Source organism: Streptomyces sp. NPDC002825 (assembly GCF_040295385.1).
GTDB lineage: Bacteria > Actinomycetota > Actinomycetes > Streptomycetales > Streptomycetaceae > Streptomyces.
The window spans coordinates 1-56337 of record NZ_JBEOVH010000040.1 but is presented as its reverse complement, the minus strand read 5'-3'; the positions used below and the strand labels follow the sequence as shown (position 1 = coordinate 56337).

General features: G+C 72.5%; 49 protein-coding genes and 1 pseudogene (1 of these 50 only partly in view). 17 read left to right on the top strand and 33 right to left on the bottom strand.

Annotation, left to right across the window (positions count from 1 at the left end; genetic code table 11):
• Positions 1–357: the final stretch of a PspC domain-containing protein gene (locus ABT041_RS34880; protein WP_351192147.1), read on the top strand. It extends 984 nt beyond the left edge of the window; 357 of the gene's 1341 nt are visible here — the last part of the coding sequence; the start codon falls outside the window, past its left edge; it ends in the stop codon at positions 355–357.
• A 156-nt stretch (positions 358–513) separates the two neighbouring features.
• Here the strand turns inward: ABT041_RS34880 and ABT041_RS34875 are convergent, their stop codons facing one another.
• From ABT041_RS34875 to guaA, 4 genes are all read right to left on the bottom strand, one after another.
• Complete coding sequence (locus ABT041_RS34875; protein WP_351192145.1) at positions 514–1071, bottom strand: DoxX family protein; 558 nt, start codon at positions 1069–1071, stop codon at positions 514–516.
• Between the two features lie 90 nt (positions 1072–1161).
• Complete coding sequence (locus ABT041_RS34870) at positions 1162–2394, bottom strand: hypothetical protein (RefSeq protein WP_502976668.1); 1233 nt, start codon at positions 2392–2394, stop codon at positions 1162–1164.
• A 188-nt stretch (positions 2395–2582) separates the two neighbouring features.
• Positions 2583–3371, bottom strand: a complete 789-nt coding sequence (locus tag ABT041_RS34865; RefSeq protein WP_351192141.1) for a class II aldolase/adducin family protein — start codon at positions 3369–3371, stop codon at positions 2583–2585.
• 174 nt (positions 3372–3545) lie between these two features.
• Positions 3546–5138 (bottom strand): glutamine-hydrolyzing GMP synthase, encoded by a 1593-nt coding sequence (gene guaA / locus ABT041_RS34860; protein ID WP_351192139.1) that lies wholly within the window; start codon positions 5136–5138, stop codon positions 3546–3548.
• A gap of 370 nt (positions 5139–5508) precedes the next feature.
• Here guaA and ABT041_RS34855 point away from each other — a divergent pair, with 370 nt between their 5' ends.
• Positions 5509–5802 carry a chorismate mutase gene (locus tag ABT041_RS34855; protein ID WP_351192137.1) on the top strand — a complete coding sequence of 98 codons (294 nt, stop codon included), beginning with the start codon at positions 5509–5511 and terminating at the stop codon, positions 5800–5802.
• Between the two features lie 622 nt (positions 5803–6424).
• On the opposite strand, the gene ABT041_RS34850 is transcribed toward ABT041_RS34855, so the two are convergent.
• From ABT041_RS34850 to ABT041_RS34825, 6 genes are all read right to left on the bottom strand, one after another.
• A complete protein-coding gene (locus tag ABT041_RS34850) occupies positions 6425–8236 on the bottom strand; it encodes a GMC oxidoreductase (RefSeq protein ID WP_351192135.1) in 1812 nt (603 codons plus the stop codon).
• 39 nt (positions 8237–8275) lie between these two features.
• A complete protein-coding gene (locus tag ABT041_RS34845) occupies positions 8276–9940 on the bottom strand; it encodes a succinic semialdehyde dehydrogenase (protein ID WP_351192133.1) in 1665 nt (554 codons plus the stop codon).
• A gap of 165 nt (positions 9941–10105) precedes the next feature.
• A complete protein-coding gene (locus ABT041_RS34840) occupies positions 10106–11812 on the bottom strand; it encodes a serine/threonine-protein kinase (protein WP_351192131.1) in 1707 nt (568 codons plus the stop codon).
• A gap of 127 nt (positions 11813–11939) precedes the next feature.
• Positions 11940–15056, bottom strand: a complete 3117-nt coding sequence (locus ABT041_RS34835) for a serine/threonine kinase C-terminal domain-containing protein (protein ID WP_351192129.1) — start codon at positions 15054–15056, stop codon at positions 11940–11942.
• A gap of 157 nt (positions 15057–15213) precedes the next feature.
• A complete protein-coding gene (locus tag ABT041_RS34830; protein ID WP_351192127.1) occupies positions 15214–17541 on the bottom strand; it encodes a serine/threonine-protein kinase in 2328 nt (775 codons plus the stop codon).
• Between the two features lie 242 nt (positions 17542–17783).
• A complete protein-coding gene (locus ABT041_RS34825; protein WP_351192125.1) occupies positions 17784–19490 on the bottom strand; it encodes a glycerol-3-phosphate dehydrogenase/oxidase in 1707 nt (568 codons plus the stop codon).
• A 331-nt stretch (positions 19491–19821) separates the two neighbouring features.
• Between ABT041_RS34825 and ABT041_RS34820 the strand changes: the two genes are divergently transcribed.
• Positions 19822–21063 carry a nucleotide sugar dehydrogenase gene (locus tag ABT041_RS34820; RefSeq protein WP_351192123.1) on the top strand — a complete coding sequence of 414 codons (1242 nt, stop codon included), beginning with the start codon at positions 19822–19824 and terminating at the stop codon, positions 21061–21063.
• 57 nt (positions 21064–21120) lie between these two features.
• Here ABT041_RS34820 and ABT041_RS34815 read toward each other — a convergent pair whose 3' ends face one another.
• The 4 genes from ABT041_RS34815 to ABT041_RS34800 all read right to left on the bottom strand — a co-directional run bounded on the left by ABT041_RS34815 (position 21121) and on the right by ABT041_RS34800 (position 25452).
• Positions 21121–22245 carry a GuaB3 family IMP dehydrogenase-related protein gene (locus tag ABT041_RS34815; RefSeq protein ID WP_309054002.1) on the bottom strand — a complete coding sequence of 375 codons (1125 nt, stop codon included), beginning with the start codon at positions 22243–22245 and terminating at the stop codon, positions 21121–21123.
• Positions 22246–22351: 106 nt separating this feature from the next.
• Positions 22352–23854: an IMP dehydrogenase gene (guaB, locus tag ABT041_RS34810; RefSeq protein ID WP_351192120.1), complete on the bottom strand. Its 1503-nt coding sequence runs from the start codon at positions 23852–23854 to the stop codon at positions 22352–22354.
• A 140-nt stretch (positions 23855–23994) separates the two neighbouring features.
• Complete coding sequence (locus ABT041_RS34805) at positions 23995–24597, bottom strand: sigma-70 family RNA polymerase sigma factor (RefSeq protein ID WP_308433031.1); 603 nt, start codon at positions 24595–24597, stop codon at positions 23995–23997.
• Positions 24598–24840: 243 nt separating this feature from the next.
• Positions 24841–25452, bottom strand: coding sequence for a response regulator transcription factor (locus ABT041_RS34800; protein WP_003948568.1), 612 nt, complete (start codon positions 25450–25452; stop codon positions 24841–24843).
• 431 nt (positions 25453–25883) lie between these two features.
• Here ABT041_RS34800 and ABT041_RS34795 point away from each other — a divergent pair, with 431 nt between their 5' ends.
• Positions 25884–26258 (top strand): WhiB family transcriptional regulator, encoded by a 375-nt coding sequence (locus tag ABT041_RS34795; RefSeq protein WP_351192117.1) that lies wholly within the window; start codon positions 25884–25886, stop codon positions 26256–26258.
• A gap of 316 nt (positions 26259–26574) precedes the next feature.
• Here ABT041_RS34795 and ABT041_RS34790 read toward each other — a convergent pair whose 3' ends face one another.
• Positions 26575–27468 carry a LysR family transcriptional regulator gene (locus tag ABT041_RS34790; protein WP_351192115.1) on the bottom strand — a complete coding sequence of 298 codons (894 nt, stop codon included), beginning with the start codon at positions 27466–27468 and terminating at the stop codon, positions 26575–26577.
• Between the two features lie 80 nt (positions 27469–27548).
• Between ABT041_RS34790 and ABT041_RS34785 the strand changes: the two genes are divergently transcribed.
• Positions 27549–28223 carry an MOSC domain-containing protein gene (locus tag ABT041_RS34785; RefSeq protein WP_351192113.1) on the top strand — a complete coding sequence of 225 codons (675 nt, stop codon included), beginning with the start codon at positions 27549–27551 and terminating at the stop codon, positions 28221–28223.
• A 28-nt stretch (positions 28224–28251) separates the two neighbouring features.
• Entirely contained in the window at positions 28252–29025 is a 774-nt protein-coding gene (locus ABT041_RS34780; protein ID WP_351192111.1) for an SDR family NAD(P)-dependent oxidoreductase, read from the top strand.
• Between the two features lie 27 nt (positions 29026–29052).
• Here ABT041_RS34780 and ABT041_RS34775 read toward each other — a convergent pair whose 3' ends face one another.
• Positions 29053–30873 carry a DUF2264 domain-containing protein gene (locus tag ABT041_RS34775; RefSeq protein ID WP_351192109.1) on the bottom strand — a complete coding sequence of 607 codons (1821 nt, stop codon included), beginning with the start codon at positions 30871–30873 and terminating at the stop codon, positions 29053–29055.
• Between the two features lie 163 nt (positions 30874–31036).
• Between ABT041_RS34775 and ABT041_RS34770 the strand changes: the two genes are divergently transcribed.
• From ABT041_RS34770 to ABT041_RS34745, 6 genes are all read left to right on the top strand, one after another.
• Entirely contained in the window at positions 31037–32134 is a 1098-nt protein-coding gene (locus tag ABT041_RS34770) for a substrate-binding domain-containing protein (protein ID WP_351192107.1), read from the top strand.
• Positions 32135–32236: 102 nt separating this feature from the next.
• Positions 32237–33553 carry an ABC transporter substrate-binding protein gene (locus ABT041_RS34765; RefSeq protein WP_351192105.1) on the top strand — a complete coding sequence of 439 codons (1317 nt, stop codon included), beginning with the start codon at positions 32237–32239 and terminating at the stop codon, positions 33551–33553.
• Between the two features lie 4 nt (positions 33554–33557).
• A complete protein-coding gene (locus ABT041_RS34760; RefSeq protein WP_351192103.1) occupies positions 33558–34502 on the top strand; it encodes a carbohydrate ABC transporter permease in 945 nt (314 codons plus the stop codon).
• Positions 34499–35350, top strand: a complete 852-nt coding sequence (locus ABT041_RS34755) for a carbohydrate ABC transporter permease (protein ID WP_351192101.1) — start codon at positions 34499–34501, stop codon at positions 35348–35350. The genes ABT041_RS34760 and ABT041_RS34755 overlap by 4 nt, the downstream gene beginning before the upstream one ends.
• A 17-nt stretch (positions 35351–35367) precedes the next feature.
• A complete protein-coding gene (locus tag ABT041_RS34750; RefSeq protein WP_351192099.1) occupies positions 35368–36387 on the top strand; it encodes a hydroxyacid dehydrogenase in 1020 nt (339 codons plus the stop codon).
• Between the two features lie 46 nt (positions 36388–36433).
• Positions 36434–37132, top strand: a complete 699-nt coding sequence (locus ABT041_RS34745) for an ester cyclase (RefSeq protein WP_351192097.1) — start codon at positions 36434–36436, stop codon at positions 37130–37132.
• Positions 37133–37289: 157 nt separating this feature from the next.
• Here ABT041_RS34745 and groL read toward each other — a convergent pair whose 3' ends face one another.
• From groL to ABT041_RS34725, 4 genes are all read right to left on the bottom strand, one after another.
• Positions 37290–38918: a chaperonin GroEL gene (gene groL, locus ABT041_RS34740; protein WP_351192095.1), complete on the bottom strand. Its 1629-nt coding sequence runs from the start codon at positions 38916–38918 to the stop codon at positions 37290–37292.
• Positions 38919–39029: 111 nt separating this feature from the next.
• Entirely contained in the window at positions 39030–39338 is a 309-nt protein-coding gene (gene groES, locus ABT041_RS34735) for a co-chaperone GroES (RefSeq protein ID WP_017239619.1), read from the bottom strand.
• 146 nt (positions 39339–39484) lie between these two features.
• Positions 39485–39739, bottom strand: coding sequence for a hypothetical protein (locus ABT041_RS34730; protein ID WP_351192092.1), 255 nt, complete (start codon positions 39737–39739; stop codon positions 39485–39487).
• Positions 39736–40653: a polysaccharide deacetylase family protein gene (locus ABT041_RS34725; RefSeq protein ID WP_351192090.1), complete on the bottom strand. Its 918-nt coding sequence runs from the start codon at positions 40651–40653 to the stop codon at positions 39736–39738. The genes ABT041_RS34730 and ABT041_RS34725 overlap by 4 nt, the downstream gene beginning before the upstream one ends.
• Before the next feature lie 129 nt (positions 40654–40782).
• Here ABT041_RS34725 and ABT041_RS34720 point away from each other — a divergent pair, with 129 nt between their 5' ends.
• From ABT041_RS34720 to ABT041_RS34710, 3 genes are read left to right on the top strand one after another with little or no spacing between them, the layout of a single operon-like run.
• Positions 40783–41970, top strand: coding sequence for a THUMP-like domain-containing protein (locus tag ABT041_RS34720; protein ID WP_351192088.1), 1188 nt, complete (start codon positions 40783–40785; stop codon positions 41968–41970).
• Between the two features lie 15 nt (positions 41971–41985).
• Positions 41986–42633 carry a hypothetical protein gene (locus tag ABT041_RS34715; protein WP_351192086.1) on the top strand — a complete coding sequence of 216 codons (648 nt, stop codon included), beginning with the start codon at positions 41986–41988 and terminating at the stop codon, positions 42631–42633.
• A complete protein-coding gene (locus ABT041_RS34710) occupies positions 42626–43234 on the top strand; it encodes a hypothetical protein (protein ID WP_351192084.1) in 609 nt (202 codons plus the stop codon). The genes ABT041_RS34715 and ABT041_RS34710 overlap by 8 nt, the downstream gene beginning before the upstream one ends.
• On the opposite strand, the gene ABT041_RS34705 is transcribed toward ABT041_RS34710, so the two are convergent.
• From ABT041_RS34705 to tsaB, 7 genes are all read right to left on the bottom strand, one after another.
• A complete protein-coding gene (locus tag ABT041_RS34705; protein ID WP_502976671.1) occupies positions 43228–44418 on the bottom strand; it encodes an RNA polymerase sigma factor in 1191 nt (396 codons plus the stop codon). The two genes, ABT041_RS34710 and ABT041_RS34705, sit on opposite strands and share 7 nt — an antisense overlap.
• Positions 44419–44485: 67 nt before the next feature.
• Positions 44486–44851 (bottom strand): YciI family protein, encoded by a 366-nt coding sequence (locus ABT041_RS34700; RefSeq protein ID WP_351192082.1) that lies wholly within the window; start codon positions 44849–44851, stop codon positions 44486–44488.
• A gap of 118 nt (positions 44852–44969) precedes the next feature.
• Positions 44970–45812, bottom strand: a complete 843-nt coding sequence (locus ABT041_RS34695) for a polysaccharide deacetylase family protein (protein ID WP_351192080.1) — start codon at positions 45810–45812, stop codon at positions 44970–44972.
• A gap of 57 nt (positions 45813–45869) precedes the next feature.
• On the bottom strand, positions 45870–46109 hold the full coding sequence (locus tag ABT041_RS34690; protein WP_351192157.1) for a hypothetical protein: 240 nt from the start codon (positions 46107–46109) through the stop codon (positions 45870–45872).
• Between the two features lie 11 nt (positions 46110–46120).
• Positions 46121–47224, bottom strand: a complete 1104-nt coding sequence (gene tsaD / locus ABT041_RS34685) for a tRNA (adenosine(37)-N6)-threonylcarbamoyltransferase complex transferase subunit TsaD (protein ID WP_351192078.1) — start codon at positions 47222–47224, stop codon at positions 46121–46123.
• On the bottom strand, positions 47224–47688 hold the full coding sequence (rimI, locus tag ABT041_RS34680; RefSeq protein ID WP_351192155.1) for a ribosomal protein S18-alanine N-acetyltransferase: 465 nt from the start codon (positions 47686–47688) through the stop codon (positions 47224–47226). The genes tsaD and rimI overlap by 1 nt, the downstream gene beginning before the upstream one ends.
• 32 nt (positions 47689–47720) lie before the next feature.
• Positions 47721–48377: a tRNA (adenosine(37)-N6)-threonylcarbamoyltransferase complex dimerization subunit type 1 TsaB gene (tsaB, locus tag ABT041_RS34675; RefSeq protein WP_351192076.1), complete on the bottom strand. Its 657-nt coding sequence runs from the start codon at positions 48375–48377 to the stop codon at positions 47721–47723.
• A 96-nt stretch (positions 48378–48473) separates the two neighbouring features.
• Between tsaB and ABT041_RS34670 the strand changes: the two genes are divergently transcribed.
• On the top strand, positions 48474–49049 hold the full coding sequence (locus tag ABT041_RS34670; RefSeq protein ID WP_351192074.1) for a L,D-transpeptidase: 576 nt from the start codon (positions 48474–48476) through the stop codon (positions 49047–49049).
• Between the two features lie 38 nt (positions 49050–49087).
• Here ABT041_RS34670 and ABT041_RS34665 read toward each other — a convergent pair whose 3' ends face one another.
• Positions 49088–49237, bottom strand: coding sequence for a hypothetical protein (locus tag ABT041_RS34665; RefSeq protein ID WP_351192072.1), 150 nt, complete (start codon positions 49235–49237; stop codon positions 49088–49090).
• A gap of 115 nt (positions 49238–49352) precedes the next feature.
• Complete coding sequence (gene tsaE / locus ABT041_RS34660) at positions 49353–49874, bottom strand: tRNA (adenosine(37)-N6)-threonylcarbamoyltransferase complex ATPase subunit type 1 TsaE (RefSeq protein WP_351192070.1); 522 nt, start codon at positions 49872–49874, stop codon at positions 49353–49355.
• Positions 49875–50020: 146 nt separating this feature from the next.
• On the opposite strand from tsaE, the pseudogene ABT041_RS34655 reads away from it, so the two are divergent.
• Positions 50021–51201: pseudogene (locus ABT041_RS34655) on the top strand (RNA-guided endonuclease InsQ/TnpB family protein); the annotation flags it as partial.
• Positions 51202–51265: 64 nt separating this feature from the next.
• On the opposite strand, the gene ABT041_RS34650 reads toward ABT041_RS34655, so the two are convergent.
• The 4 genes from ABT041_RS34650 to ABT041_RS34635 all read right to left on the bottom strand — a co-directional run bounded on the left by ABT041_RS34650 (position 51266) and on the right by ABT041_RS34635 (position 56101).
• Positions 51266–52429, bottom strand: a complete 1164-nt coding sequence (locus ABT041_RS34650; protein WP_351192068.1) for an alpha/beta fold hydrolase — start codon at positions 52427–52429, stop codon at positions 51266–51268.
• 6 nt (positions 52430–52435) lie between these two features.
• Positions 52436–53584, bottom strand: coding sequence for an alanine racemase (gene alr, locus ABT041_RS34645; RefSeq protein WP_351192066.1), 1149 nt, complete (start codon positions 53582–53584; stop codon positions 52436–52438).
• A 20-nt stretch (positions 53585–53604) separates the two neighbouring features.
• A complete protein-coding gene (locus ABT041_RS34640; RefSeq protein WP_351192064.1) occupies positions 53605–54552 on the bottom strand; it encodes a L,D-transpeptidase family protein in 948 nt (315 codons plus the stop codon).
• Positions 54553–54643: 91 nt separating this feature from the next.
• On the bottom strand, positions 54644–56101 hold the full coding sequence (locus ABT041_RS34635) for an NAD(P)H-hydrate dehydratase (RefSeq protein WP_351192062.1): 1458 nt from the start codon (positions 56099–56101) through the stop codon (positions 54644–54646).
• Between the last annotated feature and the right edge of the window lie 236 nt (positions 56102–56337).

Below are 56337 nucleotides of genomic sequence, written 5' to 3'. Positions count from 1 at the left end.
CAGCCGGCCTCGGTGGCCGCCGTGCAGCCGGACTACGGTCTGGGCACCGGAGTCGGAACGCTCGATCTCTCCCGGCTCCCGCTCCCGGCCGGTACGACGGTGACGACCCGCGCCTCCGTGGGCGCCGGGCAGCTCAAGGTGATCGTCCCGAAGAGCGCGGTGGTGAAGCTGCACGCCCAGGTGGGCCTGGGTGACCTGCAGCTGCCGGGTGCGCCCGCCGGCGACATCGACATCGCGCCCGACCGTGACGTGACCCGCACGCTCGCCCCGCCGGCCGGGACCACCCCGGCGGGCACCCTGGACCTCTCGCTGGAGGTCGGAATCGGACAGGTGGAGGTCACCCGTGCTGCTTCATGAGTTCCGCCCCGGCCGGCTGCTCGTCGGCCTGACCGCCCTCGCGCTGGCCGCCGTCTACGCGGGCGATGCCGCCGACGCCTGGACGACCCCGTGGTACGCGGTGGTCCCCGTGCTCTGCGGCGGGCTGGGCACCGCCGCCCTCGCGACCTGGGTGGCCTATCGAATACGGCGCCGTTCGGCGAGGAGCCGGTCCAGCGACAGCACCGGGGCCCCGGCCAGCAGCAGCGGCAGCCAGGACATCAGATAGGCCAGGTCGTTGCCGAGGTAGTACGGGTGGACCTGCCAGCTCACGGTCAGCCAGAGGCTCAGTGAGATCAGGGCGCCGCCGAGCGCCGCCAGTCGGGCGTAGAGACCGAAGAGGGTTCCGAGCCCGACGGCGAGCTCGCCGAAGGCGATGGCGTATCCGAAGCCGGTGGGGTTGTTGAGGGCGAGGTCGACGAGGGCGGGGATCGCGGAGCTGTCGCGGACGCCGCGCATCATCTCGCCGATGGAGCCGCTGCCCGTGTCGGCGAAGAAGGCGGAGTCGGTGAGCTTGTCGAGTCCGGCGTAGACGAAGGTGACCCCGAGGAAGATCCGCAACGGAAGGAGGGAATAGCGGGAGGCGATCGCCCTCCACTGGTCGAAGGTGGCCTTCCGCTCGACGAAACGTCCCCCGTCACCGGTGCCGTCGGCCCCCCGGGCCTCGTCCGAGCCGGCGTCCTGCTGTCCCGTCATCGTCGGTCACCTCTCCACGCCCCGCACGACTGTTCGCGGGACGATTCTCCTCGCACGGCGTGCCCGGGAGACAGAGGGGCGGCGGGACGCTCAGTCCACCACGTCGATCGTGACCCGATTGGTCTCCACGCCGGCGGCCGTGACGACCGAGACCTCCACCCGGCCCGGTTCCACGTCCGCCGGGAGGGGGACGGTCAGAGACGCGTCGGTGGGGTTGGCGAAGCCGCCCGGGACCGGGACCAGCGGCACGTGGGCGTGGACGGGGCCGATGCGCACGACGAGACGGGTCAGCGGGTCGGGGGCAGCGGCGCCGGGCGGGACGAAGCCGCAGCCGCGGATCTCGATGTCGTCGCCGATCCGGATCGGGGCGTCGAGGTCGCCCGCCTCCCGGGACCGGACCACGGAGTGGATCGTGGGGCGGACGCCCTCGGTGCACTTCGCGGCCAGGTGCCAGGCCGCCGAGACGCCGACGAGCAGCACGAGGGACCAGGGCACCTCGGGCAGCCGGTCGGGGTCGCGGACCAGACCCACCGCGGCGAGGGCGAGGACGGCGCCGGAGACGAGGAGGTACTGGACGTCGGCGAGGGCGGCCCGGCCGCTGTCGTCGCAGACCAGGTCGGCGGCGCGCGGGCGGTCGGCGCGCACCTTCTGGAGACGGCCGGCCGCGATGCCCAGGGCGACGACGAGACGGGAGGTGACGGTGACGGAGGCGACGAGGGCGAGGACGGTCAGCAGGCCTGCGCCCCGGGCGAGACCGAACGCGGTCGCGCCCGGGGAACGGAAGACGAGGAAGAGGAGGGTGTAGCCGAGGAGGAGGAGCCAGCCGGCGGCGACGGCGCGGGTGGTGGAGAGCCGGTTGTCCTCGCCGATCAGCGGGGCGAGCAGACCGCCGCGGGCCCGGTGGGCGTGGGCGGCGGCGCTGAGGAGGACGGCGAGGACCAGGGCGGTGCAGAGGCCGGCCGTGCGGGCGCCGGTCCAGCCGCCGTCGATGGCGGTGAGGGCCTGGCCGAGGAGGAGGGCCAGGACGGCGCCCCAGACCGCGCCGAGACCCCCGCTCCGTACCCGGTCGAGCCATGCGAGCCGGGCCTCCCGGCCGCGTACGGCGACGGCGCGGGCGGACTGGGCGAGCTCGTCGGAGACCCACTGGCGGGCGGCGACCGGGGAGTGGGCGACGGCCGCGGGGACGCCGTGGCCGGCCGCGAGTTCGTCGCGCCGGGCCAGGAAGGCGGCGACCGCCCGCCGGTGTCCGGCCTGCCCGCAGTGGGCGCAGCCGGCACAGGCCGTCGCGTGCTCGCCGTACTGTCTCGCCTCTTGAACCGCCACGGTGCTCACTCCCGGAGCTCACTTCACGGCCCGCGTCCATGCGTCCCGGCGGCTCCCCGAAGGGCCAACCAGCCGTTGATTCCACGGAATTGTGCCGTACCGGCGGCTCCCGCGCCTGCCGCGTGCGCCCCGCCGGAGAGTGATTGCCGCGCCATCTCATTGACGTACAGAAGGGTGAGGCGATGGTGTTACGACAGGAGTTCGGGGTCCGTTCGGCTGATCCTGCGCCAGAGGGGCTGGTAGTTGATCCAGGCGACGAGGTCGCTGCCGAGCTGTTCGCGGGTGGCGACCGCCTCGCGGTGGTCGATGAGCACGGGTTTGCCGGCGGCCCGTGCGGCCAGCTGGACCTGGGCGCAGCGTTCGAGGGCGATGAACCACCAGGCGGCGGCGTCGACGGAGGTGCCGACGGTGAGCAGCCCGTGGTTGCGGAGCACGATCGCCTTGAAGCCGCCGAGGGCGACGGCGATGCGGCGGCCTTCCTCGGCGTCCACGGTGACGCCGGTGTAGGCGTCGTAGAGAGCGTGGTCCTGGTAGAAGGCGCAGGCCTCCTGGGTGATCGGGTCCAGGAGTTCGCCGAGCGCGGCGAGGGCCCGCCCGTGGACGGAGTGGGTGTGGGCGACGGCGACGGCGTCGGGCCGGGCCCGGTGGACCTGGGCGTGGACGGTGAAGGCGGCCTGGTTGACGTGGTGACCGCCGCGGAGGACCTGTCCGTCGCCGTTGACCAGGATGAGGTCGCTCGCGGTGAGGTCCTCGAACGGCGCCCCGAAGGGGTTCACCCAGAAGCAGTCGGGGTACTCGGGGTCGCGGGCGGTGATGTGGCCCGAGACGCCCTCCTCGTATCCGAGCCGTCCGAAGAGCCGGAGCGCGCCGGCGAGCCGCTGCTTGCGGTGGGTGCGTTCCTCCTCGGCCGTCGCGTGCACGGGCGGCAGGGCGAAGTGGAGCCGTTCGACGGGGACGGGGTCCGGTATCACGCTCATGCGCCGGAAGGTAACGCCCGGCCGGTCAAGTCACCAGAGCCCGGACGTGAAACCAGCAGGGACGCGCACACGGGTCGGGGCGGACACACGAGCGGGCGTGCACACCAGCCGGGGCGTGGAAACGGCGAAGCCGCCGCCCCGGAGGGCGGCGGCTTCGACTGCGTTCGGGAGGGATCACTCCCACTCGATGGTGCCCGGCGGCTTGCTCGTGACGTCCAGGACGACACGGTTCACGTCGGCGACCTCGTTGGTGATGCGGGTCGAGATCTTGGCGAGCACCTCGTAGGGCAGGCGCGACCAGTCGGCCGTCATGGCGTCCTCGGAGGAGACGGGGCGCAGCACGATCGGGTGACCGTAGGTGCGGCCGTCGCCCTGGACGCCCACGGAGCGGACGTCGGCGAGAAGGACGACCGGGCACTGCCAGATGTCGCGGTCGAGGCCGGCCGCGGTGAGCTCCTCGCGGGCGATGGCGTCGGCCTCGCGCAGCAGGTCCAGTCGCTCCTTGGTGACCTCGCCGACGATGCGGATGCCGAGGCCGGGGCCGGGGAACGGCTGGCGCTGGACGATCTCCTCGGGCAGGCCGAGCTCCTGGCCGACCATCCGGACCTCGTCCTTGAACAGCTGGCGCAGCGGCTCGACGAGCTCGAACTCGATGTCGTCGGGGAGGCCGCCCACGTTGTGGTGGGACTTGATGTTGGCCGTGCCGGTGCCGCCGCCGGACTCGACGATGTCCGGGTAGAGGGTGCCCTGGACGAGGAACGCGACCTCGGGGCCCTCCTCCTGGAGGATCTCCAGCTGCGCCTGCTCGAAGACGCGGATGAACTCGCGGCCGATGATCTTCCGCTTGGTCTCCGGGTCGGAGACGCCGGCGAGCGCGTTCAGGAAGCGCTCCTGGGCGTCGACGACGACCAGGTTGGCGCCGGTGGCGGCGACGAAGTCCTTCTCGACCTGCTCGGTCTCGCCCTTGCGCATCAGACCGTGGTCGACGTACACGCAGGTGAGCTGCGAGCCGATGGCCTTCTGCACGAGCGCGGCGGCCACGGCGGAGTCGACGCCGCCGGAGAGGCCGCAGATGGCGCGCTTGGTGCCGACCTGGGCGCGGATGGCCGCGACCTGCTCCTCGATCACGTTGCCCGTGGTCCAGCTGGGCTCGATGCCGGCGCCGCGGTAGAGGAAGTGCTCGAGGATCTGCTGGCCGTGCGTGGAGTGCAGCACCTCGGGGTGGTACTGGACGCCGTACAGCTTCTTCTCGTCGTTCTCGAAGGCGGCGACCGGCACGACGTCCGTGGAGGCGGTGACGGTGAAGCCCTCGGGGGCGGCGGAGCAGGCGTCGCCGTGCGACATCCACACCGACTGCTCGACCGGGGTGCCCTCGAAGAGGGTGGAGCCGGCCTTGGAGACGTGCAGCGGGGTCCGGCCGTACTCGCGGGCGCCGGTGTTGTCGACCGTGCCGCCGAGGGTCGTCGCCATCAGCTGGAAGCCGTAGCACATGCCGAAGACGGGGACGCCCGCCTCGAAGATCGCGCGGTCGAGCCGCGGGGCTCCCTCGGCGTACACGGAGGACGGGCCGCCGGAGAGGATGATCGCCTTGGGGTTCTTGGCCAGCATCTCGGCCACCGGCATGGTGGACGGGACGATCTCGCTGTAGACCCGCGCCTCACGGACGCGACGGGCGATGAGCTGGGCGTACTGGGCGCCGAAGTCGACAACGAGGACTACGTCCGGGTTGGAGACGTCGGGCGCGGCAGCGGGAGTCGCTGATGACACTACGGCGGCCTTCCGGCGGTAGGAGAGGTTCCCTCGTGAGGTCCCCTGGCGGTTCCCGTGGGGTCCCTGAGGGTTCCCTCGAAAGGGGGGCTATTTGTCGATTCTACCGGCGCGCCGGTGTCGCTTTTCGTCTCACCATCCGAACCGGGGTTGTCCCGGGTTGCGCGAAGTGGTCCATACTGTCGCCATGCGCAAGCACTCGACCTTCGTCTTTACCTATGGCAACCGGCCCACCGGCTGCCATGGTCGTGCTGCTTGAGCAACTGACAAGCGACTTCCCAGGCGCCCCGGGCCGACAAGGCCCGGGGCGTTCTGCTTGTCTCCGGGCGATGTCGCTCCAGGGCGTCCGACACCCCCGAGGAGCTCCACCATGACGACGAACACCGCCACCACCGAGAAGACCGGCGCCCGCACCGACGAGGCGGCGACGCTGATCGGCGACGCCCGTGAGCGCATCGACGCGCTCGACGACCGGATCATCGGGCTCATCCAGGAACGGATGGCCGTGTCGGCCGTCATCCAGGAGGCCCGGATCTCCTCCGGTGGCCGCCGGGTGAACCTGGCCCGCGAGATGGAGGTCCTCGGCCACTACAGGGACGCGCTGGGCAAGCCGGGCACGGCGCTGGCGATGACGATGCTGGAGCTGTGCCGGGGGCGCATCTGAGGGACGCGTGCGGGTGGGCTTCCGCACCCGAGTTCGGGAGCGTCCTCACCCGTACGGCGCGTGACCGGTTCCGGCCGGGCTTCGTTGGTCCGGTTGTCCGTGCCAGCCAGGGGCGGGCCCGTAGAAACCACGCGTGGCTTCGCTGGGGCGTGTGGCGTACCTCTCCGGTACGTCGTGGGACCTCGCACCAGCGCGCGTGACCGGACAGCAGGGGACAGCAGCCCGGTCACCCAGAAAGGGCGGTCGGTCCCGGGGACGCCCGGGGCCGGCCGCAACCGGCCGATCTCCCGACCTTCCCCCCGTCCCCACGATCCCCCCGATCCCTTCCCCCTCGCGGCGCAACCCCCCGGCGCCGCCCGCTCGGCACCGCCGCTGCCCTGACACCGGTGCCGACCTCAAGGGCCCCGCGCCGCGACCGGAATCGCGAGCGCGGGGCCCTTCTTCACGCCCGGCCGCACGCCCGGCCGCACGCCCGACCCAGGACGTGACGCGCGTCACACAATGAACCCGTGCAACCGCTACAACCAATCGCGGGGACCGAAGGTCATCTATGCAGCAACACCAAAGCTGGAGGGGCGCTGCACTCGGAGGGGGGTGCAGCGCCCTTTCCTGCGAACAGGACTCAGTCCTTCTTCGGCGGGACCGCCGGCATCCCCAGGAACGGCAGCCGCAGGGCGCCGAAGGCCTCGGACGGGACGGCGGGGGACTTCGGCTCGACGGCCGAGAGCCGTACGTACGCCTCTCCCTGCCGCGGGCGCGGGTCCTCCTCGCCCTTGTTCGGCCAGAAGGACATGGCGCGCTCCGCCTGGGCCGTGATCGTCAGGGACGGGTTGACCCCGAGGTTGGCGGAGACGGCCGCGCCGTCGACGACGGAGATCCCGGGGTGGCCGAAGAGCCGGTGGTACGGGTCGATGACGCCGGTCGTCGCGTCGGTGCCGATCGGGCAGCCGCCCAGGAAGTGCGCGGTGAGCGGGGTGCCCATGAGTTCGCCGATGTTGGAGCCGGCGAAGCCGTTGATCTCCTCGGCGAGCAGGCTCGCGGCCTGGGTGGCCGCCTCGATCTGCGTCGGGTTGGGGGCGCCGTGGCCCTGGCGGGCGGTGAGGAGGCCCTTCCCGATGCCGTCCGGCTTGCGGTAGGTGGTGAGCGAGTTGTCCAGGGACTGCATGACGAGCCCGATGATGGTCCGCTCCGACCAGCGCCGGTTGGACAGCGAGCGGACCGCGAGCGCGGGGTGCTTGACCAGTTCGAGCAGCCACCTGCGGACCCGGTGCGCGCCGTACGGCACCTGGAGGACGGTCATGCCGCCCATGGAGTTGGAACCCTTGCCGTAGCGGACGGGCTCGATGTGGGTGTTGTCGTCGGGATGGATCGACGAGGTGATCGCGACGCCCTTGGTGAAGTCGACGCGGTCCTTGCCGTGGCGCTTGCGGTAGCGGCGGTCGGTGGTCTGCGAGCCGACCAGCGCCTCGGAGTTCGTACGGGTCAGCTCGCCGAGCCGGCCGGAGATGCGGGGCAGGAGGCCGGTGTCCTTCATCCGGTGCAGCAGGGTCTGCGTGCCGTACGTTCCGGCGGCGATGACGACCTTGCGGGCGGTGAAGGTCCGGCCCGCGCCCTTCTTCCGGTTGTCGGTCGGCAGGGTCTTGACCGCGTAGCCGCCCCGCGAGTCCTCGGTGACGGCGACGACCGAGGTCATCGGGTGGACGACCGCGCCCGCCTTCTCGGCGAGGTAGAGGTAGTTCTCGTTGAGGGTGTTCTTGGCGCCGTGCCGGCAGCCGGTCATGCACTCGCCGCACTCGGTGCAGGCCTTGCGGGTGGGGCCCGCGCCGCCGAAGAACGGGTCGGCGACCTCGCCGCCCGGCTTGGCCTTCGCCGTCCCGTCGCCGTCCTTCCCGTCCCCGAAGAAGACGCCGACGGGCGCCATGTGGAAGGTGTCGCCGATGCCCATCACCTGGGCCGTGGCCTTCAGGTGCACGTCGGAGGGCGTCATCGTCGGGTTGAGACGCACGCCGAGCATCCGCTTGGCCTGGTCGTAGTACGGCGCGAGCTCCGCGCGCCAGTCCGTGATGTCCTTCCACTGCGGGTCGTCGAAGAAGGGCGCGAGCGGCTCGTAGAGGGTGTTGGCGTAGTTCAGCGAGCCGCCGCCGACGCCCGCGCCGGCGAGGACCATGACGTTGCCGAGCAGGTGGATGCGCTGGATGCCGTACAGGCCGAGCGCCGGTGCCCACAGGAAGTTCTTCAGGTCCCAGGAGTTCTTCGGCAGGGTCGCGCGGGTGAAGCGCCGCCCGGCCTCCAGGACGCCGACCCGGTAGCCCTTCTCGGTGAGGCGGAGGGCGGTGACCGAACCGCCGAAGCCGGAGCCGACGACGAGGACGTCGTAGTCGTACGCGGCGTCGTCCGCCTGCTCCTGGTTTTGGGTAGGGGGTACCGCGGTCATGACTCTCCTCGCACGAAAAGGGATGAAAGGGGTGGGGCGTCAGCGCAGGCGCAGGGCCTTCATCGCCTTCAGGGACACGCTCATGAACGCGGCGTACTTCTCGTCGTCCATCCCGAAGGACGGCGCGAGCGGGATCAGCCGCTGCTGGGCGACGGTCTGCGCCTCGGTGTACTTGAGGATGCCCTCGGAGCCGTGGCGGCGACCGAGGCCGGAGTCCTTCATGCCGCCCATCGGGGACTGGACGCTGCCGTACGCGGGCGCGTACCCCTCGTTGATGTTGACGGTTCCGGTGCGCAGCCGGGCCGCGACGGCATGGCCGCGGCGGGCGTCCTTCGTCCAGACCGAGGAGTTGAGGCCGTACGGCGTGGCGTTGGCGAGCTCGACGGCCTCGTCCTCGTCGGTGAAGCGGTAGATCGAGACGACCGGGCCGAAGGTCTCCTCGCCGCAGACGGCCATCGGGGCCTCGACGCCGTCGAGGATGGTCGGCTCGTAGAAGAGGGGGCCGATGTCGGGGCGGGCGACGCCGCCGGCGACGAGCGTGGCGCCCTTGGCGACGGCCTCCTCCACGTGCTTCGTGACGGTCTCCAGCTGCCGCTCGCCGACGAGGGAGCCCATGTCCGCCCCGTACGCGAGGGAGCTGCCGAGGCGCATCGCCTTCGTGCGGGCGGCGAAGCGCTCCAGGAAGGCGTCGGCGATCGACTCGTGCACGTACAGCCGCTCGATGGAGATGCAGAGCTGGCCCGCGGAGGAGAAGCAGGCGCGGACGGCGCCGGCGGCGGCCTTCTCGATGTCGGCGTCCTTGAGGACGAGCATCGCGTTCTTGCCGCCGAGTTCGAGGGAGACGCCGACGAGCCGGGCGGCGGCGCCCTGGGCGACCTCGCGGCCGGTGCGGGTGGAGCCGGTGAAGGAGACGTAGTCGGCGTGCTTGACGACCTCGGGGCCGACGACCGGGCCGTCGCCGAGGACGACCTGGAAGACCTCGGCGGGAAGGCCGGCCTCGATGAGCAGGTCACGGGCCCAGAGCGCGGTGAGCGCGGTCTCGGTGTCGGGCTTCATGACGACGGCGTTGCCCGAGACGAAGGCGGGGAGCGCGTCGCCGACGGAGAGTTCGAGGGGGTAGTTCCAGGGGGCGATCTGGCCGACGACCCCGCGCGGCTGGCGCAGCTCGGTGACCTTGGTGAGGGTGGGCACGACACCGGTGTGACGCTTGGCGCGCAGGTACGAGGCGGCCTTGCGACCGTAGTGGCGGGCGGCGACGGCCACCGCCTGGACCTCCTCGTGGGCGTGCAGACGGGCCTTGCCGGTCTCCAGCTGGATGAGGTCGAGGACCTCGGCCTGCCGCTGGAGGACGAGGTCGTGGAAGCGCAGGAGGACGGCGGCGCGGGCCCTGACGGGGGTGGCGGCCCAGACGGTCTGGGCGGCACGCGCGCGCGTGAAGGCCTCGGCGACGTCCTCGGGGGTGGACTCGGGCAGGTCCGCCAGCTTCTCCCCGGTGAAGGGGGTGTGGTTGGCGGTGCGGCCGGAGCCGACGACCCCGCGCGTGAGCCGGGCGACCAGCTCGGGCGTGACGACGTCGCCGGCGGTCCGCGCGCCCGCGGGCGCGGGCGCGACCGGGTTGGTAGCGCCGGCGGGGGCGGCGGCCGCGGACTGCGCGGCGGGGGCGTCGGTGACCGTGAGGGCGGCGGGGGCCTGCGAGTCCGTCATGAGGGCGAGCGTAGGGCGCGTTCCGACCTTTGGGTACCCGTCGGTAACGCGTTTTCACCCTCTCCGCACATCGCGCCAGCGATCACTGGCACATAAGCCCTGATCAGCGGCTCACGGCCGGGCGACGGCCGAGCACGGAGATTTTCCGCCCCTTGAGTCCGTCCCTCACTTCTCCGGCGCGCGCCAGTGCTGGACGACGACGTCGAACTGCTCCCGCGTGGTGTCCCAGCTGGACTCCGGCGAGGACATGTAGATCGCGTACTCGGTGCCGTCGTCCTCGTAGTACATCTGGTCGATCGCGTGCCGCGGCCCGGGGAAGGTCTTCTTCTCCGTCCAGGTGAACTCCCACAGACAGGAACGGACCTGGTCGCGGTAGGTGGTCTGGAGGAGCTTGACCCGGTTGTAGTCCATGCGCTTCCCCAACTGGCGTTCCAGGTCGAGGGCGTGCATGTACGGGTTCTCGAAGTCGGGGCTCTTGTCGATGCTGATCCGGATGCGGTGGCGCCCGTTGTCCGGGGTGTAGTCGATCTGGTCGCCCTCCGTCTGCCGCTTCCAGCCGTCCGGTACGAGGAGGCTGAAGCCCTCCGGGTCCTCGACGCGGTGCCAGCCGGCCGGGATGCCGGCCTTGGCGTCCTTGGTGGCGGGGGAGGTCGCCGGCGTGGTCCGGCCACCGTCGCCGCGGCCGTCGCGGTCGCCGCCCGCGTAGTTCATGGCGGCGAACACGGCACCGCCGGCGACGACCCCGGCGAGCAGCGCGGCGAGCACGGCGGAACGCCAGCGGCCACGGCCGGAGGCGGGCGGGGAGGACGGGACGAGGGGCGGGTGCGAGCCCTGAGGCTGCTGAGGTCCGGGGGACGGCTGGGGCTGCTGGGGCGACTGGGGCCACTGCGCGGTGGCTTTCCGCGTCCCGCCCGCCAGGACCTCCGTGCCCGTGCCGTCCGCCGGCTGGACCTCGCGCGTCGCCGACTCCAGGTCCTCCCTGGCCACGCGCTGGGTCGGCACATACGCCTGGGCCGCCGCCGGAGCGCGCCCCTCCATCGCGTCGAGCAGCATCCGCTCGGCCTCGTCCGCGCGCGGCCGCTGCGCCGGGTCCTTGCGCAGCAGGGCCACGATGACGGAGGCCAGCGGGCCCGCCTTCGCCGGGTGCGGCGGCTCCTCGGTCACCACCGCCTGCATCGTGCTGATCGGGGAGGTGCGGCGGAACGGCGAGGTGCCCTCCACCGCCGTGTACAGCGTGGCGCCGAGTGACCACAGGTCGGAGGCGGGACCGGGATCGCCGCCCTGTACCCGCTCGGGCGCCAGATAGTCGATGGAGCCGACGATCTCGCCCGTACGGGTGATCGTCGAGTCGCCCTCGATGGCCGCGATCCCGAAGTCGGTGATGAGGACGCGCCCGTCACGCGCGAGCAGCACGTTGCCCGGCTTGACGTCCCGGTGCAGCACCCCGGCCGCGTGCGCCGCCCGCAGCGCGCCGACGACGTGCAGCCCGATCCTGGCCGCCTCGCGGGGCTCGATCGTGCCGGCCTCCTTGGCCGCGTCGGCGAGCGAGGGCCCGTCGACGTACTGCATGACGATCCAGGGCCGGTTGTCGTGCTCCAGGACGTCATGGACGGTCACCACGCCCGGGTGCGTGATCCGCGCGGCGGCCCGCGCCTCCTTCTGCGTACGGGCGTGCAGCACGAGCCGGTCGGCCTCGGCCACGAACCGGCCCGCCGTCAGCTCCTTCACCGCCACCACACGGTGCAGCACCTCGTCGTGCGCGCGCCAGACCTTGCCCATGCCGCCGCGTCCGATGGACTCGCCCAGCCGGTAGCGACCGGCGAGCAGAAGCCCCGATCCTGTGCCCTGAGAAGCGCTCTGAGAATGTTCCACTTGCCCCCGCCCGTTCCTTCTGATGCCAGGTTACGGAGGGGGGCACGGGCTGCGAAACCTCGGGGCGGTCATAGGAACAGCACTGTGACCGGGGGCCGGTGGGACATTCGTACCGTCGTCCCGGCCGTCAGCGCCCCGGACGGAACCCCTTCGTCGCCTGCTCGTAGATCTCCGACACCTTGTCACGCTCGCTCTCCGGCCCGATGACCTGCACGACGTGGTACCGACCGCCGTCGATCAGGGCGAGGTTGCGCACGAACACCTCGCGTCCCGTGCTGTCCGGCCAGGTGTAGAACCCCTCGGCCGTCGGCGTCCGGCCGATGTCCACCCGGCGCGTCTTCTCCACCCGCGACCAGCTGGTCGCGCGGTACGGCGCCAGCTCGCGCTCCTTGCTGTTCTGGTACTCCAGCGGGTCCGAGCCGTTGTCCTGGACGCTGTCCCGGCCGGGGACGACGATCAGCGTGAAGTCGCCGCTGGTGTAGCGCACTTGCCCGGCGTCGTTGATCGGGCTGCGTCGCCACCCCTTCGGAACCCCGATCCGGAAGCCCTCCGGGTCCTGGCGCAGTTCGTACCCGGCGGCGAGCGCGGGGGCCGAAGTGTCCGCGGGGGGCGGGGTGGTGGCCGGCTGGGTGGCCGGCCGGGTCGACGGCTTCGCGCTGGGCTCGACCGGCGGCTTCGCGCTCGCGGCCGGGCCGGTGGTGGTGGGAGCGGTCGGCGTACGGGGCTGCTCGCCCTCGCGGGGCATGAACAGGACGGCGTACGCGACGGCTCCCGCGAGCAGCAGGAGGACGAGGATCAGGAGCGTACGGCCCAGGGAACGCGAGGAGCCCGGCGTCCGGGCCGACGGGCGCCCGGAGGACCGGGGCGCGCGGGAGGCGCGCTGCGGGATCTCCTCGTCGAAGTCCTCGCGGAACATCTCCCGGAAGCCGTCCCGGGACTCCTCGCGGAACTCCCCGCGGTGATCGGGCTGTACGCGCGCGTGGCCGTACTCGACGTCATGTTCCTGGTCGTCCAGTACGGGGCCTCGCTCGTGGCTCCGCGAGGCCTCGCGCCGGGCCGCCGGGCGCGGGTCCTTGCCGCGCTTGTGGCGGTGACGCCCCGCCCCCGCGCTCCCACGCCACCGGCGCACCAGCTCCCCGCGCCGGCGCACGATCGGCAGCCGCGCCTCGTCGAACGACGGCAGCGGTACGACTCCGAGCCCGGCCTCCGGCTCCGGGGCCGAGCGGACCAGGGAGCGCAGCCAGCCGCGCAGCTCCTCGAAGTCCGGGCGCTCGGTCGGGTCCTGACGCAGCAGCGACTCCACGACCGGGCGCAGCGGCCCGCACTCCTCGGCGAAGGCCGGCGGCTCGGCGCAGACCAGCTGGACGAGCTCGGCCGCGCTGTCCTCGGGGTACGGGGCATGGCCCTGCACGGCCCGGTAGAGCAGCGCTCCCAGCGCCCACAGGTCGGTGGCGGGGGTGATGGGCGGGGCGAGGCGCCAGTTCTCGTGCACGGGGCCGGCCTGCTCGGGCGCCCAGCGCTCGGTGACGGCGCCGACGACCGCGATCCGGGTCTGGCGGGCCCGCTCGGCGGCGAGCCGCGTGGTCGGGCCCCGGTGCGCCTGGGCCGGGATCGCGACCGGCGCCTGCTCGCGCGGGCCGGCTTGCGCCGGAAGCCGCGCGGGATCCGGGGTCGCCGGCGCGTACCCGGCGGGCAGCGCCGGACGGCCCGAGCCGGGCAGCACGGAGCCGCCGCCTGCCGGGATCGGACCCGAGCCGTCCCGCGCGGCGTGCGGGCCGTCGCTCCAGCTGCCGGCCAGCATCACACGCGGCGGCGGACCTGCCTGCGGGCCGCCGCCGTACGGCTCGTCGCCGTCGTCCTCGTCGTCCTCGTCGTCCGCCACCCGCGCCCACCACTGCGGCTCGGGCGCGCCGGACGCCTGTGCCGTGGGCGGCGGGGGCGGCTCGGGCCCCTCCGGCGGCGCGGGACGCTGAACGGGCAGGGCCCCGGTCTCGCCGAGCCGGGTGGCCGCCCGCGCACCGGCCCGGTACGCGGCGATGGCCCCGGCCCGCGTGGCCCGCACGTCGGCGGTGGGCGGCGTGGGGGCGGGCTGGGTCTCGGCGGGGGCCGGCGCGGCCCGCCCGTAGGGGTCGGCGCCGTAGTCCCCGTAGGGACCGGGGCCGGCGGGGATGCCGGTGCCGGTGTCCGCACGGGGGTCGGCGTCGGGGTCGGGGTCGTCCGGGTCGCCCTGGTCGTCGGGTGCCGCGGGGTCCGGCTCCTCGTACACCTCGACGTCGTACGCCTCGGGGTCGTACGCCTCGGACTCGTACGCGTCGACGGGCTCGAAGGCGTACGGCTCGGGCGCGTACGGCTCGGGCGCGTACGGCTCGGGCGCGTACGGCTCAGGTGCGTACGGCTCCCGCTGATACGGCTCCAGCTCGTACGGCGCACGCGCGTACCCCTCGGAGCCGTACGCCTCCTCGGAGCCGTACTCCCCGGGCGCGTGTCCCTCGGAGCCGTACTCCCCGGCCTCGAACTCCCCCGCCTCGGCCTCCTCCTCGTACTCCTCAGGCGCATACGGATCGGCAGCGGGATCGACCGGTTCGGGCTCCTCCGGCCCGAGGAGCTCGGGCTCGGCGACCGGCCGCGACGCGAACTCGTCGGCCTGCTCCGGCACCGGCGCGTAGCCGCAGAGGGCCTCCTCGGCGGCGCCCACGGCGAGGCCGCTGAGGACCACGCGGCCGTCGTCGCAGACGAGCACGGTCCGGGCGGTGATGTTGCGGTGCACCCAGCCGTGGGCGTGGAGGGCGCGCAGGGCGGTGAGGACGTCGGCGCCTATCTCGGCCGCACGGTACGGGTTGAGGGGCCGCTCGGCGAGGAGCGCGGCCAGCGGTCTGGCCGCCACGCGCTCGCTCACTATCCACAGCGAGCCGGCCTCCGCGAAGACGTCGAAGACCTGGTCGAGCAAGGGGTGGTCGGGGATCTGCGCGGCGGCCTGGGCCGCCTCGATCGCGCGCCGCACGACGGGTTCGGCCGGCCGGCGGGTGGCCGCGCCCGCGCCGCCGTAGGGCCCGGTGGGGTCGCCCTGGCCGTCGAGGACCTCGGCGTCGACGAACTCCGGCAGCGGCACCTGGCGGACCAGGACCTCCTGCCCGCTGTAGGTGTCGAACGCGCGCGTCTCCACCGGTTCGTACGCGTCGGCGTCCGCCGGTGGCAGCGGCAGGCGGTAGCGGTCGGCGAGCACCCTTCCCGCGTAGTCGTCCACGACGCCTCCCCCGCGCGCACGCTGTCCCCCGTGGCCCCGCGGATCCCTCGGGATCGGGCGGGATCACCCGAGTTCGTCAGTTCCGGTCCGGTACCGCACAGTTCACGGCTCTGTTCGGCTGCGTTCGGTCCACGAAGCTCACGATACGTGGCACCGGTCAGTCCTTGGGGCTGAACGTGGCGAACGCCGTGTCCCGCAGCGTCTTGCACTCGGCGCCGTTCCACTCGTCCGCCGCGCAGCTGATCATGATGGAGTAGCCGTGCGAGGAGTCCACCTTGAAACCGCGGTTGAGCACGTGGACGCGGACGCCCTTCTGGGTGCGCTCGAACTCCCAGTCGGCGACGGTCGGGTAGCCCTTGTACGAGACCGGGCTTATGCCGATGTGCTTGTAGTCCTGGCTGGTGGCGGCCACGCCGTACCGGGCGAGCTCCCAGGCGGCCGCCGCGTCGTCCTTCGGGCTGCCGTTGTAGTCGACCTGGACGCGCGGGAAGCCGCCGCTCTCGCTGTATATCCGGCCGAGGGAGTAGCCCGGGATCGAACGGGCCTTGAAGGTCGAGGGCATGGCCATGGAGAAGTGCAGCGAGCCGTTGGTGACGAGGGTGTAGCCGGCGGGCAGCTGCGCGCCCGCGCCGCCGCCGGGCTTCCCGGACGGCGTGGTGCCGTTCTGGCCGGCCGTGGATCCGTTCGTGCCGTCGTTGCTGCCCGTCGAGCCCGTGGCGCCGTTGTCGCCGGGCTGGGTGCCGCCCTGCTGGCCGGGGCCGCCCGAGGACTGGCCCTGGGCGCCGCCGGAGCCGTCGGCTCCGCCGGTCGAGGCGCCCGCCGAGGCGGTGGTGCCCCCGTCGCCGCCCTTGCCCTGGTTGCCCTCGTCGCCTCCGCCGCCGAGGGAGACCGCGAGGATCGTCCCGAGCACGGCGAGGACGGCGACCGCGGCGATGATCACCAGGGTGCGGCGCGGTACGACGTCGGTCAGCGGCGCGCGGGCCGGGGCCGGCTTGCCGCCGCCCCGCAGCGGCTCGGTCGCGAGTCGCGGCGCGGGCTTCGGCTCGGCCTTCACGGAGGCGGCCGCGTTCCGTACGGACTTCAGCGCGCCCCGCATCCGCTCGGCGGCCGCGTCGGGCCCCCGGTCGGCCGCCGGGGTCGCCGGGGCCTGGTCGGGCCGGGGCGGCAGCGGTACGACGGTGGTGACCTCGGGCGCGGCCACGGGCGGTGCCTCGGGCGCGTCGAGCACGGCCCGCAGCAGGACCCGGGCGCCGGCGTCGTCGAGCCGCTGCGCCGGGTCCTTGGCGAGCAGGCCGTAGATGACCTTCTCCAGCTCGGGGCCCGCGTTCTTCGGCGGGTCGACGGGCTCGGTCATCACGGCCGTGAGGGTGGCGATGGCGGAGCCCTTGTCGTACGGCGGACTGCCCTCGACCGCGGCGTAGATGAGGCCGCCCAGCGACCACATGTCGGCGGCGGGACCGGGCTTGTGGCCGCGGGCGCGCTCCGGCGAGATGTACGAGGGGGCGCCGACGAGCATGCCCGTGGAGGTGATCGAGGGGTCGCCCTCCACCTGGGCGATGCCGAAGTCGGTGAGGACGACCCGGCCGTCCTCGGCGATGAGGACGTTCGACGGCTTCACGTCGCGGTGCAGGATGCCCTCGCGGTGCGCCGAACGCAGCACGTCGAGGATGGCGAGGCCGACCTCGGCGGCGCGCCGGGGCGTGAGGGTGCCGTCCTCGCGGACGGCGTCCGCGAGGGACTTGCCCTCGATGAGCTCCATGACGATCCACGGGCGGTCGTCCTCGTCGACGACGTCGTAGACGGTGACGGCGCCGTTGTTGCGGATCCGGGCGATGGCCTTCGCCTCGCGCAGGGTCCGGGTGATGAGGCGTCGCTTCTCCTCCTCGTCGATGCTGGTGGGGAAGCGGAGCTCCTTGACGGCGACGGTACGGCCGAGGGTCTCGTCGACGGCGCGCCACACGGTGCCCATGCCGCCGCGGCCGAGGACCGCGCCGAGCCGGTAGCGGCCCGCGAGCAGGCGTCCCTCGCCGGCCGGCTCCTTGCGGAACCTGTCGGCGCCGCGCGTGCCTCCGGCGGCCGGCCTGCGGTCGCTCTCGCCGTCGCCGTCCCCGGCGCCGAAGCCGGCCCGTCCGGTGGACGGCTCGGTGCCGCGCAGCCGCCCGTTCGCGACGGCGTCGCCGCCGGCGGCACCGGCCGCTCCCGAGCCCGTCGGCCCTTCTGCCGGGGCGTCCTGAGGGCCCTTCACCTGCTGGGCGTCCTTCACGTCACCAGGGGCCGCCGCGGGCTTCGCGTCCTCGATGCCCCGCTCCGTTTCACGCGCGCTCTCCGGGGCCTGCGCACCCCGTCCGACCTGCGCGTCCTGCGTGTCCCGCTCCGGCTCACGCGCGGCCGGAACCGCTCCTCGGTCGCCGTCGGTCGCGGCCCCCGCGGCGGCGTCCCGCCTGGGGTCCCTCGCCTTGTCCCGCGACTGCTCCGCCTCCGACATGCGTCCCCTCTGCGATCCCTGATCTTCGCCGCGTCTGCCGCTTCCCGCGCGATGCGGTAACCCGCCCTGGAAGAGAGGCCATTGTCCCTCACCTCGGGGCGGGTGGCGCCCCCGGGTCCGCACTCCGGGATACGACGCCTCCGCACGGCCCCGGGGTTCCCGCGTCACGCGGATCCCCCGGACACGCCGCCGGACCTCCCCCTGGCCTCCCCCTCACTCCTCCGTCCGCCCCGGACGTTCCGTCAGATCGGCACGATGTCCGGCGCCCCGAGCCGCGCCGCGTCCGCCGTCAGGTCGTCGGGCTGGCGCTGCGACTCGCGCTCGGCCTCCACCCGCTTCTCGTAGTGCTCGACCTCCTTCGCGATCTGGCTGTCGTCCCAGCCGAGGACCGGCGCCATCAGCTGGGCGCACTCGCGGGCGCTGAGCGTGCCCCGGTCGAAGGTCTCGATGGAGATCCTGGTCCGGCGGGTGAGGACGTCGTCGAGGTGGCGCGCGCCCTCGTGCGAGGCGGCGTAGACGATCTCGGCGCGCAGGTAGTCCTCGGCCGCGGCGAGCGGCTCGCCGAGGCTGGGGTCGGCCGCGACCAGGTCGAGGATCTCCTCCGTCAGGGAGCCGTAGCGGTTGAGGAGATGCTCGACCCTGACGACGTGCAGCCCGGTTCTCGCGGCGATCCTGGCCCGCGCGTTCCACAGGGCGCGATAGCCCTCGGCGCCGAGGAGCGGGGTGTCCTCGGTGACGCAGGGGGCGACACGCTGGTCCAGTCCGTGCACCGCCTCGTCGACGGCGTCCTTGGCCATCACGCGGTACGTCGTGTACTTGCCGCCGGCGACGACCACGAGGCCGGGGACCGGGTGGGCGACGGTGTGCTCGCGGGAGAGCTTGCTGGTGGCGTCCGACTCGCCGGCGAGGAGCGGGCGCAGGCCCGCGTAGACGCCCTGGACGTCGTCCCTGGTGAGCGGGGTGGCGAGGACGGTGTTCACGTGCTCCAGGAGGTAGTCGATGTCGGCGCTGGAGGCGGCGGGGTGGGCCTTGTCCAGGTCCCAGTCGGTGTCGGTGGTGCCGACGATCCAGTGGCGGCCCCAGGGGATGACGAACAGCACGGACTTCTCGGTGCGCAGGATCAGTCCGGTGGTCGAGTGGATGCGGTCCTTGGGGACGACGAGGTGGATGCCCTTGGAGGCGCGGACGTGGAACTGGCCGCGCTCCCCGATGAGGGCCTGGGTGTCGTCGGTCCACACGCCGGTGGCGTTGACGATCTGCTTCGCCCTGATCTCGTACGCGACGCCCGCCTCGACGTCCTGGACGCGTGCGCCGACGACCCGCTCGCCCTCGCGGAGGAAGCCGGTGACGCGGGCCCGGCTGGCGGCCCGGGCGCCGTAGGAGGCGGCGGTGCGCACGAGGGTGGTCACGAAGCGGGCGTCGTCCATCTGGGCGTCGTAGTACTGGAGGGCGCCGACGAGGGCGTCCTTCTTGAGGCAGGGGGCGACGCGCAGGGCGCCCTTGCGGGAGAGGTGGCGGTGGACGGGGAGGCCGCGGCCGTGGCCCGAGGAGAGCGACATCGCGTCGTACAGCGCGACGCCCGAGCCGGCGTAGAACCGCTCCCAGCCCTTGTGCTGGAGGGGGTAGAGGAAGGGGACGGGCTTCACCAGGTGGGGGGCGAGCCGCTCCAGGAGGAGACCGCGCTCCTTGAGCGCCTCCCGTACGAGGGCGAAGTCGAGCATCTCCAGATAGCGCAGGCCGCCGTGGACGAGCTTGCTGGACCTGCTGGAGGTGCCGGAGGCCCAGTCGCGCGCCTCGACGATGCCGGTGGAGAGCCCTCTCGTGACGGCGTCCAGGGCGGTCCCGGCGCCGACGACTCCGGCGCCGACGACCAGCACGTCCAGTTCTCGCTCGGCCATGGCCGCGAGCGCCTCGGCGCGCTCGGCGGGTCCCAGTGTCGCTGTCCTCACGCTGCTGCCTCCCGTCGTCCCCCGTCTGTCCCGCGCGCGTCGCACTCCCGCGCGCCGCAGGCCCGCGATCCGCACGGACGCGAACCGCACGTACACGAACCGCGAACCGGGCCCCGTGTGGTCCGGCTCACAGCTCGATTCTGGCCCGGTCCCGCGACTTCAGCCACCGTCTCGCCACGGACCTGTGGATAACACTCGGCGACCTTCGGCCCCACAATGCCGCATATCGGTCATATTTACGCCTAGTCTGACATTGCGCTCGACCCGTTCTGTCCACCGGGCTTGCGCCTCGCGTCCCCTCCGGCTACTGGGAAGGACGGCCCACACCCCCATGCCCGCTGATCTCGCCGTCATCGGCCTCGGCCACCACGGACTCCCCCTGGCCCAGGCCGCAACCGCCGCAGGCATCGACACCATCGGTTACGACACCGACCCCCGCCCCGTCGCCGAACTCGCCGCCGGCCGCTCCCCGGTCGACGGCTCGCTCACCGCCCCCGAGATCCGCCGGATGCTCTCAGGGAGCTTCCGGCCGACCACCAACCCCGCCGAACTCGGCCGGGTCCGCACCGCCGTCCTCTGCGCCCCGACCCACCCCGGCCCCGACGGCACCCTCGACCTCACCGCCGTCACCGAAGCCGCCCGCGCCCTCGCCGCCCGGCTGCGCCCCCACACCACCGTCCTCCTGGAGTCCCCGGTCCCGCCGGGCACCACCGAGGGCCTCCTCCGCGAAGTCCTGGAGACGGGCTCCGGCCTGCGCGCCGGCCGCGACTTCCACCTCGCCTACTCCCCCGGCCGCCTCGACCCCGGCAGCCGCACCCACGGCTACGCCGGCACCCCCAAGGTCATCGGCGGCCTCACCCCGGCCTGCACCGAGTCCGCGGCCGCCTTCTACGGGCGGCTCACCGACAAGGTGGTACGCGCGCGTGGCCCCCGCGAGGCGGAGACGGTCAAGCTCCTGGAGACCAACTTCCGCCACGTCAACATCGCCCTCGTCAACGAGATGGCCGTCCTCTGCCACGAACTCGGCGTCGACCTCTGGGACGTCATCCGCTGCGCCGAGACCAAGCCCTTCGGCTTCCAGGCCTTCCGCCCCGGACCGGGCGTCGGCGGCCACGGCGTCCCCGTCGACACCATCGGCGCCCACCGCCCGCTGCGCCTCGTCGAACTCGCGGGACAGGTCAACGAGCGCATGCCGCAGTACGTCGTCCAGCGCGCCGCCACCCTCCTCAACGAGCACGGCAAGTCGGCCCGCGGCGCCCGGATCCTGCTCCTCGGCATCACCTACAAGCCCGACCTCCCCGACCGGCAGGGCTCCCCCGCCGACGAGATCGCCCGCCGCCTCATGGACCTGGGCGCGGCCGTCAGCTACCACGACCCGCACGTCCCCGACTGGCGCGTCCGCGAACTCCCCGTCCCCCGCGCGGACTCCCTCTACGAGTCCGCCGCCCACGCCGACCTGACGATCCTGCTCCAGCAGCACCGCACGTACGACCTCCAGGGCCTCTCGGTGAAGGCCCAGCTCCTCCTCGACACCCGCGGCGCGACGCCCGCGGGGGCGGCCCACCGCCTGTGACACGCAGAGGGGCCCCGCACCACCCGGTGCGGGGCCCCTCTGCGTACGTACGGAAGATCAGCGCTTGTGCTGGGCGTCCGCGACCGTGACCTCGACGCGCTGGAACTCCTTGAGCTCGCTGTAGCCCGTGGTGGCCATCGCGCGGCGCAGGGCGCCGAAGAAGTTCATCGAGCCGTCCGGGGTGTGCGACGGGCCCGCGAGGATCTCCTCGGTGGTGCCGACGATGCCCAGGTCGACCAGCTTGCCGCGCGGCACGTCCTCGTGGACGGCCTCCATGCCCCAGTGGTGGCCCTTGCCGGGCGCGTCCGTGGCGCGGGCCAGCGGGGAGCCGATCATCACGGCGTCGGCGCCGCAGGCGATCGCCTTCGGCAGGTCGCCGGACCAGCCCACACCGCCGTCGGCGATGACGTGCACGTACCGGCCGCCGGACTCGTCCATGTAGTCGCGGCGGGCCGCGGCCACGTCGGCGACCGCGGTCGCCATCGGGACCTGGATGCCGAGGACGTTACGGGTGGTGTGCGCGGCGCCGCCGCCGAAGCCGACCAGGACACCCGCCGCGCCGGTGCGCATCAGGTGCAGGGCCGCGGTGTACGTGGCGCAGCCGCCGACGATGACCGGGACGTCCAGCTCGTAGATGAACTGCTTCAGGTTCAGCGGCTCGGCCGCGCCCGAGACGTGCTCGGCGGAGACCGTCGTGCCGCGGATCACGAAGATGTCCACGCCGGCGTCGACGACGGCCTTGGAGAACTGCGCGGTGCGCTGCGGGGAGAGCGCGGCGGCGGTGACGACACCGGAGTCGCGCACCTCCTTGATGCGCTGCCCGATCAGCTCCTCCTTGATGGGAGCGGCGTAGATCTCCTGCAGACGGCGGGTCGCGGTGGCCTCGTCCAGCTCGGCGATCTCGTCGAGAAGCGGCTGCGGGTCCTCGTACCGGGTCCAGAGACCCTCCAGGTTCAGGACGCCCAGGCCGCCCAGCTCGCCGATGCGGATGGCGGTCTGCGGCGAGACGACCGAGTCCATCGGGGCGGCCAGGAACGGCAGCTCGAAACGGTAGGCGTCGATCTGCCAGGCGATCGAGACCTCCTTCGGGTCCCGGGTGCGCCGGCTCGGCACGACGGCGATGTCGTCGAACGCGTACGCCCTGCGGCCGCGCTTGCCGCGCCCGATCTCGATCTCAGTCACGATGTGTGGCCTTTCCCTCTACGTCTGCGCCTACCAGTATCCCCGACACAAGCGTGAGGGGCGGCTCCGGCCACATGCCGGAACCGCCCCCACGCGTCGCGCTGTGTTACTTCCTGCTGTAGTTCGGCGCCTCGACCGTCATCTGGATGTCGTGCGGGTGGCTCTCCTTGAGGCCCGCCGAGGTGATCCGGACGAAGCGGCCGTTCGCCTGGAGCTCCGGCACCGTGCGCCCGCCGACGTAGAACATCGACTGGCGCAGACCGCCCACCAGCTGGTGGACGACGGCCGAGAGCGGGCCGCGGTAGGGCACCTGGCCCTCGATGCCCTCGGGGACGAGCTTCTCGTCGGAGGCGACGCCCTCCTGGAAGTAGCGGTCCTTGGAGAAGGAGCGCTGCTCGCCGCGGGACTGCATGGCGCCCAGCGAGCCCATGCCGCGGTACGACTTGAACTGCTTGCCGTTGATGAAGAGCAGCTCGCCCGGCGACTCCTCGCAGCCCGCGAGCAGCGAGCCGAGCATCACCGTGTCGGCACCGGCGACGAGGGCCTTCGCGATGTCGCCGGAGTACTGCAGACCGCCGTCGCCGATGACCGGGACGCCGGCCGCCTTGGCGGCGAGGGAGGCCTCGTAGATCGCGGTGACCTGCGGGACGCCGATGCCGGCGACCACGCGGGTGGTGCAGATGGAGCCGGGGCCGACACCGACCTTGATGCCGTCGACACCCGAGTCGATGAGCGCCTGGGCGCCGTCGCGGGTGGCGACGTTTCCGCCGATGACGTCGACGGAGGAGTTCGACTTGATCTTGGCGACCATGTCGCCGACCAGGCGGGAGTGGCCGTGCGCGGTGTCGACGACGATGAAGTCGACTCCGGCCTCGATCAGGGCCTGGGCGCGCTCGTACGCGTCGCCGGCGACACCGACGGCGGCGCCGACGAGGAGGCGGCCCTCCTTGTCCTTGGCGGCGTTCGGGTACTTCTCGGCCTTGACGAAGTCCTTGACCGTGATGAGGCCCTTGAGGACGCCCGAGTCGTCGACCAGCGGCAGCTTCTCGATCTTGTGGCGGCGCAGCAGCTCCATGGCGTCCACGCCGGAGATGCCGACCTTGCCGGTGACCAGCGGCATCGGGGTCATGACCTCGCGCACCTGGCGGCTGCGGTCCGACTCGAAGGCCATGTCGCGGTTGGTGACGATGCCGAGCAGCTTGCCGGCCGGGTCGGTCACCGGGACGCCGCTGATGCGGAACTTGGCGCAGATCGCGTCGGCCTCGCCGAGCGTCGCGTCGGGGTGGACCGTGATCGGGTCCGAGACCATGCCGGACTCGGAGCGCTTCACGAGGTCGACCTGGTTCGCCTGGTCGGCGATGGAGAGGTTGCGGTGCAGCACACCGACACCACCCTGTCGCGCCATGGCGATCGCCATGCGGGACTCGGTGACCTTGTCCATCGCGGCGGAGAGCAGCGGGATGTTCACCCGCACGTTCTTCGAGATGTACGAGGCGGTGTCGATCTGGTCGGGCGCCATGTCGGACGCGCCCGGCAGCAGCAGCACGTCGTCGTAGGTCAGCCCGAGTGTCGCGAATTTCTCGGGCACTCCGTCGACGTTGGCAGTCATGACACCTTCCCAAATGGCCTTGATCGGTGCGGGATGTCCATGCTAACGGGCCTGAGCGGTGTCTCATTCCACGATCAAGATCACCGGGAAGCTTTGGACGTTCGCACGTGTACGAAAGGGATGACGGCGCCCGGCAAGGCTTACTGCTCGGCGAGTGCGCGGAGCCGGCTGAGGGCCCGGTGCTGGGCGACCCGGACGGCGCCCGGGGACATGCCGAGCATCTGGCCGGTCTCCTCGGCGGTCAGTCCGACCGCGACCCGCAGCACGAGGAGTTCGCGCTGGTTCTCCGGGAGGTTGGCGAGCAGCTTCTTGGCCCACTCGGCGTCGTCGCTGAGCAGGGCGCGCTCCTCGGGACCGAGGGAGTCGTCGGGCCGCTCGGGCATCTCGTCGGAGGGGACCGCCGTGGACCCGGGGTGCCGCATGGCGGCCCGCTGGAGGTCGGCGACCTTGTGCCCGGCGATGGCGAAGACGAAGGCCTCGAAGGGCCGGCCCGTGTCCTTGTAGCGCGGCAGTGCCATCAGGACGGCGACGCAGACCTCTTGGGCCAGGTCCTCGACGAAGTGCCGGGCGTCGCCCGGCAGCCGGTTGAGGCGGGTGCGGCAGTACCGCAGGGCGAGCGGGTGGACACGCGCGAGCAGGTCGTGCGTGGCCTGCGCGTCGCCGTCGACCGCGCGGTGCACGAGCGCACCGATCTCCCCCTGCCCGGCAGGCATGGGGGTACCCACGGTCTCGTCGTCGCGCATCGCTCCATGGTGCCCCGACGCCTCCGCGTTCGTGGCACCGCGTCCGTAGTTGTGCACCGAAGCGTTATGAGCAGGTGCGCCGGCACTCATCTCCCGCGCCCTCCCGTCCCGCTCGATCGACTCGTCCCCGAGGAACTCCACATCTCAAGGATGCGGCATTCCGCGGGGAAGTGACACAAGCCCGCCCCGTCCACCCCACGTCGGACGCGGGCGAGGACGGGGAGAGGGCAGGTGACCTGCGATTCAGCGGACCAGGCCCCAGCGGAATCCGAGCGCCACGGCGTGCGCCCGGTCGGACGCGCCCAGCTTCTTGAAGAGCCGTCGTGCGTGCGTCTTGACCGTGTCCTCGGAGAGGAAGAGCTCGCGCCCGATCTCCGCGTTGGACCGGCCGTGGCTCATGCCTTCGAGGACCTGGATCTCGCGCGCGGTGAGGGTGGGCGCGGCGCCCATCTCGGCCGAACGGAGGCGGCGCGGGGCGAGCCGCCAGGTCGGGTCGGCGAGCGCCTGGGTGACCGTGGCCCGCAGCTCGGCGCGCGAGGCGTCCTTGTGCAGGTAGCCACGGGCGCCCGCGGCGACCGCGAGGGCGACGCCGTCGAGGTCCTCGGCGACCGTGAGCATGATGATGCGGGCGCCGGGGTCCGCGGAGAGCAGCCGGCGGACGGTCTCCACGCCGCCCAGACCGGGCATGCGTACGTCCATCAGAATCAGGTCCGAGCGATCCGCGCCCCAGCGGCGGAGGACTTCCTCGCCGTTGGCCGCGGTGGTCACGCGCTCGACGCCGGGCACGGTCGCGACCGCGCGGCGGAGCGCCTCTCGGGCAAGCGGGGAGTCGTCGCAGACGAGGACGGATGTCATGCGTGACCTCCGCGGCTCTCGCAGCTGTTGCGCGTCACCTTGAGCCTCCAGGGCTGTACGTATCGTCACCTGTGCGGTTGACGCTCTCGGACGTTTGCCCGATCGCCTGTTCCTTCAACCGCCTCCGCACTCTCAACGACGGTCACTCGAAAGAGTTACGGGTCGGACGGCGTCTTCGGCACTCTACGTGAGGGGTCGTGCGCGGAGGAGAGTGTCGCAGGTCGTTCGTCCCAACATCAAAAGCTATGCCCCATTTAGCGGGTTTTCTTCCCTTTTCGCAGTGTCTGTGGCTAGATTCGCAATGAGTCATATTTACATCTACTTCGACAGTAGGTGTACGTACCGGACCTGTCGGGACCCGAGGAGCCCCGGCCATCAGCCATCCACCCGCCCACCTATCCGTTCGACACGGTTTCAAGGGGACAAGCGCAATGGCAGATTTCTCCCGCCTTCCCGGACCCAACGCCGATCTGTGGGACTGGCAACTCCTCGCGGCCTGCCGCGGGGTCGACAGCTCCCTGTTCTTCCACCCCGAGGGAGAGCGCGGCGCGGCACGGAGTGCGCGTGAGAACTCGGCGAAAGAGGTCTGCATGCGGTGCCCGGTGCGCGCGGAGTGCGCGGCACACGCACTCGCCGTGCGGGAGCCCTACGGCGTATGGGGCGGCCTCACCGAGGACGAACGCGAAGAACTCATGGGACGCGCGCGCAATCGCCTGATCACGACGGCACCGGCATCGCCGCCGGCCACGTCCGCCACGTCCGTGACACCCATGACGTCCATGACATCCATCGGGGAACGTATGTGAAGGAACGTTTCTTCAAGAGCTTGAGCAGGAGCTGAAACGTCCCGCGCGCCCGCGCGCGTCGCTGATGCGCGCGCGTGGCGGCGCGGGGAGCCCCTGCGACTGGTTCGCGCGCGTGGCGGCGTGCGTCGGCACGACGCACGCACGGCGGCGTGCGTCGGTACTACGCGCGCGCGGCGGCGCGGCTTACGCGCGGTCGGTACTAACACGTGTGGTGGCGCGGATCGCCCCTACGCGCGCGCGTGGCGCCGGAGATCGCCCCTCCGCGCGCGTGGCGGCGCGGATCGCCCTTACGCGCGCGTGGTGGCGCGGATCGCCCTTACGCGCGCGTGGCGGCCCGGATCAGTTCGTCGAGCGTCGCGGCGACGGCAGGGACCTGCGCGAGGTCCGGCAGCGTCAGGGCCACGATCTCCCGCTCCACGGCCGGCTCCACGGCCACGGTCCGCGCCCCCTTGGGCCGTACGGACTCGATGGCCAGCTCCGGCAGGACGGCGACGCCCAGACCGGCGCCGACCAGGCCCACCACGGCCGGGTAGTCGTCGGTGGCGAAGTCGATGCGGGGGGTGAAGCCCGCGTCCTCGCAGACGTCCACGAGCTGGCGCCGGCAGCGCGGGCAGCCCGCGATCCAGGACTCGTCGGCGAGTTCCGCGATGCCGACCGAGTCCGCTCCGGCGAGCCGGTGGCCCTCCGGCACGAGGCCGACGAGGCGGTCGGCGAGGAGCGGGCGGACCACCAGGTCGTCCCACTCGGCCTGCCCCGCGCCGTACCGGAACGCGAGCGCGATGTCGCAGTCGCCCTCGCGGAGCATCTCGATCGAGCGCGGCGGTTCGGCCTCGACGAGGGAGACCCGGGTGCCGGGGTGCGCGGCCCGCAGCGCGGCGAGCGCGGTCGGCACGAGGGTCGAGCTGCCGCTCGGGAAGGAGACGAGCCGTACGCGGCCCGCCCGGAGCCCGGCGATGGCGGCGACCTCCTCCTCGGCGGCGGTCAGCCCGGCGAGGATGCCGGAGGCGTGGCGCACCAGGACCTCACCGGCCTGGGTGAGGCGCATCTCGCGTCCCGTACGGATCAGCAGCGGCGTGCCGGCGGAGGCTTCGAGGGCCTTCATCTGCTGGCTGACGGCGGGCTGGGTGCAGCCGAGTTCGCGCGCGGCGGCCGAGAAGGAGCCGGTGGCGGCGACGGCGCGCAGGACGCGGAGGTGGCGTGCCTCGATCATGCGTCCAGCATAAGCGACTCTTGGGTGAAGCTGCCCATTCTGGCGAGCGGCTTTGAGATGGCCGCGCCTACAGTGCTGGCATGACCTTGCTGAGTGTGAATGTGGGCCGCGCCAGGGCCGTGGAGTACACGGACGCGGCCTCGGGGATGACGGGCATCGACAAGCGGCCCGTCGAGGGGCCCGTGCGGATCGAGGCGCCGGGCGCGCCCGGTGTCGGGGGGAGCGGGGTCGCCGGCGACGCGGTCTGCGACCTGCGCTTCCACGGGGGCGACGACCGGGCGGCGTACGCCTTCGCCCGGGAGGACATGGACCTGTGGGAGCGGGAGCTCGGGCGCGAGCTGGCCAACGGCTCCTTCGGCGAGAACCTCACCACCCGGGGCCTCGACGTGAACGGTGCCCTGATCGGCGAGCGGTGGCGGATCGGCGAGGAGGTGGTCCTGGAGGTGACCGGCGGCCGCATCCCGTGCCGTACCTTCGCGGGCTTCGTCGAGGAGAAGGGCTGGGTGAAGCGGTTCACGCAGTCCGAGGCCGGTCCCGGCGCGCTGCTGCGGGTGGTCGTGCCGGGCGAGGTGCGGGCCGGCGATCCGATCACGGTGGTGCACCGGCCGGACCACGACGTCACCGTGGCGGTGCTGCACCGCGCCGCGACCACCGAACGCGCCCTGCTGCCCTCCACGTTGGCCGCCGCCGAGTGGATGGAGTCCGGACTCCTGGCGCTGGCCCGCCAGTACACGGAGAAGTACGCCAAGTCGTAGCGCGGGGACGGGGCACTAGGTTGCCCCTATGACGACTGCACTGATTACGGGCGCCACCGCGGGCATCGGGGCCGCCTTCGCACGGAGACTGGCGGCGGACGGCCACGATGTCGTGCTCGTGGCCAGGGACATGAAGCGGCTCCGGGAGCAGGCGACCGAGCTGCACGACCGGCACGGCGTCGAGGCCGAGGTGCTCGCGGCGGACCTCTCCGAGGAGGACGGCATCGCCGCCGTCGAGGCCCGGCTCTCGGACCCGAAGCAGCCGGTGGACATGCTGGTGAACAACGCCGGCTTCGGCAACAAGGGCCGTTTCCTCGAGGTCTCGATGGCCGACGAGCTGAAGATGCTCACGGTGCACTGCGAGGCGGTGCTGCGGCTGACCTCGGCGGCCACCGCCGCCATGAAGGGCCGCCACCGGGGCGCCGTGGTGAACGTGGCGTCGGTGGCGGCCTTCGTGCCCCGCGGCACCTACGGCGCCTCGAAGGCGTGGGTCGTGCAGTTCACCCAGGGCGCGGCGCGGGACCTCGCGGGCAGCGGGGTGCGTCTGATGGCGCTCTGCCCCGGCTTCGTACGGACCGAGTTCCACGAGCGGGCCGGGATGGGCACGGACAACATCCCGGGCTGGATGTGGCTCGACGCGGACAAGCTGGTGACGGCGGCGCTCCACGACCTGGAGCGGGGGAAGACCCTGTCGATCCCGGACCCCCGCTACAAGGCCCTCATGGGTGTGGTGAAGCTGGCTCCGCGCGGTCTGCTCGGCGGGGTGTCGTCGAAGGCGGGCCGCAAGTACGGGCCGGAGTAGGGATCTGCCGCAGCCCCGGTCTCCCGTTCAGAGGTCCTTCGAGTCCAGGGCTTCGAGCGCTGCGAGGTCGAGCTGTGCGGTGGTGCCGTTCTGCCAGGTCACGGTCAGCAGGTGGCCGTCGGCCCGGACGCGTGCGAGGTCCGACACGGGGGCGGGGTCGGGCTCGGCGGTGAGGGAGGCGAGGGCCGCGAAGAGGGTGGCGGGGCCCCGGGTCGTGCCGTGCAGGGCGAGGGTGCGGCTGCCAGGGCCCTGGAGGGTTTCTCCGGTGGGGAGTTCCGCGATCTCGGGGCCGTAGCCGTGGACCGGGTGGAGCTGGGCGTGCGGGCCGTCCGGGGTGACGGCCCAGCCGGTCTGCCGTACGGGTGTCCCCTCCGGGGCGCCGAGGACCAGGTGGGCGCGGAGTTCGGCGCGGCCGTGGACGAGGGTCGCGGAGAGGACCCGGACGCCGGGCAGCGGCTGGTGGCGGGAGGCGGCCCGGTCGGGGCCGGTGGTGAGGGGGGTGGCGGGGCCGCGGGTGGTGGCCCGTCCGTCGACGAGCAGGGTGAAGTGGTTGTCGGCCGTTCCGGTACCGGGTCCCGTACGGGTGGAGTAGGCGTGGCGGGCGTAGCCGGGGTCGTCCTCCTCGCCGGGCGCGCTGTGGACGTGGTTGCTGCCGTGGTTGTGGAGGCGTACGAGCCCGTCGGCGGCGGTGGTCTGGACGAGCAGCCCGGCGGGGGCGACGGGCAGGACGGTGTCGGCGCGTTCGGCGGGCAGGGGTTCCTCGGGGTCGGTCCAGGCGGGGTGGCCGGCGGGGAGGAGGAGGCCGAGGAAGCCCTTGGACGCCCAGTAGGGGGAGCCGGGGCCGGAGTATTCCTGGACGAGCGGCGGGTACGGGCCGTGCCAGCCGAGGGTGAGGAGGCCGCGCTCGTCGGTCGCGCCGTGCTCGTGGAAGTACCGCAGGGTGCCGGAGGCGAGGCGGCGGGTGGCGCCGGGGCTGAGCGGGGTGTGGCCGGTGAGGGTGCCGAGCCAGGGCGCGGCGGCCGCGGCGAAGCGGTAGATCAGGGAGCGCCCGTACGGGACGGGGGCTCCGTTCGCGTCGAAGAGGTGGACGTACGTGTCGAGGTGGGCGCGCAGCCGGGGGCCGTACCGGTCGAGGAGCTCCTTGTCGCCGGCGAGGTGGGCGTGCAGGACGGGGTAGAAGTGCAGGGCCCAGGCGTTGTAGTGGTCGAAGGCGCGGTTGTCGCCGTCGCTGTACCAGCCGTCGCCGAGGTACCAGTCCTCGATCCGGGCGAGGGAGCGGTCGATCGTGTCGGCGGCGCGGTCGGTCTCGATGCCGGCGTCCTGGAGGAAGCCGGCGACGGTGAGGCCGAAGAGCCACCAGTTGTTGTCGACGGGTGAGGGTCCGAGGGCGGGGCGGAGCCAGTCGGCGACGCGCCGTCGGGTGCGGTCGTCGAGGCGGTCCCACAGCCAGGGGCGGGTGAGGCGGAGGCCGAGGGCGATCGAGGCGGATTCGACGATCGCCTGGCGGGTGCCGGCCATCGGGGGCCAGGAGTCCTCGTCCTCCCGTCCCGGCCGCTCCGTGCCGGCGGCGAGGCCTTCGGCGTAGCGGTCGAGGTGGCCGTGCGGGTCCTCGCCGTGGGCGCCGGCGACGCGGAGGGCGGCGAGGAGGAAGGTGCGGGCCCAGCCCTCCAGACCGTCGGAGCGGGGTCCCGACCAGCTGGGGCGGGGGCCGGGGAGGTCGATGAGGCCGCCGCGGGGCGAGGCGAAGGGGCGTACGTCCAGGAGGAGCCGGTCGGCCGCGGCCTCCCAGTGGGCACGGGTCCAGCCGGTGTACGGGCTGAGCTCACGGTTCTCGGGCGGCGTGGGCATGATGCTCCCTGGGGCTCCCTGGGACGTCTGCGTCGCCCGGAATCCTGAACAGACTCCGATCGAACGTCAAGAGATCCGGATCGAATGATCGAAACTTCTGTCGTTCGATCATTTCTGGGGCTAGGCTCGACGGACCACCACCACCGCGAGGGGGAACTGCGCCGTGCGCGAGAGTGCTGCCGAACGACACGACCGACTGCTGGCCCTGGTGCGCGAGCGCGGCACCGCCCGCGTCTCCGAGCTGGCCGAACGCCTCGGGGTCTCCCCCGTCACCGCCCGCCGGGACGTCGAGGTCCTGGCCGGCCGGGGCCTGCTCGACCGGGTGCACGGCCAGGTCTCCTGGCCGCAGCGGGGAGCCGCCGGCGGCGGACGCTCCGGCGAGGGCCTGGTCCTCGGCCTGCTCGTGCCCTCCGCCACGTACTACTTCGCCGAGGTCATCCGGGGGGCGCACGAGGCGGCGGCCCGCGCCGGGGCGCGGCTCGTGCTGCGGATCTCCGACTACCGGCCGGAGGAGGACCGCGCCCGCACCGAGGGCCTCCTCGCGGCGGGCGCCGAGGGCGTCCTCGTCGCGCCGGGCTGGCGCGGACTGCCCGAGGACCGGCTCGCGTACGGGGACTGGCTGGCCGAGCTGCCCGTGCCGGCCGTGCTCCTGGAGCGCCGCGCCGAGCCCGGCAGCCCGCTCGACGGCCTGGACCGGGTCGCCTCGGACCACGCCCACGGCGTGCTGCTGGCCCTGCGCCATCTGCTCTCGCTCGGCCACGCGACGCCGCTGCTCGTGGCCCGCCGCGACTCCCCGACCGCGTTCGCGGTGCGCGCGGGCTACGCCGAGGCGCTGGGCACGCTGGGCCTGAAGGAGCCGCGCCCGGTCATCGCCTCCGTACCGGCCGAGGCGGACCCGGAGGGCTTCGAGCAGGCGGTGCGGGCGCTGCACGAGGCCGTCGAATCGGGCCTCGCGAGCGCGGCCCTGGTCCACAACGACGTGGACGCGATCGAGATCGTGCAGCGCCTGGCCGAGCTGGGCGTGCGGGTGCCGGAGGACCTGGCCGTGATCGCGTACGACGACGAGGTCGCCGCGCTCGCCGACACCCCGCTGACCGCGGTCGCCCCGCCGAAGCGGCAGGTGGGGCGGCACGCCACGGAACTGCTGGTGGAGCGGCTCACGGAGGCGCCCGACGAGGAGGCGGCGCGGCGCCATCTGAGCCTGCTGCCGTGGCTGCGGGTACGGGCCTCGTGCGGAGCGAGCACGACACCCTCGGTTTGATCTTTTTTCGATCAATCAATCTTTCGCTCTTGACTTCGGTCATGAACGGTCACAGGATCACGGCCACAACCACCCAGCCGCCCCGCCCTCAGGAGCCGTGCCGTGACCCGTACCTGGAGCAGAACGTCCCGCGTCATAGCCGGCACCGCCACCGCCCTGGCCGTCCTCACGGCCTGCGGCGGCGGCGGTGACGACACCGCAAGCAAGTCGAACGGCCCCGTGACCATCACCTTCTGGGGCTGGGCCAAGGGCTCCAAGGACGTCGTGGACGCCTTCAACGCCTCCCACACCGACATCCAGGTGAAGTTCGAGGAGATCCCCTCCGGCAACGCCGGCGGCTACGCCAAGATCTCGAACGCCGTGAAGGCGGGCAACGCCCCCGACCTGGTCTCCATCGAGTACGCCGCCCTCCCCGAGTTCGTGAGCTCCGGCGCCCTGCAGGAGATCGGCGACGAGTTCACCGAGGCCGACCGCGCCAAGCTCCTCCCGCAGTCCGTCGAACTCACCACCCTCGGCGGGAAGTCCTGGGCCGTCCCCTTCGACGCCGGCCCGCAGGCCTTCTTCTACCGCAAGGACCTCTTCGCGAAGTACCAGGTGAAGGTCCCCACCACCTGGGACGAGTTCAGGAAGGCCGCCGAGCAGGTCAAGAAGGCCGACGCCAAGGCCCGTATCGCCACCTTCTTCCCCGACGACCCGGCCACCTTCGAGGCCCAGGTCTGGCAGGCCGGCGGCCAGTGGTTCAAGGCCGAGAACGACACCTGGAAGGTGAACACCACCGACCCGGCCACCACCAAGGTCACCGCCTACTGGCAGGGCCTCCTCGACGCCGACCTCGTCCACAAGGACGCCTCCTTCAGCCCCGAGTGGGTCGGCTCCCTCAAGAACGGCACCACCATCGGCTACCTCGGCGCCTCCTGGGGCGCCGGCGTCCTCAAGGGCAACGTGCCCGAGATGAGCGGCAAGTGGGCCGTCGCCCCCATCCCCACCTGGGACGGCAAGCCCGCCAGCGGCATGCTCGGCGGCACCTCCTTCGCCGTCAGCAAGGACAGCAAGCAGAAGGCCGCCGCCGTCGCCTTCGCCGAGTGGATGTCCACCACCGAGGCGGGCGTGAAGGCCCGGATCGCCTCCGGCACCTCCTCCGCCTTCCCGGCCGCCGCGTCCCTGCGCCCGGTCGCCAAGAAGGCCTTCGACGCGAGCTTCTACGGCGGCCAGGACATCTACGCCCTCTTCGAGGCCGCCGGCGCCTCCATCAACCCGAACTGGTCCTGGGGCCCGACCTCCGGCACCACCAACACCGCGATCAAGGACGCGTTCGGCAAGCTCGCCCCGGGCGGCCCCGGCATCGCCGACGCCGTCAAGGCCGGCCACGACGCCACCGTCGCCGAACTCACCAAGCGCGGCCTGAAGGTCGAGGGCTGACCCGATGAAGGCCCGCACCCGCGCCGCCACACTCCTGCTGACCCCCTTCTTCGTCCTGTTCACCGCGGTGATGGTGGTGCCGATCGGATACGCGGTCTGGCTCAGCCTCTTCACCGAGAAGCAGTCCGGACTGGGCTTCGGCGGCACCGAGACCGTCTTCACCGGCCTCGACAACTACACCGCGGCGCTGGGTGACCGGGCCTTCCTGGAGGGCTTCGGCGTCCTGCTCGGGTACTGCCTGCTCTACATCCCGCTGCTGCTCGCCGGGGCCCTCGGCCTCGCCCTCCTGCTCGACTCGGCGCTCGCCCGCGCCCGCCGCTTCTTCCAGCTCGCGCTCTTCCTGCCGCACGCCGTCCCCGGCATCATCGCCGCCCTGATCTGGGTCTACCTCTACACACCCCAGCTCAGCCCGGTCGTCCAGGCCATGGACGCCGGAGGCATCGGCTTCGACTTCTTCTCCCCCGAGGGCACCCTGCCGTCCGTCGTCAACATCGCCCTGTGGGAATGGCTCGGCTACAACATGGTCATCTTCTACGCCGCCCTCCAGGCCATCGACCGCTCCGTCATCGAAGCGGCCACCGTCGACGGCGCCGGCGCCTGGCGCATCGCCTTCGCCATCAAGCTCCCCCTCGTCAAGGCCTCCCTCGCCATGGTCGGCCTCTTCACGGTCATCGGCTCCCTCCAGCTCTTCACCGAGCCGCTCATCCTCAACAAGGGCACCGGCTCCGCCGTCACCTCCACCTGGACGCCGAACATGTACGCCTACACCGCGGCCTTCGACCGCAACGACTACGGACTCGCCGCGGCCGCCTCCGTACTCCTCGCCCTGACGGCGGCACTGCTCTCCTTCGCGGTGACCAGGCTGACCGGACGCCGGAAGGCGGGCACGGCACGGCAGGCGACCACGGCACGCAAGGCCGCCACCGCACGGCAGGAGCAGCCCGCATGAGCACCCGTACCCCCAGCCGGTGGCTGTCGAAGACGGCCGTCAACGGCGCCCTCGTCCTCGCCGTCGGCTACATGCTCTTCCCCCTGGTCTGGCTCCTCACCGCAGCCACCAAGGACGCCGGAGGCCTCCTCGCCGGAGACGCCTTCTCCTTCGAGGGCTTCGACCTCGGCGGCAACCTCTCCCGGCTCGCCGCGTACGGCGACGGCGTCTACTTCCACTGGTACGCCAACAGCCTCCTCTACGCGGGCGCCGGCGCCCTCGCCTGCTCCCTGATCAGCGTCGCCGCCGGATACGCCTTCCACGTCTACGACTTCCGCGGCAAGGAGAAGCTCTTCGGCCTCGTCCTCCTGGGCGTGCTCGTCCCCACCACCGCGCTCGCCCTGCCGATGTACCTGCTCGCCAGCGAGGTCGGCATCGTCAACACCTACTGGGCCGTCCTCATCCCCGTCCTCGTCAACCCCTTCGGCGTCTACCTCTCCCGGGTCTTCTGCGCCGGCTACATCCCCGACGAGGCCCTGGAGGCCGCCCGTATCGACGGGGCGGGCGAGATGCGCGTCTTCTGGTCCATCGGCCTGCGCATGGTCATGCCCGGCTTCGTGACGGTCTTCCTCTTCCAGTTCACCGCCGTCTGGAACAACTTCTTCCTCCCCCTGGTGATGCTCTCGGACCAGAAGCTCTTCCCGCTGAGCCTCGGCCTGTACGCGTGGAACAGCAACGCCCACGCCGAACCCGACTACTACCCCCTCGTCGTCACCGGATCCCTGCTCGCCGTCGTCCCCCTCGTCGTCGCCTTCGTCTCCCTCCAGCGCCACTGGAAGGCCGGTCTGACGGCCGGCAGCGTCAAGTGAGGAGCACAGGTACAACGATGCACCCGACCACTGACAACCGCCCCTCCCTCCTCCTCGCCATGGGCCCCGGGGTGGACGACCGCCTCCTCACGGACGCCCACCGCACCCGCCTCGCCCGCCTCACGCGCACCGACCCGCACCTGGTCGCCCACGACCTGACGGCCCCCGGGCCACGGGTCACCGCCGCCCTCGCCGAGGCGGAGATCCTGCTGACCTGCTGGGGAGCGCCACCGCTGACGGCCGAGGTGCTGGCCCGCGCCCCTCGGCTCGGGGCGGTCGTCCACGCGGCGGGCTCCGTCAAACACCACATCACCGAGGCCTGCTGGGAGCGTGGCCTGCGGGTCACCTCGGCCGCCGCGGCCAACGCGCTGCCGGTCGCCGAGTACACGCTCGCCGCGATCCTCCTCGCCGGCAAGCGGGTCCTGCGCTCGGCCCGGCGGTACGCGGAGCTGCGCACCGACGACGCCTGGCTCACGGAATCCGCCCCGTGGGGCAACTACCGCCGCACGGTCGGCATCGTCGGTGCCTCCCGCATCGGCCGCCGGGTCGTGGAACTCCTCCGCCCGTTCGACTTCGAGGTCCTGCTGTACGACCCGTACGTCGACGTCCCGCCCCCCGGCGTGGAGCTCGTCGGCCTCGACGAGCTGTGCGCCCGCAGCACGATCGTCTCGGTCCACGCCCCGCAACTCCCGTCCACCCGCCACATGATCGGCGCGGCGCAGCTGGCGGCGATGCCGGCCGGCACGACCCTGATCAACACGGCCCGGGGCTCCCTCGTGGACGAGGCGGCCCTCCTCCCCCACCTGGTCTCGGGCCGCCTCCACGCGATCCTCGACGTGACGGACCCGGAACTCCCGGCGTCCGAATCCCCGTTGTGGACCCTGCCGAACGTCCTCCTCACCCCCCACGTCGCCGGCTCCCTGGGCAACGAACTCCACCGCATGGCGGACCGGGCGATCGAGGAGGTGGCGCGGTACGGGCGGGGGGAGCCGTTCGCGGAGGAGGTGCGGGCGTCGGATCTGACGCGCTCGGCGTAGCGCCCGGACCTAGACTGAAAGGGTCCCACCTGGGTCGGGAGGCGTCATGACTTTCGTGCAGATCATCGACTGCAGGACGAGCCGGGTCGACGACCTGAACCGGCTCATGGACCGGTGGGTCGAGCAGACGCAGGGCAAACGCACGGCCACCCACAGCATCGTCGGCAAGGACCGCTCCGACGCCTCGCACGTGGTGGAGATCGTCGAGTTCCCCTCGTACGACGTGGCCATGCAGAACTCGCAGCTTCCCGAGACCGACCGGATCTTCCGGGAGATGGTGGCGCTCTGCGACGAGATGCCGACGTTCACGGACCTGGACGTCGTACGGGACGAGGCGCTGTACAAGAGCAACGCCCGCAGGCTGCTGGAGATGCTCGCGACCGAGCAGGAGCTGGCGCTGCTCGACGAGGTCCTGGCGGAGGGCTACCACGATCACGATCCGACCAACGAGCAGGACGTGATCGGGATGGACGCGGTGCGGCGCGAGGTCGAGATGTGGCGGGGCGGCTTCGACTTCACGTTCGAGATCGACGACCAGATCGCCGAGGGCGACCGGGTCTGCACGCGGTGGACGTGGAAGGCGAACCACACGGGCGACTTCATGGGGCTGCAGCCGACCGGCATGGACGTGCAGATGACGGGCACGGTCGTGCACCGCTTCCGCGACGACGGGAAGATCGTCGAGGGCTGGTGGCAGTACGACATGCTCGGGCTGATGGGCAGGCTGGGCGCCGTCGAGGCCTGAGGAACGGTGGGCAGGCCGGGCGCCGTCGAGGCCTGAGGAACGGTGGGCAGGCCGGGCGCCGTCGAGGCCTGAGTTCCGGGCCTCGCGGCCCGAGGAACGGCCGAGGCCCGGTGCTCCCGCGACGGGAGCACCGGGCCTCGGCTGTCGGCTACGAGCCTCAGTGGGAGTGGCCGTGACCGTGGCCGTGGCCGTGGTCCGCCGGCTCCTCTTCCTTCTTCTCCACCACGAGGGTCTCGGTGGTGAGGAGGAGGGAGGCGATCGAGGCGGCGTTCTCCAGGGCGGAGCGCGTCACCTTCACCGGGTCGATGACGCCGGCCTTGACCAGGTCGCCGTACTCGCCGGTCGCGGCGTTGAAGCCCTGGCCCTTGTCGAGCTCCGCCACCTTGGAGGTGATGACGTAGCCCTCGAGGCCGGCGTTCTCGGCGATCCAGCGCAGCGGCTCGACGGCGGCGCGGCGGACGACCGCGACACCCGTGGCCTCGTCGCCGGACTTGTCGAGGTTGCCCTCGAGGACCTTGACGGCGTGGACGAGCGCGGAGCCACCACCGGAGACGATGCCCTCCTCGACCGCGGCGCGGGTCGCGGAGATGGCGTCCTCCAGACGGTGCTTCTTCTCCTTGAGCTCGACCTCGGTCGCGGCGCCGACCTTGATCACGCAGACGCCGCCGGCGAGCTTCGCGAGGCGCTCCTGGAGCTTCTCGCGGTCCCAGTCGGAGTCCGTGGACTCGATCTCGGCCTTGATCTGGTTGACGCGGCCCGCGACGTCCTCGGAGTTGCCGCCACCGTCGACGATGGTGGTGTCGTCCTTGGTGATGGTCACGCGGCGGGCGGTGCCCAGCACGTCCAGACCGGCCTGGTCGAGCTTGAGGCCGACCTCCTCGGCGATGACGGTGGCACCGGTGAGGGTGGCCATGTCGCCGAGCATCGCCTTGCGGCGGTCGCCGAAGCCGGGGGCCTTGACGGCCACGGCGTTGAACGTGCCGCGGATCTTGTTGACGACGAGGGTGGAGAGCGCCTCGCCCTCGACGTCCTCGGCGATGATCAGGAGCGGCTTGCTGGCGCCGGCCTGGATGACCTTCTCCAGGATGGGCAGCAGGTCCTGGATCGAGGAGATCTTGCCCTGGTGGATCAGGATGTACGGGTCGTCGAGGACGGCCTCCATACGCTCCTGGTCGGTGACCATGTACGGGGACAGGTAGCCCTTGTCGAAGGCCATGCCCTCGGTGAAGTCGAGCTCCAGGCCGAAGGTGTTGGACTCCTCGACGGTGATGACACCGTCCTTGCCGACCTTGTCCATCGCCTCGGCGATGAGCTCGCCGACCTGCTGGTCCTGCGCGGAGAGCGCGGCGACGGCGGCGATGTCGGACTTGTCCTCGATCGGACGCGCGGTGGCGAGGAGCTCCTCGGAGACGGCCTTGACGGCGGCGTCGATGCCCTTCTTCAGGGCGGCCGGGGAGGCGCCGGCGGCGACGTTGCGCAGACCCTCGCGGACCAGGGCCTGGGCGAGCACGGTGGCGGTGGTGGTGCCGTCACCCGCGATGTCGTTGGTCTTGGTCGCCACCTCCTTCACGAGCTGGGCGCCGAGGTTCTCGTACGGGTCCTCGATCTCGACCTCGCGGGCGATCGTGACACCGTCGTTGGTGATGGTGGGGGCGCCGAACTTCTTGTCGATGACGACGTTGCGGCCCTTGGGGCCGATCGTCACCTTCACCGTGTCGGCAAGCTTGTTGACGCCGCGCTCAAGGGCGCGACGGGCGTCCTCGTCGAACTTCAGGATCTTCGCCATGGGAGCGGTTCAGCCCTCTCGGAATGGGGTGGAACGAACCGCGCCCCCGGACGCCCGGTGCGGGGTCAAGGGGCGCAGCTCAAAGCATCTGCTTCAGATACCTGGGGTGAATTACTTCTCGACGATCGCGAGCACGTCGCGAGCCGAGAGGACGAGGTACTCCTCGCCGTTGTACTTCACCTCGGTGCCGCCGTACTTGCTGTACAGCACGATGTCGCCGGTCTTGACGTCGAGCGGCAGACGCTCGCCGTTCTCGAAGCGGCCCGGGCCCACGGCCAGGACGACGCCCTCCTGGGGCTTCTCCTTGGCGGTGTCCGGAATGACCAGGCCAGAGGCGGTGGTCTGCTCGGCGTCGAGCGGCTGGACCACAATGCGGTCCTCGAGCGGCTTGATGGCAACCTTGGAGCTGGTGGTCGTCACGATCCGACCTCCCCCTTCGGAGATCTCACGGGGTTAACTGTCTGAGGTGGCGACCAGGTGGATCCGTCGTCGCGGGTGCCGGACCTGCCCGTCGCTGTGTTGGCACTCTCCAGTGGGGAGTGCCAGAGCCGAGACTATGACCGCGATTAGCACTCGGTCAAGCGGAGTGCCAATTCATCGCTCCGTGGCGTGACGGGACGGACCCTTCGCGCCTCCTCGCACCTCTTCGCGTCCACCGCCGCCCGTACCGTCTCGACCGGGGTGGGGTGAGGGCTCACCCGTTCCGCCGCCTTCCGGCCGAGCCGCTCGATCGGATCGACGGAGGAGGCGCAGGCGGGCAGGGCAAGGAGCGCCCCGGTCACGGCGAGGGCGGCGACGCACCGGCGTGCACCCGTGCTCACACGTAGTCCTCGAGCTTCGCCACCGCGTACCCCTTGGACGTGATCACGTTCATCACACGGCGGATCATGTCCGGCATGGTGCCCTTCCAGTCCTCCTTGCCCCGGAAGTGGGTGAGCACGATGTCGCCGGGGTGCAGGTCCCGGTCCCACTCGCGCCACTCCATGTGGTCGGGGAAGGCCTCGGCGGACCAGAGGGGGACGGCCTTGACGCCGCAGGACTTGGCGGCGCGCAGGGTGTCCTCGTTGTAGTTGCCGTACGGCGGGCGGAAGAGCGGGGGCCGCTTGCCGAAGCGCTTCTCCATGATGTCCTGCATGCCGCAGATCTCGCGCTTCTGCTCGCTGTACGAGAGTCCGGGCATGTAGCGGTGGTTGAGGGTGTGGTTGTGCAGGGAGACCCCGGACTCCTCCGACTTCTGCATCCTGGCGAAGTAGCCGTAGTCGTCCTTGACGAGGTAGTTGCTGAGGAAGGCGCTGTACGGGATCCGCAGCTCCGTCATCATCTTCAGCAGCTGGGGGTCCTTCTCCGCGCCGTCGTCGATCGTCAGGAAGACGACCTTCTGCTTGGTCGGCACGGTGGTGAAGACGGGCGGCAGGCCCTCGCCGTCGGTCTCGAACCCCTTGCGGGTGGTGATCTTCGGTTTGACGGCGGGCGGGGCGGGCGCGTCGAGCGGGGGTTTGGCGAGGCCCCACTTCCTGGCGGCGAGCACACGGGCGGCCCGCTGCGCGCGGACCTTCTCGGCGTAGGCGCTGAGGGCGGCGGAGGCGGCGCCCTGGGCCTTCTGTCCGGCGGCGGGGGCGGGTGCGCTGCGCTCGGGTTCGGCGCTGCCGGCGCAGGCCGTGGCGGCGGAGGCGAGCGCGGCCACGGCGAGCGCCGCTCCGAGCGTACGGCGGGAGCGGTGCGCACCTCTTGCCATCATCTGGTCCTTTTGTCGTACGAGCTGCATGGCGCCGCATCCTGTCAGCGCGGGAGCCCCTCCGGGCCGCGACACCGCCGTGCGGCCCCCACCGTCCCCCGGCCGGCCCACAAGCCCACAGGGCCCAGAATGGGACGGGTGACCGACCTCGCCTCCTTCGCCGCCCTGCTCACCCCCGAGGGGCAGACGCTCCTCGCCGCCCTGCGCGACTACGACCCCGCCCAGGAGCTGGCGGTCGCCTCCCGGCTGCGCCGCGACCACCCCGCCGAGCTCGTCAGCGCGGCCCTCGGGCAGGCGCGGCTGCGGCAGCGGGCGGTGGCGAAGTTCGGAGCGGAGGACGCGTACCGGATGTACTTCACGCCCAACGGCGTCGAGCAGTCGACCCGCGCCTCGGTGGGGACGTACCGGGCGGCCCGGCTCAAGGCGATGGGCGTCCGCAGCGTCGCGGACCTCTGCTCGGGGATCGGCGGCGACGCGATCGCCCTCGCCCGCGCCGGGATCTCCGTCCTGGCCGTCGACCGGGACCCGCTGACCGCCGAGGCGGTCCGGGCCAACGCGGCGGCGCTGGGCCTCGCGGACCTGATCGAGGTCCGCTGCGCCGACGTCACGGAGATCGACACCGCCCCCTACGACGCGGTCTTCGTCGACCCGGCACGGCGCGGCGGCCGGGGCAGGATCTTCGACCCCGAGGCGTACTCCCCGCCGCTGTCCTGGGCGATCGAGGCGGCCCGCAGGGCCCCGCGCGCCGCACTCAAGATCGCGCCGGGGATCCCGCACGAGGCGGTGCCGGAGGAGGCCGAGGCCGAGTGGATCTCGGACGGCGGGGACGTGAAGGAGGCCGTGCTCTGGTTCGGCACGGAGCCGGGCGCCCGCCGGGCCACCCTGCTGCCCTCCGGGACCACCCTGACGGGCCGGGGGCTGCCGGACCCGGCGGTCCGCCCGGTCGGCCGCTACCTGTACGAGCCGGACGGCGCCGTCATCCGGGCGCACCTGGTCGCCGAGGTGGCCGAGGAGCTGGACGGCGGCCTGATCGACGAGACGATCGCCTACGTCACGGCGGACGCCCTCACCCCCACCCCGTACGCCGCCGCCTACGAGATCACCGACGAACTCCCCTTCAACCTCAAGAAGTTGAAGGCCCTGCTACGGGAGCGCGAGGTCGGCACCCTCACGGTGAAGAAGCGCGGCTCGGCGGTCGAACCGGAGGAGATCCGCCGCAAGGTGAAGCCGAAGGGCCCCAACGCGGCGACCGTCCTGCTCACTCGGGTCGCGGGAGCCCCGACGATGCTGATCGGCCGGCCCGCGAACAAGCCCTAGGGGACACTCACGCTCATGGCACTGCACCCGGAAGGCATGTTCACCAGCGGCCCGCTCGCCCACCTCGCCGCCCTGGCCGCAGGCCCCGACCCGCTGGAGTGGCAGGTCCTGCGCCTCAGGCGGGTCCTGCGCCTGAACCACTGGGACGCGGCCTGGCGGGAGACCCCGCAGAGGCTCGCCTCCCAACTGGACTACCTGTCCACGGCTTTCACCGAGGAGTTCTTCGCGACCTGCCCGGAACAGACCCGCCACACCTGGCGGACGGCGGCGGGCGCGAAGGACATACCGGCGTTCATGACGGACCTCGCGACCCTGCTGCGCCTCGCGGACCGCGAGGGCGACGCGCCGTACGAGGACGTCCCCCTGTCCGCGTGGGAGGTACGGGCGCAGTTCCCCCTCCTGCTGTCCCTGGACGGCTGGGCGTACGACGGCGAGCACGCCTCGTACGAGGAGAGCCTCCGCGCCTTCATCGAGGCGGAACACCCCTTCTGCTCCCACGAGTTGATCCCGCGCCTCACCCAGGCCCTGGAGGCCAGGACGCTGTGCGCGCAGTCCCCGGCCTTCGCGGCGTCCTTCGCGCGGCTCGCCCCGACGGCGACCCCCGAGACCCTCGACGTCCTCGCCCGCCTCACCTTCGCCCATCTGACGGAGCACCATGGCTGACCTCCTGCACGACGAGCCCTTCGCCGAACTCCTCGGGCAGGCCGACCAGGCGGTCGTCAGCGCCGACGGACAGTGGCTCGCGGCCAGCGCGTGCTGGGACCGGCACAGCCGCGTGGCCGTCTACCGCGCCGCCGACCTCTCCTGCGCGCACCTCCTGACGTTCACCGAGGAGGCCGAGCCGATCGCCTTCCACCCCACGCTCCCGCTCCTCGCCATCGGCCTCGACAACGGCGACGAGTACGTCCGCGCGGGCGGCCTCACCCTCCTCGAAGCCGACACCGGTCACCGCGTCGACTTCACCGACCCCGGCCGGGGCATCGACCTGGTCCGCTGGCTGGACCCCCGCACGCTCGAACTCACCTTCCGCGCCGTGGACATGCACGACGAGTACGTCCACCACGTCTCCCGGCCCACCGCCGTCCGCGACGACTGGCGCGCCCTCGCCCCCGACGCCCTGGACCTGACCGCCCTCGACGGCCCGGTGCTCGACCAGGTCACGTACCCGGACCCGGGATCCCCCCTGACACTCCTCCAGCCGTTCGCCGCCCGGGCGGGCAGGCACTGCACCGGCACCTCGGCCGGCCACATCCTGCGCTACTGAGCCCGCCTCAGCAGCAGCGCCCTTTCCCGCTCGTTCCGGGTGAGGGAGGCCGCACGTACGAACTCCGCCCTCGCCTCCTCCGTACGGCCGAGGCGGGCGAGCAGGTCGCCGCGGACGCTCGGCAGCAAGTGGTAGCGGGCCAGGGCCGGTTCGTCGGTGAGGGCGTCGACGATGCGCAGGGCGGCCTCGGGGCCCTCGGTCATCGACACGGCGACCGCCCTGTTCAGTTCGATCACCGGGGACGGGGTCAGGGTGCCGAGGCGGGCGTACAGCGCGGCGATGGTGGGCCAGTCCGTCGCCTCGTACGACGCCGCCCGCGCGTGGCAGGCGGCGATCGCGGCCTGCAGGGCGTACGGCCCGTAGGAGCGCCCGTCCCCGGCCCGCGCGAGAGCGGCGTACCCGCGCCGCACGAGGAGCCGGTTCCAGCGGCTGCGGTTCTGGTCCGCGAGGAGCACCGGCCGCCCGTCGGGGCCGGTCCTGGCCGCCGTGCGGGACGCCTGGAGTTCCAGGAGGGCCGCGAGGCCGTGCACCTCGCTCTCGTCCGGCATCAGGGCGGCCAGGCCCCGGGCCAGGCGCAGCGCGTCCTCGCACAGGCCCGGCCGCAGCAGGTCGTCGCCCGCGGTCGCCGCGTACCCCTCGTTGAAGATCAGGTAGATGATCTCCAGGACCGAGTCGAGGCGGGCCGCCCGGTCCACCCCGTACGGCACCTCGAACTCGACGCCCGCCTTCGCGAGCGCCCGCTTGGCGCGGGTGATCCGCGCCGCCACCGTCGGTTCCGGTACGAGGAAGGCGCGGGCGATCTCGTCGGTCCGCAGCCCGCCGACGAGCCGCAGCGTGAGCGCCGCCCGCGCGTCGGCGGAGAGCACCGGGTGGCAGGTGGTGAAGACGAGCCGGAGCACGTCGTCGTCGATGTCGCCGGGGCCGGACGGCTCGGGGTCGTACGACTCCTCCGAGAGCGTCCGGCCCACCTCGGCGAGCTTCCGCGCGTACGTCTCGCGCCGCCGCACGAGGTCGACGGCCCGGTGCTTGGCGGTGGCCGTCAGCCAGGCTCCCGGGCGCTCCGGGACCCCTGACTCCGGCCACTGCTCCAGGGCGGAGACGAGCGCGTCCTGGGCGATCTCCTCGGCGATGCCGACGTCCCTGACGATCCGCGCCACCGTGGCGATGATCCGCGCCGACTCCATCCGGAAGACCGTCTCCAGCGTGCTCTCCACCGACACCGTCACGGTTCACATGACAGCACGGCGCGGGTCAGCCTTGCGGCATCTCCTCGACCTCGCGGACCTCGAGGCCGACCTTCCAGTGCGGCGGGTGCACGGCCAGGAACCGCTTCCCCCACTCGACGGCCTCGGCCATGTCCTTGCACTGGAGCATCGCGTAGCCGCCGACGACCTCCTTGGTCTCGGTGAACGGGCCGTCCGTGAAGGACAGCTTCCCGTCCGACCAGGTGATCCGGGTGGCCTCGGCGGTCGGCCGGAGCCCGGCCGTGTCCACCATGGCGCCGGCCTTGGTGATCTCCTCGAAGAGGGCGCCCATGCGCTCCTCGAAGCCGGGGTCGGCGCTTGCCATGTCGATGGTGTTCTCCTCGATGCGGACGAGGGACAGGAAGCGGGGCATGACGACTCCTCGGTGTGCGGTGGGCGGGGCCGTTCCCCGCCGTCCACACATACGTCGAACGGGATCCGTCCGCATCGACACCGCGCCCGGAGAATTTCCCGGACGCCCGGAGAATGCCTCAGACGTAGTCCTCCAGGCGGGCGACCGTGAAGCCCTGCTCCTGGATCTTCCGCAGCATCGTCGCCGTCATCTCCGTCATCGTCCGGCCCTTGAGCTCGGACGGGCCCCGGAAGTGGGCCAGGATGATGTCGCCGGGGTGCAGCTTCCGGTCGCCGCGCTGGTACTGCATGTTCTTGATCTGCATGGACTCGCGCCACAGCACGATCGCGTCGAGGCCGCACTCCCCCGCCGCCGCGCGCGTGGCCTCGTTCCAGTTGCCGTACGGCGGGCGGAAGAGCCGCGGGGTGGAGCCGTACCGCTCCTTGAGCTTCGTCTGCTGCCCGCAGATCTCCCGGCGCTGCGCCTCCGGGGAGAGGGTGCGCAGGTTGGGGTGGGTGAGGGTGTGGTTGGCGAGGCCGTGCCCCTGGGCCACGAGCGGCTCGAAGTACGCGTAGTCGGCGCGTATGGCCGCGTCCGTGAGGAACATCGTGACCGGGACCTTGAGGTCCTTCATCATCCGGACGAACCCGGGGTCCTTCTCGGCCCCGTCGTCGATCGTGATGAAGACGATCTTCTCGCGGGTGGGGATCTCGCTGATGACGGGCACCGGCCCGCCGGGCGGGCGGACGACCGGCTTGACCGCGGGCGGGGCGGGCGGGGCGGCGAAGGGCTTCAGGCCCCATCTCCGGTACGCGGCGGCCCCGGGCGCCTTGTCCTCGGCGGGCGGCTCGGCCGCGGGCGACGTCGTCTTCGCGGGAACCGGGGCGGGGGTCTGGGCGGCGGCGGGCTCCTCCACCGTGCAGCCGGTCACCAGGAGGGCGACGGTGGTCAGGGCCGCCCACAGCGCGATGGTCTTCTTCACGCGCTGTGGGATGGCCGAGACGGTCGAAAGGTTGCTCTATTTTCGGGCGGGAATCGCTTACTCGACCGATTCGAAGCGCCAGCGATGGACCGGACGGGTGATCAGCTCCGCGTCCGGCTCCGGCAGCTCGGGCAGCTCGGCGTCAAAACCGTCCGCCTCCCACCAGGTCAGGACCAGCACCCGGTCCTGCGGCGCCCGGAGGAGCTCCCGGCGGACCGGCTCCCGGGCCAGGACCTGCGCCCGCGCCCACTCCAGGAGCTCGGCGCCCCGGCCCTGGGCGGCCCTGGCCTCCCACATGAGCGTGAGCCTCACGAGTACAGGTTCTCCCTGCTGACCTCGTGCACGTGGTCGTGGTCATGGGCGTGCGCCCCGGGCACGTGCGGGTCCGTCACCGGCAGCGAGGAGTCCGCCGACAGCTCCAGGTCGGAGGCGGCCCTGTTGCGGGCGACCATCTCGGAGCCGAGGGCCGCGACCATCGCGCCGTTGTCCGTGCACAGGCCCGGACGCGGCACCCGCAGCCGGATCCCGGCGCGCTCGCAGCGCTCCTGGGCGAGGGCCCGGAGCCGCGAGTTGGCGGCGACGCCGCCGCCGATCATCAGGTGGTCGACGCCCTCGTCCTTGCAGGCCCGGACGGCCTTGCGGGTGAGCACGTCGACGACCGCCTCCTGGAAGGACGCGGCGACGTCCCGTACGGGCACCTCCTCGCCGGCCGCCCGCTTGGCCTCGATCCAGCGGGCCACGGCCGTCTTGAGGCCCGAGAAGGAGAAGTCGTACGCGGGGTCGCGGGAGCCGCTGAGACCGCGCGGGAAGGCGATCGCCGCCGGGTCGCCCTCCTTGGCGAGCCGGTCGATGACCGGTCCGCCGGGGAAGCCCAGGTCGAGGACGCGGGCGATCTTGTCGAAGGCCTCGCCGGCCGCGTCGTCGATGGTGGCGCCCATCGGCCGCACGTCGGAGGTGATGTCGGCGGAGAGCAGCAGCGAGGAGTGCCCGCCGGAGACCAGGAGGGCCATCGTCGGCTCGGGCAGCTTGCCGTGCTCCAGCTGGTCGACGCAGATGTGCGAGGCCAGGTGGTTGACGCCGTAGAGCGGCTTGCCGAGGGCGTAGGCGTACGCCTTGGCCGCGGAGACGCCGACGAGCAGGGCGCCCGCGAGGCCGGGTCCGGCGGTGACGGCGATGCCGTCGAGGTCCTTCGCGGAGACCCCGGCCGTCTTCAGGGCGCGCTCGATCGTCGGGACCATGGCCTCCAGGTGGGCGCGGGAGGCGATCTCGGGGACGACGCCGCCGAAGCGGGCGTGGGTGTCGACGCTGGAGGCGACGGCGTCGGCGAGGAGGGTGGTCCCGTGGACGATGCCGACGCCGGTCTCGTCGCAGGAGGTCTCGATGCCGAGTACCAGCGGTTCGTCAGCAGCCATCAGATCTCAGTCCCAGTTCCTTGAACGATCAGTCGCATCACGAGCGCGTCGACATTGCCCGGCTGGTAGTAGCCGCGCCGGAACCCGATGGGCTCGAAGCCGAAGCGCTCGTAGAGCTTCTGGGCCCGGGTGTTGTCCACGCGCACTTCGAGGAGGACCTCCTCGCACTCGAAGGCGGTGGCCTCCTTCAGCAGGTCGGTGAGGAGCCGGGCGCCGAGACCCGTGCCCCACTGGTCGCGGGAGACGGCGATCGTCTGGACGTCGCCGAGTCCGCCGGCGGCGGCGAGCCCTGCGTACCCGACGAGCCGGCCGTCCGCCGGGTCCTCCGCCACCACGTAGTGGCGGGTGGCCCTCGGTCCCCTGGCGTGCGCGAGCTCCGACCAGAACATCCCCTCCGACCAGGCGTCCTCGGGGAACAGCTCGGCCTCCAGAGCGAGCACCGGCTCGATGTCCCACCAGCGCATCTCGCGCAGCACGGCGGCCTCGGTCGCGGCGCTCACTTGGGGGTGACCACCTTGTAGTTCTTCGGCACCTGCGCGTCGGGGCGGCGCAGGTACATCGGCAGCGGGTCGAGGAAACCGCCCTCGCCCGCCTTCAGCCTCTCGGCGGCGAGCCCGGCGAGCGCGGCGGCCGACTGGTGCTCGGGCTCGCGGGCGTCCGGGAAGGCCTCGGGGTAGAGGAGGGCGCCCGCGCCGACCACGGGGAGGCCGGCGAGCGAGGCGGCGATGTCGGCGGGCCGGTCGACGGCCGCGTCGGTCACGCGGGTGCGGGAGTCCTCGTACCGCGCCCAGTAGACCTCCTTGCGGCGCGCGTCCGTCGCGACGGCGAAGGGCTCGTCGATCCCGGAGGCGTACGCGAGGCCGTCGAGGGTGCACAGGCCGTGCACCGGCACGCCGAGCGCGGACGAGAAGGCCGCGGCCGTGACGAGGCCGACGCGGAGCCCGGTGTACGGGCCGGGGCCGACGCCGACGACGATCCCGGTGACCGCGTCGAGTCTCAGGCCCGCGTCGGCGAGGACCCGGTCGACGGCGGGCAGCAGCAGCTCCCCGTGGCGGCGGGCGTCGACCTGACTCGACGCGGCGACGACGGCCTCGCCGTCGTGGAGGGCGACGGTGACGGCGGGGGTGGCGGTATCCATGGCGAGCAACAGCACGCGAACAGCCTACGGCTCCCGGGCACGCTGCCCCGAACCTCGGGCGGGCGGCTGCTACCGTCACCCTTCGATACGTACGTACGAGAGGTGGGCACGGTGGCTAGGAGCAGCTCGGGATTCGTGGCCGGGCTCACGGCGGCGGCCATTGTCGCGGTCGGCGTCCTCGCCTACCAGGCCTCGGCGAACGCGCCGGCCGATCTGTCGGTGAAGCCGCGGACGCCGGGCACGGCCGCCCCCTCGGTCTCGCCGAGCGGTGGCCCGAAGCAGCCGGCCAAGGACCCCCTCGCCGTCCCCGCGAACTCGGGCACCGGGGAGCGGGTCGTGTACTCGCTCGCCGACCGCCGGGTGTGGATCGTGGACGGGAAGGGCAAGGCGACCCGGACGTTCGCGGTGTGGCCGAGCACGGTCGACCCGGTGGCCGGGACGTACCGGGTGACCTCGCGCTCGGGTTCGGTGCGCGGTTCGGACGGGGTGCAGATCGAGCACGTGGTGCGGTTCGCGACGGCCGAGGACGTGGCGATCGGCTTCAGCGCGGCGGTCGACGGCTCGACGCCGTCGCCGGACCCGGCCCGGAAGACCGGCGGCATCCGGATGAAGCGGGCCGACGGGGACGCGATGTGGACGTTCGCGGTGATCGGCGCGAAGGTCGTCGTCGTCGCCCAGAGCGCCTGAAGCGCAGCACCTGAAGCGGCCTGAGGCGCCCGGAGCGCCTAGGCCGCTTCGTCGCGTACGGGTTCCTCTTCGGCCTCGGCCTCGGCCGGCGGCGGGGTCGACAGGGCCCGGGCAGCCGCGCAGGACGCGAGCAGCTCACTCATCGAGACGTGGTCCCGGACGGGTTCCGCGCGTTCGGGCGTCGCCATGCATGCCTCCCGTAGGTTAGGTACACCTAACCAGCTCGTGCATCCATGTGACCACGGCTCGTGCGACCCACGCAACACCTTCCCGACACGTTGTCGGAACCTACGTACGTACGGCTCAGAACAGATCGAGGTCCTCGCCCGCCCAGCGCGCCCCGACCCCGCGCAGCACGACCGTGCGCCGGTCGTCGTCGGTGTCGCCGGTCACCCGGTGGATGAGCAGGTGCAGCCGGTCGTCCGTCAGGTCCTCGACCTTGCCGTCGCCCCACTCGACGACCACCACGGACTCGGGCAGCGAGACGTCCAGGTCGAGGTCCTCCATCTCGTCGAGCCCGCCGCCGAGCCGGTACGCGTCGACGTGGACCAGGGCCGGACCGTCGACGAGGGACGGGTGGACGCGGGCGATGACGAAGGTCGGGGAGGTCACGGCCCCGCGCACGCCGAGGCCCTCGCCGAGGCCACGGGTCAGGGTCGTCTTCCCGGCGCCGAGCTCACCGGTGAGCATGACGAGGTCGCCGGGCCGGAGGATCTTCGCGAGCCGGCGGCCGAGCTCCTGCATCTGCTGCGGGGAGTCGACGGAGAGGGTGGCGCCGGAGACGTGCGGATGTGTGCCGGGGGCGGGCGGATGCGCTGCTTCCATGCCTTGATTTTCGCAGGGAATCCCGGGCCTCGAGTCCAGCAGCTGTGAACCTCGGACGGGTGATCTTCGGCGAGTGGCGACTGGTCGCCGGAACAACCGTTACCGCCTGTAGCTCGCACTACGGTAGCGACGAGGGGTGGGTCGGGGTGATTCGTGCGTACAAGTTCCTGATGCGGCCCACCGTGGGTCAACAGGTCGCGCTCGGCGACATGCTGAGAGATCACTGCTCGCTGTACAACGGAGCGTTGCAGGAGCGCCGTGATGCCTGGCGGCATGTGTCCAAGACGAGTGTCACGTACGGGACGCAGTCGGCCCAGCTCAGGGAGATCCGGGCGTTCGACTCAGAGCGGCAAGGTCGATGGTCGTTCTCCTCGCAGCAAGCCACCCTGCGTCGACTCGACAAGGCGTTCGCCGCGTTCTTCCGCCGGATGAGGTCCGGAGACGTCCCCGGCTACCCACGTTTTCGCGGAACGAACCGGTTCGACACTGTCGTCTTCCCCAGGGACGGGGACGGCTGCCGGTGGGACTCCACCCCGCACGCCCCCGTCACCCGCGTCCGCTTCCAGGCGTCGGGCACGTCAAGGTCAACCGGCACCGACTGGTCGTCGGCAAGGTCAAGACGGTGTCAGTGAAGCGCGAGGACCGCCGCTGGTACGTGGTCCTCACCGCTGAGCAAACCGTGCCAGAGCCGCTGCCCGCGACCGGCTCTGCGACCGGAATCGATCTGGGCATTGCCAATTTTCTTGCCGACTCAAACGGCAGATTCGTTCCCAATCCCCGCCACGGCCGTAAGGCAGCCGCAAAGCTCGAAGCCGCACAGCAGGCCCTCGCCCGGTGCAGGCGCGGCAGCAAGCGGCGCAAGAAGGTCGTCGCGAAGATCGGTGATCTGCACCGCAGGATTCGTCGGCAACGACTGGACCATGCGCACAAGGCCGCACTCGACCTCGTGCGGGAACACGACCTCATTGCGCACGAAGACCTCAAGATCCGCAAGATGAGCAGGGCCCCCGCGCCAATGTCGGACCCCGAGAGGCCGGATGCCTTCCTGCCCAACGGAGCCACCGCCAAGGCCGGGCTGAACAAATCGATCGCCGACGCCGGATGGGGGGTGTTCCTGACGATCCTGCACGCCAAGGCTGAGAGCGCCGGACGGGAAGTGATCGCCGTCGACCCCCGCAACACCTCCCGAACCTGCCCTGAATGCGGGCACGTCTCAGCGGAGAACCGGCCCACCCAGGAGCGGTTCCACTGCACCGCCTGCGGCCACAGCGCGCACGCGGACACCGTGGGCGCCCTGAACGTACTTCGGGCCGGGCTGGCCCGTCGCGAAGCCCCAGTGGCCCAGCGAGAAGCCTCGGCAGCCCCGCCGGGGAGGAGTCACACGAGCAAACCTAGCGCGTACGGAAGCCCTCCCCGGCCGGGACGACACCGGCCCGCACCAGCAGGTCGGCGAGCCGGTCGGTGACCGCCTCCGGGTGCTCCAGCATCACCAGATGGCCCGCGTCCGGGACGATGACCAGCTCCGCGTCCGGCAGGAGCGCGGCGATGGCCTCGGTGTGCGAACTGGGGGTGACCAGGTCGTTGTCCCCGGCGAGCGCGAGCACCGGCAGCTCGCCGAAGGCGGCGAGGGCGGCGGCCTTGTCGTGCTCGGCGAAGGCCGGGTAGAAGGCGGCGACGACGTCGATCGGGGTCGACTCGATCATCCGCTCGGCGAAGCGGGCGACCGCCGGGTCCACGTCCTTCGAGGCGAACGAGTACTTCTTGATCAGCCCGGCGAAGAGGTCGGCGGTGGCCCGCCGCCCGCGCTCGACCAGCTCCGCCTGGGAGCCGAGGGCCCGCAGGACGCCCGGCAGGACCCGCCGGACGGCGTTGACGCCGGCGAGCGGCAGCCCGTACGTGACCTCCCCGAGCTTCCCCGCCGAGGTGCCGACGAGGGCGACGCCGACGACCCGGTCGCGGATCAGCTCCGGATACTGCTCGGCGAGCGCCATCACCGTCATGCCGCCCATCGAGTGCCCGACGAGGACGAGCGGCCCCTCGGGCGCCGCGGCGTCGAGGACGGCCTTGAGGTCGCGGCCGAGCCGCTCGATGGAGACGGGCACCCCGTCGGTCCCGGCCTGGGAGACCCCGTGCCCGGAGCGGCCGTGGCTGCGCTGGTCCCAGTGGACGGTGCGGACGAGCCCGCGCAGGGCAGCCCGCTGGAAGTGCCAGGAGTCCTGGTTGAGGCAGTAGCCGTGGCTGAAGACGACGGTGACGGGGGCGGGTTCGCGGCGGCCGAAGAGCCTGCGCCGACGGGCCGGCGGGGCATCCGCCTCGACCTCGTCCACCTCGTAGTACAGAACGGTCCCGTCGTCGGCGAGTGCCCGGCCCGGGGTGCCGCGCAGACCGCCGTACGGGCCGGTGGCGTCCAGGGCGAGCCGCGCCTTCTGCCGTACGGACCGGCCGACGGTGAGCCGCTCGACGGCGACCCCGGCGGCCGCGCCGGCGGCCAGGACGCCTATCGCGGCACCGGCGAACCCGGCACGCCGCCAATTGCTGCCGCTCGACTCCGCCATGGCGGGCTACTCCCCCAGGTAGACCCGCGGGACGCGCGCCCCGATCCGGGTGACGATCTCGTACGCGATGGTGTCGGCCGCCACCGCCCAGTCCTCGGCCGTCGGCTCGCCCCGGTCGCCGGGGCCGAAGAGCACGGCCTCGGTGCCGGGCTCGGGGGTGTCCCCGCCGAGGTCGACCACGAACTGGTCCATGGCGACGCGTCCGGCGACGGTACGGACCCGGTCGCCGACGAGGACGGGCCCGCGCCCGGAGGCGTGCCGGGGAACCCCGTCGGCGTACCCGAGCGGGACCAGCCCGAGGGTGGTCTCCCCTTCCGTGACGTAGTGGTGCCCGTAACTCACGCCGTGCCCGGCGGGGACCTGCTTCACCAGCGCGACGCTCGCCTTGAGCGACATGACGGGCCGCAGGCCGAGCTCGGCGGAGGTGCCGAGCTCCGGGCTCGGCGAGACGCCGTACATCGCGATGCCGGGCCGGACCAGGTCGAAGTGGGCCTCGGGCAGCGTGAGGGTGGCCGGCGAGTTCGCGATGTGCCGGACCTCGGGGCGCACGCCCGCCTGCTCGGCGTGGTCCAGCATCGAGCGGAAGACGTCGAGCTGGGCGGCGATGGACGGGTGGTGCGGCTCGTCGGCGCAGGCGAAGTGCGACCAGAGGCCGGTCACCTTCACGAGCCCGTCGACCTCGGCCTTGAGCGCGGCCTCGACCAGCTCGGGCCAGTCGGCGGGCTGGCAGCCGTTGCGCCCGAGGCCGGTGTCGGCCTTGAGCTGGATGCGGGCGGTGCCGCCGGTGCGGCGCGCGGCCTCGATCACCTCGCCCAGGGCCCACATCCCGCTCACGGACATGTCGAGCCCGGCCTCGATGCCCTGGTCCCAGGGGTCACCGGGGGTCCAGAGCCAGCACATGACGGGAACGTCCGTGATCCCGGCGGCGCGCAGCGCGAGCGCCTCGTGCGGGGTGGCCGTGCCGAGCCAGTCCGCGCCCGCGTCCAGGGCGGCGCGGGCACAGCGCAGGGCGCCGTGTCCGTACGCGTCGGCCTTGACCACGGCCATGATCCGGACGTGGGGGGCGACACGGGCGCGCAGCGTGCGGACGTTCGCACGCAGCGCGCCGAGGTCGATCTCGGCGCGGGCCCTCGGGGGCGGAGGTGTCTCAGTCATCGCGCCCAGTCTCTCAGGTGTCAGCTGCCGGGCCGCTTTCCCCAGATGTAGACCCGGTCACCCTTACGGAGGACGTCCCAGAGTTTCCGTGCGTTCCCGTGGCTGAGATTGACGCAGCCACGGCTGCCGCCGGGCGTGGCGATCTGCCCGTAGACGGCGTGGAAGGCCTGGCCGCCGCTGAAGAACTGGGAGTACGGCATGGGGGTGTCGTAGATGGACGACCAGTGGTCCTTGTGGCGCCAGTAGACGGTGTGCCAGCCCGTACGGGTGGCGTACCCGGGCCGCCCACTGCGCATGTTGACCACCCCGTACGTCACTTTCGTCCCCTTCCGTACCCACATGAGCTGACGGTCGAGGTCGACGCAGGCGACGGCGTACTTCTTCACGGGGCAGCGCCGGCCCGGGTCGAGGTTCTTCCGGGCGGCGAGCAGCTCGGCGCGGGCCCAGGTGACGGGACCGGCGTAGCCGGCGGCCGGCTTGATCTTCTCCTTCACCTGGAAGGCGCGGATGGCCCGGCAGTCGGCGGCGGACTGCCTGCCGTCGACGGGCAGCCCCAGGAGCCGCTCGACCCGCCGCTGATGGATGCTCGCCTTGGCGGTGCAGGCGGCTCCGACGGCGCTGCGGGGCAGGTACTCGACGAGTTCGTCGACCTGCTCCTCGGGCTCGGGTACGGGGACGCCGTCCTCCTCCTCGCGCAGGGGCGGCAGCACCTGATCGGGCGTGTCCATCGGGTACTCGGCCCGCCCGCCGCCGACCACTCCGGGCACGAGGGGGTCTTCGGCGGACGGGGGCGCCTCACGGCCGGAGGGGGTGACGGGGGGCGGGGCCTCACGGCCGGAGGGGGCTGGCGGGGCGGCAAGCGGCGCGGCCTCACGGCCGGTGGGGGCGGCGAGGGCGACGGGTCCGCACGCGAGGGAGGCGACGAGGACGAACAACAGGGGCGCGGTACGGCTTCTCCAACTGGTCACCCACCCACCCAATCCGCCGCCCGCCGGACGGGCGCGCGGGAACCCACGGCTGGGCGAACGGGGTTGGCCCGAGTGGGGTAGGCGCCGGTTCTCACGAACCGCCCGCCGTCACGTCCCGCCAGGCGCCCCGCAGGGAGTCCGCCACCTCCGTCGCCGTCACCGGTGCGCCGCCCTCCGACGCCCGCCGTGCGGCGAGCCCGTGGAGGTAGGCCGCGCAGGAGGCCGCGTCCAGGGCCGGGAGGCCGGCCGCGAGGAGGGAGCCGGCGAGACCGGAGAGGACGTCGCCGCTGCCGGCCGTGGCGAGCCAGGAGGTTCCGGTCGGGTTGACCCGTACGGGACCGGTCCCGCCCGCCCCGCAGACCACCGTCGTCGAGCCCTTGAGCAGGACGGTCGCACCGAAGCGGGCCGCCAGTTCGCGGACGGCGGCGAGCCGGCCGGCCTCGACCTCCTCCCGGGTGACGCCGAGCAGCGCGGCCGCCTCGCCCGCGTGCGGCGTGAGGAGGGTCGGAGCCCCGCGCCCCCGGACGGCACCGGGGTCGAGCCCCCGCAGACCGTCCGCGTCGACGAGTACGGGGACGTCGGAGGCGAGGACCTCCGCGACGGCGACCCCGGTGCCCGGGCCCTCCCCCAGACCGGGCCCCACGACCCACGCCTGGACGCGCCCGGCCTTGTCGGGAGGTCCGGGGTGCACCAGGGTCTCGGGGTGGGCGGCGATCACGGCGTCACCGGCGTGACCGACGTACCGCACGGCTCCGGCCCCGCCGCGCAGCGCGCCGGCGACGGCGAGCACGGCGGCGCCGGGGTAGCGGACCGACCCGGCGAGGACCCCGACGACACCCCGCCGGTACTTGTCGCTCTCGGCGCCCGGCGCGGGGAGCAGCCACGCCAGGTCCTCGTGCTGGAGGGCCTCCAGGTCCGGGACGCCCGGGAGGAAGTCGCCGAGACCGATGTCGACGAGCCGCAGGGCACCGGCGTACTCGCGTGCGGGGTCGACGAGCAGACCGGGCTTGTACGCGCCGAAGGTGATCGTCGCGTCGGCGGGCAGGGCCTCCCCGTTGACCTCGCCGGTGTCGGCGTCGACGCCGCTGGGCAGGTCGACGGCGACGACGACGGCGTCCGAACCGCGGGCGGCGCGGGCGACGGGGACGGCATCGGGGCGGAGCCCGCCGCGGCCTCCGATGCCGGTGATGCCGTCGAGGACGAGGTCGGCGCGGGAGAGGGCCTCGAACGGCTCGTCGGCTACGCGTCCGCCGGCGGCGTGCAGGGCGGCGAGCCCGGCCTCGTGCGCGCGCTCCCCGAGCAGGACGGCCGAGACGCCCGCGCCGCGGCGGGCGAGGCGGGCGCCGGCGTAGAGGGCGTCGCCGCCGTTGTCGCCGCTGCCGACGAGGAGGACGACCCGGGCGCCGTACACCCGGCCCTTCCCGAGCAGGGAACAGCAGGCGGCGGCGAGTCCGGCGGCGGCGCGCTGCATGAGGGTGCCTTCGGGGAGGCGGGCCATGAGGGCGGCTTCGGCGGCCCGGACGGTCTCGACGCGATAACCAGTACGCATACCCGAAGTCTGCCCGCGCCCGGGCCCGTTGTGGCCCCGCGCCCCGCCGTTGCGCGCATTTCCGCCGGGGCGGTGCCCACGCCCGTTGTGGGCAGGCGTTCCGCCGGGGCGGTGCCCACCCGCAACGGAACGGCGCCCACGCCCCGTTGTGGGCAGGCGTTCCGCAAGGGGCGATGGGGGTCCCCCCTGCTCGAGCGAAGCCGAGAGCTTGGGGGAGGGTGGGCACAACGGACGGC

What these genes read in the sequence shown, in the direction of transcription:
- ABT041_RS34710 (WP_351192084.1), top strand. Translation starts at nt 42,626, where the DNA reads ATGGCTGACCTCCTGCACGACGAGCCCTTCGCCGAACTCCTCGGGCAG.
- ABT041_RS34820 (WP_351192123.1), top strand. Translation starts at nt 19,822, where the DNA reads ATGCCCGCTGATCTCGCCGTCATCGGCCTCGGCCACCACGGACTCCCC.
- ABT041_RS34780 (WP_351192111.1), top strand. Translation starts at nt 28,252, where the DNA reads ATGACGACTGCACTGATTACGGGCGCCACCGCGGGCATCGGGGCCGCC.
- ABT041_RS34805 (WP_308433031.1), bottom strand. Translation starts at nt 24,597, where the DNA reads ATGCGCGACGACGAGACCGTGGGTACCCCCATGCCTGCCGGGCAGGGG.
- ABT041_RS34690 (WP_351192157.1), bottom strand. Translation starts at nt 46,109, where the DNA reads ATGTGGGAGGCCAGGGCCGCCCAGGGCCGGGGCGCCGAGCTCCTGGAG.
- ABT041_RS34635 (WP_351192062.1), bottom strand. Translation starts at nt 56,101, where the DNA reads ATGCGTACTGGTTATCGCGTCGAGACCGTCCGGGCCGCCGAAGCCGCC.
- groL (WP_351192095.1), bottom strand. Translation starts at nt 38,918, where the DNA reads ATGGCGAAGATCCTGAAGTTCGACGAGGACGCCCGTCGCGCCCTTGAG.
- ABT041_RS34850 (WP_351192135.1), bottom strand. Translation starts at nt 8,236, where the DNA reads ATGACCGCGGTACCCCCTACCCAAAACCAGGAGCAGGCGGACGACGCC.
- ABT041_RS34865 (WP_351192141.1), bottom strand. Translation starts at nt 3,371, where the DNA reads ATGAGCGTGATACCGGACCCCGTCCCCGTCGAACGGCTCCACTTCGCC.
- ABT041_RS34845 (WP_351192133.1), bottom strand. Translation starts at nt 9,940, where the DNA reads ATGACGGACTCGCAGGCCCCCGCCGCCCTCACGGTCACCGACGCCCCC.
- ABT041_RS34725 (WP_351192090.1), bottom strand. Translation starts at nt 40,653, where the DNA reads ATGGCAAGAGGTGCGCACCGCTCCCGCCGTACGCTCGGAGCGGCGCTC.
- tsaE (WP_351192070.1), bottom strand. Translation starts at nt 49,874, where the DNA reads ATGGAAGCAGCGCATCCGCCCGCCCCCGGCACACATCCGCACGTCTCC.
- guaB (WP_351192120.1), bottom strand. Translation starts at nt 23,854, where the DNA reads ATGACTGCCAACGTCGACGGAGTGCCCGAGAAATTCGCGACACTCGGG.
- ABT041_RS34855 (WP_351192137.1), top strand. Translation starts at nt 5,509, where the DNA reads ATGACGACGAACACCGCCACCACCGAGAAGACCGGCGCCCGCACCGAC.
- rimI (WP_351192155.1), bottom strand. Translation starts at nt 47,688, where the DNA reads ATGCGCTGGTGGGACATCGAGCCGGTGCTCGCTCTGGAGGCCGAGCTG.
- ABT041_RS34795 (WP_351192117.1), top strand. Translation starts at nt 25,884, where the DNA reads ATGGCAGATTTCTCCCGCCTTCCCGGACCCAACGCCGATCTGTGGGAC.
- ABT041_RS34745 (WP_351192097.1), top strand. Translation starts at nt 36,434, where the DNA reads ATGACTTTCGTGCAGATCATCGACTGCAGGACGAGCCGGGTCGACGAC.
- tsaD (WP_351192078.1), bottom strand. Translation starts at nt 47,224, where the DNA reads ATGGCTGCTGACGAACCGCTGGTACTCGGCATCGAGACCTCCTGCGAC.
- ABT041_RS34750 (WP_351192099.1), top strand. Translation starts at nt 35,368, where the DNA reads ATGCACCCGACCACTGACAACCGCCCCTCCCTCCTCCTCGCCATGGGC.
- ABT041_RS34800 (WP_003948568.1), bottom strand. Translation starts at nt 25,452, where the DNA reads ATGACATCCGTCCTCGTCTGCGACGACTCCCCGCTTGCCCGAGAGGCG.
- alr (WP_351192066.1), bottom strand. Translation starts at nt 53,584, where the DNA reads ATGACTGAGACACCTCCGCCCCCGAGGGCCCGCGCCGAGATCGACCTC.
- ABT041_RS34760 (WP_351192103.1), top strand. Translation starts at nt 33,558, where the DNA reads ATGAAGGCCCGCACCCGCGCCGCCACACTCCTGCTGACCCCCTTCTTC.
- ABT041_RS34755 (WP_351192101.1), top strand. Translation starts at nt 34,499, where the DNA reads ATGAGCACCCGTACCCCCAGCCGGTGGCTGTCGAAGACGGCCGTCAAC.
- ABT041_RS34705 (WP_502976671.1), bottom strand. Translation starts at nt 44,418, where the DNA reads ATGGAGTCGGCGCGGATCATCGCCACGGTGGCGCGGATCGTCAGGGAC.
- ABT041_RS34790 (WP_351192115.1), bottom strand. Translation starts at nt 27,468, where the DNA reads ATGATCGAGGCACGCCACCTCCGCGTCCTGCGCGCCGTCGCCGCCACC.
- ABT041_RS34650 (WP_351192068.1), bottom strand. Translation starts at nt 52,429, where the DNA reads ATGGCGGAGTCGAGCGGCAGCAATTGGCGGCGTGCCGGGTTCGCCGGT.
- ABT041_RS34875 (WP_351192145.1), bottom strand. Translation starts at nt 1,071, where the DNA reads ATGACGGGACAGCAGGACGCCGGCTCGGACGAGGCCCGGGGGGCCGAC.
- ABT041_RS34700 (WP_351192082.1), bottom strand. Translation starts at nt 44,851, where the DNA reads ATGCCCCGCTTCCTGTCCCTCGTCCGCATCGAGGAGAACACCATCGAC.
- ABT041_RS34775 (WP_351192109.1), bottom strand. Translation starts at nt 30,873, where the DNA reads ATGCCCACGCCGCCCGAGAACCGTGAGCTCAGCCCGTACACCGGCTGG.
- ABT041_RS34830 (WP_351192127.1), bottom strand. Translation starts at nt 17,541, where the DNA reads ATGTCGGAGGCGGAGCAGTCGCGGGACAAGGCGAGGGACCCCAGGCGG.
- ABT041_RS34665 (WP_351192072.1), bottom strand. Translation starts at nt 49,237, where the DNA reads ATGGCGACGCCCGAACGCGCGGAACCCGTCCGGGACCACGTCTCGATG.
- ABT041_RS34715 (WP_351192086.1), top strand. Translation starts at nt 41,986, where the DNA reads ATGGCACTGCACCCGGAAGGCATGTTCACCAGCGGCCCGCTCGCCCAC.
- ABT041_RS34720 (WP_351192088.1), top strand. Translation starts at nt 40,783, where the DNA reads ATGGGACGGGTGACCGACCTCGCCTCCTTCGCCGCCCTGCTCACCCCC.
- ABT041_RS34785 (WP_351192113.1), top strand. Translation starts at nt 27,549, where the DNA reads ATGACCTTGCTGAGTGTGAATGTGGGCCGCGCCAGGGCCGTGGAGTAC.